Source organism: Haloferax sp. KTX1, from assembly GCF_902410085.1.
Taxonomy (GTDB): domain Archaea; phylum Halobacteriota; class Halobacteria; order Halobacteriales; family Haloferacaceae; genus Haloferax; species Haloferax massiliensis.
In genome coordinates, this window is the sequence record NZ_CABPRH010000002.1 from 275183 (window position 1) to 332130 (window position 56948).

Sequence of the window (56948 nt, forward strand, 5' to 3'; positions counted from 1 at the left end):
ATCGCCGCGGGCGACAGCGGCCCGTTCGGTCCCTCAAGCGGGAAGGGCGACGAGGGGGCGTTCGGCCTCGCGTACGTCATCCCCGGCGACAAGGCCGAGACGGTTTCCGACCTGTTCGAAGCCACCTCGTTCCCCGAGTACGAGGTGTACCGCGCGGAGAACGACGGCCGCGTCTACATGGTGACGGCGCTGTTCTCGCCGGACGCCGAGACGGCGATTCTCCTCGCCGGCGCGTGGGACCTCCGCGAGGCGCTGGAGTGCGCGACCGTCGCCGTCGAGGAGGGGCGGATGTACACCTACCTCCAGAAGCTCGACGGCACCGTCGTGGGCGTCGTCGAACACGACGACCCCGAGAAGTTCTTCCCCAACCTCGACGCGATTCGGCGGTACGCGCCGAACAGCGGCGACGACGCGGCCGGCGAGAACTGAGCCGGAGGCCGCGCCGTCCGCGGGTCGTCGCCCGCGTCGTGGACGCGCCCGTGAGCGGCGGCGGACGCCTGCCAACGAGGCGAAAGCGTTCGCAGAGTACATTAGGCGGGGGAAAGAAAGCGGGTGTATGAAAGTAGCCGACGCGATGACCCGCGGCGAGGAGGTCGTGACGGTGTCCCTGCCGGGCACCCGCGACGACGTTCTGGAATACCTCCAAGAGCGTGGGTTCTCTTCTGTTCCTGTGGTGAAAGAGACCGACGAGGGGACGAAGTACCGGGGGCTCATCTCTCGGGAGGACCTCATCGAGCACCCCGACGAGGACCAGCTGGCGGTGCTCGTCCGCGAGGTGCCGACCGCGAGCGCCGACGACGAGCTCGAAGCGGTGGCCGCGACGATGGTCTCGGAGGGCGCGCGCCGAATCCCCGTCGTCGACGGCGACGCCATCGAGGGCATCCTCACCGTCACCGACGTGGTCCGGGCCATCGCCCGCGGCGACATCGACGGCGAGACCGAGGTCGGCGACGTCGCCGCCCGCGACGTGAACACGTCGTACGTCGACGTGCCGCTCCACATCGTCGAGCGCGAGATTTTCTACGCGAACGTGCCCTACGCCATCGTCCTCGACGACGAGGCCTCGCTGGCCGGCATCGTGACCGAAGTCGACATCATCGAGGTCGCCCGCGTCGTCGAAGGCGAGGCCGGCACCGGCGACTCGGTCGCCAATCAGGACGACGAGTGGATGTGGGAGGGCATCAAGGCGGTGGGCAACCGCTACATCCCGACCCGGAACGTCGAGATCCCGGCCGAGCCGGTCTCGAAGTTCATGACCGACGACCTCGTGAGCGTCGCGACGCGCGTCACCGCCAAGGACGCCGCCCAGACGATGATTCGCGAGGACATCGAGCAGATTCCGCTCGTCTCCGGCGACGAGCTCATCGGCGTCGTCCGCGACGTCAACCTGCTGGAGGCGCTGTATGAGTGAGGGCGACGAGTCCGCCGCGCTCACCGAACTCGCCAAGCGCCGGGGCTTTTTCTTCGGCTCCTCGGAGGCCTACGGCGGCGTCGGCGGGTTCTACACCTACGGCCCGCAGGGCGCGGCCCTGAAGTCCAACGTCGAGGAGGCGTGGCGCGAGCGCTTCGCCGTCCAGGAGGGCAACCTCGAAATCGAAGCGCCGACCATCATGCCCGAGCCCGTCTTCGAGGCGTCGGGCCACCTCGACGGCTTCGACGACATGCTCGTCGAGTGCGCCGAGTGCGGCGAGTCTCACCGCGCGGACCACCTCATCGAGGACAACTCCGAGCTGGAGGACGCGGAGACGCTGTCGCCCGAAGAAGCGGCGGAGAAAATCGCCGACCTCGGCCTCGTCTGTCCGACCTGCGGCGCGGACCTCGCCGGCCAGTCGGTCGAGGACTTCAACCTCATGTTCGAGACGAACATCGGCCCCGGCTCGTCGACGCCGGGCTACCTCCGGCCCGAGACGGCGCAGGGCATCTTCGTGGAGTTCCCGCGCATCAAGGAGTACGCGCGCAACAGCCTCCCGTTCGGCGTGACGCAGGTCGGCCGCGCCTACCGCAACGAGATTTCGCCGCGGAAGAGCATCGTCCGCACCCGCGAGTTCACGCAGGCCGAACTGGAGCACTTCATCGACCCCGAGCGCGACGAGGCCGACCTCTCGGCGGTCGAGGACGTCGGGGTGCTTCTGTACCCCGCGACCGAACAGGAGGCCGACGACGGCGACTACGTCGAGACGACCATCGGCGAGGCCGTCGAAGACGGTATCATCGGCAACGCGTGGCTCGGCTACTTCCTCGGCATCGCCCAGGAGTGGTACGAGACGGTCGGCGTCGACATGGACCGCTTCCGCTTCCGCCAGCACCTCGCGGGCGAGCGCGCCCACTACTCCGCGGACTGCTGGGACGCCGAGAGCGAGGTCGACGGCGACTGGATAGAGATCGCGGGGTTCTCGTACCGCAGCGACTACGACCTCTCGAAGCACGGCGAGTACGGCGACGACGACTTCACCGTCTTCCAGCAGTACGACGAGCCGAAAACGGTCGAGCGCGCCGTCGTCGACCCCGACATGGCGACGCTCGGCCCCGAGTTCGGCGCGCAGGCCGCCGACGTGGCCGAGGCGCTGGAGACGCTCGTCGAGCGCGACCCCGACGCCTTCGACGCCGACGAGGTGACCCTCGACGTCGACGGCGAGGAGATCACCGTCGACGCCGACGTGGCCAACTTCTCGGTCGAGACGCAGACCGAGGCGGGCGAGCACATCACGCCGCACGTGGTCGAGCCCTCGTTCGGTATCGACCGCACGGTGTACACGCTCCTCGCGCACGCGTACGAGACCGACGAGGTCGACGGCGAGGCGCGGAGCTACCTCTCGCTTTCGCCGTCGGTCGCGCCGACGAACGTCGGCGTCTTCCCGCTCGTGAGCAACGTCGACGAGCTTGTCGACCTCGCGGACGACGTGGCCGAAGAACTCCGCGCGGCCGGCTTCGCGGTCGTCTACGACGACTCCGGCAGCATCGGTCGGCGCTACCGCCGACAGGACGAGGTCGGCACGCCGTTCTGCATCACCATCGACCGCGACGGGCTCGAAGGCGACGGCGGCGACACCGTCACCATCCGCGAGCGCGACAGCGGCAAGCAGGTCCGACTGCCCGTCGACGACCTCGTCGGAACGCTCGTCGGCCTGCGCGCCGGCACCGCCTCGTTCGACGACGTGCTCGACGCGAACGAGGTCGTCGAGGCGTAACCCGCCGTGGGGCGACCGAGCACCGCCGAGGTGAAGCGGCGACTGGTCCACGCGAGCGGCTCGGGGATGCCGCTTTTGTACCTCCTCGGGCTGGTCGAGTGGCGTACCCTCGGGTATCTGTTCGTCTTCCTCGCGGCGGTCGTCAGCGTCCTCGAACTGCTCCGGCTGTTCGGCGGCCTCGAATGGGTCGTCTACGACGAACTCACCCGCGAGTACGAACAGGACAACGTCGCCGGCTACGCGCTGTACGTCTACAGCCAGACCGCCGTCGCGCTGGTGTTCGGCCCGCACATCGCGGTGCCGGGGATGCTCATGCTCACCATCGGCGACCCGATAAGCGGCCTCATGGGCTCCGCGCCGGTGGGCGAACTGAAGTCGGCGCGGACGCTCGCGGCGATGTTCGCGGTCTGCTTCGCCCTCGCCGCGCCGTTCGTGATTCCCGTCTTCGGGGTCGTCGCGGGCGGCCTCGCCGCGGCCGCCGGAGCCGCCGGGGCGACGCTGGCCGACGGCGCGAAGCCGGTCGTCGCCGGCTACGTCATCGACGACAACCTCTCGATTCCGCCGGTGGCCTGTACCGCCATCGCGGTGACGCTCTGGTTGGTCGCCTGAGCGGAAGGCGGCTTTATTTCGTCCGCTCGCCAATCGTCGAGTCATGACTGTCTACGAGAGTGACCTTCCGGGCGTCGGGAAGAAACACGAGGTGGACCTCGGCGACGGCTCCCGGCTCGTCATCGTGACGCACAACACCGGCAAGCGGGAGGTGTTCCGGCGCGCGAGCGCCGACAGCGACTCCGAGAAGCTGTTCGAACTCTCCGACAAACTCGCCCGGCAGGTGGGGACGCTCCTCGAAGGCGCGTACTTCCAGCCGGTCCAGACCGAGACCATCGAGACGCTTCTGGGCGACAACACGCTCATCGAGTGGGTCGAAGTCGGCGCGGACTCCGACATCGCGGGGAAGACGCTCGGCGAGTCCGACCTCCGACAGGCGACTGGCGCGTCGGTCATCGCCATCGAGCGGGGCGACGAAGTCGTTACCTCGCCCGGCGGCGACGCGATGGTCGAAGCCGGCGACACGCTCGTCGTCATCGGTCCCAAGGCGGCCTGCCGCGACTTCGTCGCGCTCGTGAAAGGGGCCTGATGGCGGCGGCGCTGCTCGAATTCGGCTACCTGTTCGCCGCCCTCGCGGTCGTCGGAGCGGTCGCGCTCCGCCTCGGCCTGTCGGTGATTCCACTCTACGTCGTCGGCGGCGTCGTCGCCGGGCCACACGTCGCCGGGCGGTTCGGCCTCCCGTACGTCCCGAACGGCGAGGTGGTGACGATTCTGGCGGAACTCGGTATCGTCCTCCTCCTGTTTTTCCTCGGCTTGGAGTTCAGCCTCGACCGACTCCGGTCGTCGGGGGCGAAAATCGGCCGCGCGGGTGTCATCGACCTCGCGGTGAACCTCCCCATCGGCGTCGCCATCGGCCTCGCCCTCGGGTGGTCGCCGGTCGAGGCGCTGTTGCTCGGCGGCATCGTCTACATCTCGTCGTCGGCCATCGTGACGAAGACGCTCATCGACCTCGGGTGGATCGCGGACCCCGAGTCGGAGCCGATTTTGGGCACGCTCGTCTTCGAGGACCTCGCCATCGCGGTCTACCTCGCGGTCGTCACCTCACTCGCGCTCGGCGGCGGGGGCGGGGGCGGTGGTCTCGCGTCCATCGGCCGGTCGCTCGCCATCGCCTTCGGCTTCCTCGGCCTCCTGTTCGTGGCCGTCCAGTACGGGACGGCGCTTTTCGCCCGCCTCCTCGACGTGGAGAACCAAGAGGCGTTCGTCCTGCGGGCGCTCGCGGTCGTCGTGCCCGTCGCGGGCGCGGCGCTCGCGCTCGGCGTGAGCGAGGCCGTCGCGGCGTTCTTCGTCGGCATGGGCTTTTCGACGAGCGGCCACCGGGAGCGACTCGAACACCTGCTCGTCTCCGTGCGCGACGTGTTCGCCGCGGTGTTCTTCTTCTGGATCGGCCTCGGAACCGACCCGACGCTGTTGGCGGCGGCGGCCGTCCCGCTCGCCATCGCCGTCGTCGTGTCGACGCCGTCGAAAGTCGTCTCGGGCTACCTCGGCGGCCGGGCGTACGACCTCTCTGCGCACCGGTCGCTCCGGGTCGGCGTCGGGATGGTCCCCCGCGGCGAGTTCTCGCTCGTCATCGCGGCGCTGGCCGCCGCGGGCACGACGCCGGTGATGCGCGAAATCATCCCGGCGTTCGCGGTCGGCTACGTCTTCGTCATGAGCGCGCTCGGCACGGTGCTGATGCAACGGTCGGACCTCGTGGAGCGATTGGTCTTCCGCGGCGGCGCGGCGGACAGCGAAGCCTCGACTGAGAGCGCCTGAGTCGTCTCGGCGGGACGCGTTCGACCCGGCGGCGACCAGCCCGGTCACGCCGACCGCCTCGGCCGGCCACAGAACACTTACCCGAGGAGCCGTCACGTTGCGGGTGCTATGACCCTCATCGAGTGGCTCGTCATCGCAGTCGTCGTGATCGCGATCATCGCGCTCGTCCTCGCGCTCGTCGACAACGAACTGCTGGTCGAACTCGCCGGGGAGTTGCTCGACTGAGGAAACGTTTGCGTCGCCGCAAGCGTTTAATAGGGACGACGTTGTAGCGTCTCACAACGATGGCGGCTCGCAGCATCTTCGCCACTTTTGCCCCACTGCGAGCCGCGGCTGTCCGACCCCGACGACGGGCCCTTTAGGGCCACAATCATCATCTCCTTCGGGACACGTCGAAATCTCTAATCTCCTGTTTTCGTGCCTATAGGCATCTCTACCACTTAATTTCATAGAACTAATGCAAAGAATTTATCTGTATGTCCCCGCCACAGACGAGTACATGAAGAAAGTCGCACTCGCGTTCTCGGGCGGACTCGACACGACAGTCTGCGTCCCGATTCTCGAAGAGGAGTACGGATACGACGAAGTCGTCGGCGTCACCGTCGACGTCGGCCAGCCCGAAGAGGAGTTCGAGGAGGCCTACGAGACGGCCGAGGCCCTCGGACTGGAGCACCACGTCGTCGACGCGAAACAGGAGTTCGCACAGCTCTGTCTCGACTCGGTGTGCGCCAACGCGGACTATCAGGGCTATCCGCTCGGCACCGCGCTCGCGCGCCCGGTCATCGCCAAGGCCATCCTCGAACTCGCCGAGGAGCAGGGCTGTGACGGCATCGCCCACGGCTGTACGGGCAAGGGCAACGACCAGCTCCGCTTCGAGGCGGTCTGGCGCGCCTCCGACCTCGAAGTCATCGCGCCCGTCCGCGAGATGGGCATGACTCGCGAGTGGGAAATCGAGTACGCCGCCGAGAAGGACCTCCCGGTGCAGGGCGGCAACGAGGGCGTCTGGTCCATCGACACGAACCTCTGGAGCCGTTCCATCGAGGGCGGCAACCTCGAAGACCCCGGCTACGTCCCGCCGGAGGACATCTACGAGTGGACCGACCAGCCCTCGGACGAGACGGAGCTCATCGAAATCGCGTTCGAAGACGGCTACCCGGTCGCCGTCGACGACGAGGAACTCGAACCCCTCGAACTCATCTCGCTTCTCAACGAGAAGGCCGGCAAGCACGGCGTCGGCCGCACGGACATGATGGAAGACCGCATGCTCGGCCTCAAGGTGCGCGAGAACTACGAGCACCCGGCCGCGACGACGCTCCTGAACGCCCACGAGGCGCTCGAAGGGCTCGTGCTCACGAAGGAGGAACGCGACTTCAAAGCCACCGTCGACAACGAGTGGTCCCAGAAGGCCTACGAGGGCCTCATCGACGCGCCGCTCGTGGGCGCGCTGAACGCCTTCGTCGAGAAGACCCAACAGCGCGTCACGGGCACCGTGACCATCAAGTTCGAGGGCGGACAGGCCCGCCCGGTCGGCCGCGAGTCCGAGTTCGCCGCCTACTCCGAGTCCGCCGCCTCCTTCAACACGGAGACGGTCGACGGCATCGAGCAGGCCGACGCCACGGGCGTCGCCAAGTACCACGGCTTCCAGGCGCGTCTCGCCAACCAGAGCGTCGAAAAGCAGAAGCCCGAACTGGCCGCAGACGGCGGTAGCGACTGAGATGGCAGGCGAGGACGGCGACTCCGAGGGCGTCATCCGCCGGGACCGCTTCAGCGGCGGCCCCGCCCGCGGGTTCATGTCGAGCCTCGCGGCCGACGAGCGCATCTTCGAGGCCGACCTCGCCGTCGACCGGGCGCACGTCGTGATGCTCGCGTCGCAGGACGTCATCGGGCCCGACGTGGCGAGCGAGATTCTCGCCGCGCTGGACGAGGTCGAGGCCGCGGGCCACGACGCGCTTTCGGGCGGCGAAGACGTCCACGAGGCCATCGAGGCCGCCGTCATCGACATCGTCGGCCCCGACGGGGGGAAGATGCACACCGCCCGCTCGCGCAACGACGAGGTGGCGACCTGCATCCGCTACCGCCTGCGCGAGGACGTGCTTTCGGCCCTCGACGCCGCGCTCGCCCTGCGCGAGTCGTTAATCGAGACGGCCGCCGAACACACCGAGACGGTGATGCCCGGCTACACGCACCTCCAGCCCGCGCAACCGACGACGGTCGCGCACTTCCTGTGTTCGTACGAGCGGGCGGTCGCCCGCGACTGCGCCCGCCTGCTTTCGGCGTACGAGCGCATCAACCAGTCGCCGCTCGGGTCGGCGGCGTTCGCGGGCACGCCATTCGACGTGAACCGCGAGCTCGTCGCCGACCTGCTCGGCTTCGACCGCGTGATGGAGAACTCGATGGACGCCTCGGCGACCCGCGACTTCCTCGCGGAGACGCTGTCGGCGCTCACGACCCACGCGGTCACGCTCTCCGGGCTCGCCGAGGACCTCGTGATATTCTCGAACAAGGGCCTCGTCGAGCTGTCGGACGACTACTCGTCGACTTCCTCCATCATGCCGCAGAAGAAGAACCCCGACACGATGGAGCTCGTCCGCGCCGTCGCGGGCGACGCCGTCGGGGAGCTCACCGGCCTCCTGACGACGCTGAAGGGACTGCCGCGCGCGTACAACCGCGACCTCCAGCGCGCCCACAAACACGCCTTCCGCACCGTCGACGACGTGGCCGAGGCGGCCGCGGTGGCCGCGGGCGCGGTCGGGTCGGCGACGTGGCCCGAGGACGAACTCGCCGCGGCCGCGGGCGACGGCTTTTCGACCGCGACCGGCGTGGCGGACCTGCTGGCGATGGCCGGCCTGCCGTTCCGCACGGCCCACGAGGTCGTCGCGGAGGCGGCCGCCCGCTCCGAGGGAACGCCCGACGTGGCAACACTTGACGCCGTCGCTACGGACGTATTAGGTGAGTCACTCTTTACGCACGTGACAGCCGAGGCCGTCGACGCCGCGCTCGATCCGACCGAGAGCGTGGCGAGTCGCGATTCGGTCGGTGGGCCCGCGCCCGCCGCCGTGGAGGCGACCCTGTCGACGGCCCGCGACGAGCTCTCGGACGACGCCGCCGCCGTCGCGGACGCCCGCGACTCGCTCGCGGCGGCCGCCGGGGGACTCGACGAGGAGGTTTCGAGCTATGTCTGAGTCCGACCGCGCGACGCCACCGGGACTGCTTCGACGACCCCGAGCGGCCGCGCCGCGACGACCGGCGGGGCTCCGACGACCCCGACCGGAACCGCGGCGACGACGACGACCACGCCCGACGCGGGGGACGGGTCGACCGGTCCGACGACCGGTCCCGTCTCCGGCGTCGAGTGAGCGTGGCACCCAAGCTCGACGCGTCGTTCGGCCGGTCCGTACGTTCGGCCGATTCGACAGATAACACCCGCTAGAGACTTCTTTGCGTTAATTTTCCCCGCGTAATTTTCGACGCCTTTAATACCGTCCGTCGACCAGCCACGGATGTAATGAGCGACACCATCACCGCGGAAGACCCGCTGAGCGGAGAGGAAATCGAGCTGCCGTCCGACGTCGAAGTCGGCGAAATCATCGACAGCCCCGCCACGGGCGCAGAGCTGGAAGTCGTCTCCCTCGACCCCGTGACACTCGAAGAAGCGCCCGAACTCGAAGAGGACTGGGGAGAGTAAATTGCACGTTGGACTGCTCTATTCCCGGATTCGCCGCGACGAGAAGCTGCTTCTCAACGAGCTTCGCGACCGCGGCCACGAGGTGACGAAGATAGACGTTCGGAAAGAGCAGTTCGACCTCACGGAGCCGCCGGAATCGCTCGACGGACTCGACGTGGTGGTCGACCGCTGTCTGGCGACGAGCAGGAGCATCTACATCACGCGCTTCCTGCAGTCGTACGGAATCCCGGTCGTCAACTCCCACGAGACCGCCGACGTCTGCGCCGACAAGGCGAAAAACAGCCTCGCGCTCGCGGACGCGGGCGTCCCCACGCCGAACACGAAAGTCGCGTTCACGGTCGAATCGGCGATGGACATCGTCGAGGAGTTCGGCTACCCCTGCGTCCTCAAGCCGGTCGTCGGCTCGTGGGGTCGCCTGATGGCGAAAATCGACTCCGAGTCGGCCGCCGAGGCCATCCTCGAACACAAGTCGACGCTCGGCAACTACGAGCACAAGGTGTTCTACATTCAGGAGTTCGTCGAGAAGCCGGGCCGCGACATCCGCGTGCTCGCCGTCGACGGCGAACCCGTGGCCGCGATGGTCCGCTCGTCGGACCACTGGCTGACGAACGCCGCGAAGGGCGCGAGCGTCGAAGAGTTCGAACTCGACGACCGCGCGAAGGAACTCGTCAAACAGGCGTCCGACGCGGTCGGCGGCGGCTTACTCGGCGTCGACCTCATGGAGACGGGAGACGACTACACCGTCCACGAGGTCAACCACACCGTCGAGTTCAAGGCGCTCAACGACGCCGTCGAGACGGACGTTCCCGCGACGGTCGTCGACTGGCTCGAAGCCAAGGCCGACGGCGAGCAGTCGCTGGCGGAGGTCTCGGCGTGAGCGACCAGCTCACCGCGGGCGTCGTCGGCGGCTCCGGGTTCACCGGCGGCGAACTGCTCCGCCTGCTCGACGGCCACCCGAACTTCGACGTCGAACAGGCGACGAGCCGCTCGTACGAGCGCAAAACCGTCGGTCACGTCCATCCGAACCTTCGTCACCTCGACCTCCGTTTCACCTCGCCGGAGGACCTCGAATCCGTCGACGTGCTGTTCACGGCGACGCCCCACGGCGTCTCGATGGAGCACATCGACGCCTTTCAGGACGCGGCGGACACCGTCGTCGACCTCTCCGCGGACTTCCGCCTCTCCGAGGCGGCGCAGTACGACGAGTGGTACGACGGCCACGTCTGCCCCGAGTATCTGGAGCAATCGGAGTACGCGCTCCCCGAACTGAACCGCGAGAACCTCCCCGGCGCGGACCTCATCGCCGCGGGCGGCTGTAACGCGACCGCGACGATTCTCGGCCTCAAGCCGCTTTTCGACGCCGGCATCCTCTCCGGCGACGAGCAGGTCGTCGTGGACGTGAAAGTCGGCTCGTCGGAGGGCGGCGCGGGCGCGAGCAAGGCGTCGTCGCACGCCGAGCGCTCGGGCATCGTCCGCCCCTACGCGCCGACCGGCCACCGCCACGAGGCCGAAATCGAGGAGTACCTCGGCCTCTCGGTCTCGTTTACCGTCCACGCGGTCGACATGGTCCGCGGCGCGGCGGCGACCTGTCACGTCTTCCCCGACGGCCCCGTCTCGAAGGGCGACATGTGGAAAGCGTTCCGCGGCTCCTACGGCGACGAACCGTTCATGCGCACCGTCGCCGGCGGCGGCGGCGTCTACCGCTACCCGGAACCGAAGTCGGTCGCCGGGACGAACTTCGGCGAGGTCGGCTTCGAAATCGACCCCGGAAACCGACGACTCGTCGTCTTCTCGGCCATCGACAACATGATGAAAGGCTCCGCGGGGCAGGCGGTCCACGCCGCCAACATCGCGCTCGGGCTGGACGAGACCGCCGGACTCGACTTCACCGGCTTCCACCCCGTCGGCTCGCCCTGACCGCACCGCCCCCGAACGCTCGCTCCGACCCACGATTTACGCACCATTTCGACTATGACAGGATACACACGCGAGGAACTGCTCGCGGCACACGAACAGCTCGTCGACAACGAAGACAACCTCATCGCTGACGGCGGCAAGGAGCCGCCGGTCGTCGTCAAAATCGGCGGCGCGAAGGCCGTCGACCCGAAGGGGGCCGTCTCCGACGTGGCCCACCTCGTCGCCAACGGCACCGACGTCGTCGTCGTCCACGGCGGCTCGACCGCCGTCGACGAGACGCTCGAAGCACTCGGCGAGGAGCCGACGTACGTCGAGTCGCCCTCGGGCGTCTCCGGGCGCTTCACCGACGAGCGCACCATGGAGGTCTTCTCGATGGTGATGCCCGGCAAGCTCAACACGGACCTGACGGCGCTGTTCCGCGAGGCGGGCGTCGACGCGCTCGGCCTCTCGGGCGTCGACGGCGGTCTCCTGACCGGCCCGCGCAAGTCGGCCGTCCGCGTCGTCGAAGACGGCAAGAAGAAGATCAAGCGCGGCGACCACTCCGGGAAGATCACCGCGGTGAACGCGACGCTCCTCGAAACCCTCCTCGACGGCGGTTACACGCCCATCGTGACCGTGCCGATGCTCGCCGACGACGGCGTGCCGGTCAACGCCGACGCCGACCGCGCCGCGGCCGCTGTCGCGGGCGCGCTCGGCGCGAAACTCGTCGTCCTCACCGACGTGAAGGGCGTCTACGCCGACCCCGACGACGAGTCGACGCTCATCGAGACGGCCGACACGCCCGAGGAGTTCTCGGCGCTCGAATCGGCCGCGGAAGGGTTCATGACGAAGAAGGTCATGGCCGCGAAGGAGGCGCTCGACGGCGGGGCCGCCGAGGTCGTCGTCTCCGACGCGAACCTGAACGACCCCATCGTGACGGCGCTCAACGGCGGCGGCACGCACGTGACGCCCGGCGCGCTGGTCGAAGCAGAGGAGGCTGAGCAGTAATGTCCGGGTTCGTCTTCAACGAGAAACCCATCGCCATCGGGTCCGGCGAGGGGCCGTACCTCTACTCGGACGACGGCACCGAATACCTCGACTTCGGCGCGAGCTACGCCGTCGCGGCGCTCGGCCACTCCCACCCCGCGGTCACCTCGGCGATTCAGGAGCAGGCCGCGAAGCTGACCTACGTACAGGCGTCGTACCCCGTCGAGGTCCGCACGGAACTGTACGAGAAGCTGGCGACGCTCGCGCCCGGCGACATCTCGAACGTCTGGCTCTGTAACTCCGGCACCGAGGCCAACGAGGCGGCGATGAAGTTCGCCCGCTCGGCGACCGGCCGCCAGAAAATCGTCGCCACGAAGCGCGCCTTCCACGGCCGCACCCTCGGAAGTCTCGCGCTGACGTGGAAACAGAAGTACAAAAAGCCCTACGAGCCGGTCGCCGGCGGCGTCGAGTTCGTCAGCTACGGCGACGAAGAGGAGCTCTCCGAGGCCGTCGACGACGAGACGGCGGCGGTCTTCCTCGAACCGATTCAGGGCGAAGGCGGCATCAACCCCGCGACGGCGGAGTACCTCCAGACCGCCCGCGACCTGACCGAGGACGCGGGTGCCGCGCTCGTCTTCGACGAGATTCAGACCGGCATCGGTCGCACCGGGTCGCTGTGGGCCTGCGAGAACGCCGGCGTCGTCCCCGACATCCTCACGAGCGCGAAGGGCATCGCCAACGGCCTGCCGCTCGGCGCGACGCTCTGCGCCGACTGGATTGCGGACGGCGCGGCCTCCCACGGTTCGACGTTCTCCGGCGGCCCCGTGGTCTGTGCGGCGGCGAACGCCACTCTCGACACAATCGTCGAGGAGGACCTGCCGGGCCACGCGGCCGCGGTGGGCGACTACCTCACGGCGGAGCTCGAAGCCGCCGTCGATGAACACGACCTGCCGGTCCGCGAGGTCCGCGGCGACGGCCTCATGGTCGGCGTCGAAGTCAAGCGCGGCGCGAACCGCACGCTGAAACACCTCGCGCTGTCCGAGCAGTTGCTCGCGCTCCCGGCGGGCCGGACGGTCGTCCGGTTCCTGCCGCCGCTGGTCATCGAGGAGGAACACGCCGACCGCGCGGTCGACGCCATGACGAACGTGTTATCATGAACGCCGAAATCGAACGCGAAGACGACGAGGCGGCGACCGACGCCGAAGTCGACACGGACGCCGTCTCCGACACCGACGCCCTCGACGAGGGCGAGTGGGCCGACGCGCGCCACCTCCTGTACGACATGGTCTCGACGCCCTCGGTGTCGGGCGAGGAGGAGGCGGCCGCCGAGGTCCTGAAGGCGTTCTTCGAGGCGCACGACCGCGAGGTGTGGATAGACGAGGTGGGCAACGTCCGCGCGCCGGCCGACGACGCGGTGCTCCTCACCTCCCACATCGACACCGTCCCCGGCGACGTGCCGGTGAAAATCGAAGACGGCGTCCTCTGGGGTCGCGGCAGCGTCGACGCGACCGGGCCGCTCTGTTCGATGGCCGCCGCGGCCGTCGAGACGGGCGTCTCGTTCGTCGGCGTCGTCGGCGAGGAGAACACCTCGCGCGGCGCGTGGCACCTCGTGGAAGACCGCGAGGAGCCCGACGCCGTCGTCAACGGCGAACCCTCGGGCTGGGACGGCGTCACCCTCGGCTACCGCGGGTTCCTCTCGGGGACGTACATCGCGACGAGCGAACTGGGTCACTCCTCGCGCCCCGAGGAGAACGCCATCCAGTCCGCGGTCGCGTGGTGGTCCCGCGTGGCCGACTTCTTCGACGAGGAGCGCGACGGCGTCTTCGACACGGTGACGACCAAGCCGGTGACCTTCGACGGCGGCCCGAGCGACGACGGCCTCGCGGTCGAGGCGACGGTGGACGTGCAGTTCCGCGTCCCGCCGCGGTACACCATCGACGACGTGCGCGAGGTCGCCGAGAGCGAACTCACCCGCGGCGGCGTCCACTGGAACAAGCCCATCCCGCCGGTCATGATGAGCCCCCGAACCGACGTGGCGCGGGCGTTCCGCGTCGCCATCCGCAACGTCGGCGGCGTGAAGCCCCGGCTCCTCCGCAAGACCGGGACCAGCGACATGAACATCTTCGCCGGCACGTGGGACTGCCCGATGGCGACCTACGGCCCCGGCGACTCCGACCTCGACCACGCCCCGAACGAACACCTCGACCTCGCCGAGTTCGACAGCGCCATCGACGTGCTCGTCGACGTGTGCGAGCGGTTGGCGGACGACTGAGGTGAGCGGCGACGACGACCGAACAACCCGGACGACGAACCGACACGGAGACACGACACACGACACAATGCTCGAAACCACCCACTTCACCGACATCGACGACATCAGCGCATCGGAGTTAGACCGCGTTCTCACCCGCGCCGCCGACATCAAGTCCGGCGACGACGAGACGCAGCTCACCCGAGCGACGCTGGCGATGCTCTTCGAGAAGCCGAGTACCCGGACGCGTGTCTCCTTCGAGACGGGGATGACCGAGCTGGGCGGCCACGCGCTGTTCCTCGGCCCCGAGGACATCCAGCTCGGCCACGGCGAGCCGCTTTCGGACACCGCGCGCGTGCTGGGTCGCTACGGCGACGCCATCATGGTCCGCCTGTTCGACCACGCGGACCTGCTCGAAATCGCCGAGCACTCCGACGCGCCGGTCATCAACGGCCTGACGGACGACGCCCACCCCTGCCAGACGCTCGCCGACCTGCTCACCATCCGCGAGCACGTCGGCGACTTCGACGAGGTGTCCGCGGCGTGGGTCGGCGACGGCAACAACGTCGGCCAGTCGTTCGTCCTCGGCTGTGCGATGGCCGGTATCGACCTCACGGTGGCGACGCCGCCGGCGTACGGCGTCGACGACGACGTGCTCGAAAAGGCCGCAGAACTCGGTTCGGTCCCGACGATTACGACCGACCCCGAGGAGGCCGTCGCGGACGCGGACGTGGTCTACACCGACGTGTGGATTTCGATGGGCCAAGAGGACCAGCGCCACGAGAAACTGCAGGCGTTCGAGGGGTTCCAGCTCAACGAGGACCTGCTTTCTGACACCGACGCGAAGGTCATGCACTGCCTGCCGGCCCACCGCGGCGAGGAGATTACCGGCGACGTGCTCGAAGGCGAGCGCTCGCTCGTCTGGGACCAAGCGGAGAACCGCCTGCACGCCCAGAAGGGCCTCATCGTCGAACTGCTCGAATAAAATCGGGTCCGCTCGCTTACGCCGGTGCGCCCGCGCTCTCCTCGGAATCCGCCTCCGCCTCGGCCGGGAGCAACCCGAGTTGCCGCATCGTCCCGAAGTAGTCGAAGGCGTCCCACTGTTCTGCGATTTTGTCGCCCTCGAAGCGGTAGACGGTGATACCGCTCGACCGCCAGTGGTTCCCCGTCGGTTCCGCGGTGAGGTACGACGGCGCTTCGTTCGTCCCTTCGAGCGTGTGGCGGACGGTGACTCGGTCGCCGGCGGCGAACAGGTCGTCGACGGTGAATTCGAGGTCCGGCGTCCCGTCGAAGACCGCCTGAACCATCTCGCGCGCGCCGTCGACGCCGCGGTCGCCCATCGGGTCGTGCATGACGAAGTCGTCGGTCGCCAGTTCGTCGAAGGCCGCGGGGTCACGGCCGTTCCACACCGCCTCTTCGACGTGTCGAACCGTCGCTTTCATCTCGGCTGTCGGTATCGAATCCATCTCGGTTCACCAAGGGGGAGTACGCTCGGGATAAACATAGAATATTTGTCAACATGTCCGGTGTGTCTTGTCTGTCAGCCAGTGCTCGCCGAGAAAAAGACGGACTGGGGGCTCCGAGCCTTTTAATCGGATGGCGGCCGAGATTCTCCCGTGGCCCACGCCAACGGCGCACCCGACGACGGCGACGCGGACGGAGGGTGGCGGTTCTTCCCGTACGACGAGCCGTATCCCAATCAGGAGGCGGCGATGGCCGGCATCGCCGACGCCCTCGACGACGAGCGGAACGTCCTCCTCGAAGGGGCGACCGGGACCGGGAAGACCATCTCCGCGCTCGTGCCCGCGCTGTCGTACGCCCGCGAGCACGACAAGACGGTCGTCATCACGACGAACGTCCACCAGCAGATGCGCCAGTTCGTCGAGGACGCCCGCGCCATCACCAGAGAGGAGGCCATCCGCGCGGTGGTGTTCCGCGGGAAGTCCTCGATGTGCCACATCGACGTGGGCTTTCAGGAGTGTCAGACCCTCCGCGATACGACCCGGAGCATCGTCGAAAAGGAGTCCGACAAGGCCGAACTCTCCGAGCAGGCGCAGTCGCTCCTCGACGGGATGCGCGAGGGCGAGTCCGGCGCGGCCGACGCGCGAAGCGCCGTCACGGACGAACTCGACACCCTCGACGACGAACTGGAGGAGTTGAAGGAGGGCAACTACTGCGAGCACTACTACAACAACCTCACGCGGAACACCGACGAGTTCTTCCAGTGGCTGTTCGACGACGTGCGGACGCCCGACGAGATTTTCGAGTACGCGGGCAAGCAGAACCTCTGCGGCTACGAACTGCTCAAGGAGGGCATGGAGGGCATCGACCTCGTCGTCTGCAACTACCACCACCTGCTCGACCCGATGATACGCGAGCAGTTCTTCCGGTGGCTGGACCGCGACCCCGACGACGTGATTACGGTGTTCGACGAGGCGCACAACATCGAGGGCGCGGCCCGCGACCACGCGAGTCGCGCGCTCACCGAGAACACGCTCGAAAGCGCGATGAACGAGCTGGAAGACGAAGACGACTCGCGGGCCGAGAGCGCCCGCAACGTCATCGGGACGTTCCTCGACGCGCTTCGCGACAGCTACGAGGAGGCGTTCGGCTTCGGCGAGCGCGAGCAGGTCGGCGAGAACTGGTACGACCTCTCTATCGCCAATCAGGGCCGCCGCGACGACCTGACGATGGAGTTCCTGCAGTCCTACGAGGGCCGCGGCATCGACGTGGAGGTCGAACTCGCCCTCCAGTTGGGCAAGCAGTTGGACGAGCAGTACGAAGACGCGTACAAGAACGGCGAGGCGACGACGCGCAAGGAGTGCCAGACGTTGCAGGCGGCGAACTTCATCGCCGACTGGACGGAGATGGGCGGCGAACTCGGCCGCCACCCGATGCTGTCGGTCCGCCGCGACGGCGGCACCGACGAGATTTACGGCCGCGCCGAACTGTACACCTGCATCCCGCGGGAGGTCACGAAAGAGCTGTTCGAGGAGGTCCACGCGAGCGTCCTGATGTCGGCGACGCTCCGCCCGTTCGACGTGACGGAAGGAACGCTGGGCCTCGAAAACCCGGTGACGATGGCCTACGGCCTCGAATACCCCGAGGAGAACCGCCGGACGTTCTCCGTCTCGCTGCCCGCGCTGTTCTCCTCCGAGCGCGACGACCCCGGCACGCAGCAGACAATCGAGGAGATGCTCGCGGACGCGGCCGCCTTCACGCCGGGCAACACGCTCGTGTTCTTCCCGTCGTACGCCGAGGCGGAGCGCCACCACGAGCGCCTGCGGGCCAACCCGGACGTCGACGCGGAGCTGTTTTTGGACGAGCCGGGCGTCCGCGCCGAGGAGATGCGCCGGGAGTTCGTCGGCAAGGACGGCGCGGTGCTTCTCACCTCGCTGTGGGGGACGCTCGCCGAGGGCGTGAGCTTCGACGGCGACGACGCTCGGACGGTCGTGGTCGTCGGCGTGCCCTATCCGCATCTCTCCGAGCGGTTGGAGGCGGTCCAGGACGCCTACGACCGCGCCTACCGCGGCAAGAAGGACGCCGGCTGGCGCTACGCCGTCGAGATTCCGACGATTCGAAAGACCAGACAGGCGCTCGGCCGGGTCATCCGCGCGCCCGACGACTTCGGCGTCCGCGTGCTGGCCGACAAACGCTACACCCGCGAGAGCTCCTCGATGGGGAAGTACGGCGTCCGCGGGTCGTTCCCGGTCGAAGAGCGCGCCGAGATGGTCGACATCGCGCCGACCAAACTCAAGTTCGCCATGCTGAACTTCTACACCGACCGCGACGCCTACGACGGCGATCCGCCGCGGCCCTGAGCGAGTCGCGGTCGCTGTCGCTGTCGTTGCCGCGGACGGAGCGAGAGCGACGACCGCGACCGCCGTGCAGTTCTTACCTGTTCGAACCAACACAGGGTGATGAGTGCGACCCCTCCCGGCCCGAAGGGCCTCCCGTTGTTCGGCGCGAGCAGGCAGTACGCCCGCGACCCGTTTACGTTCCTGACGGCCGTCGCGGACGCCTACGGCGACGTGGTCCACTTCGACCTCGGCCCGCTCGACACCTACATGCTCACGAACCCGGCGGACGTCGAGACGGTGCTCGTGAGCGAGGCGTCGAAGTTCAGAAAGCCGCAGTTCCAAGACCGCGCCATCGGCGACCTGCTGGGCGACGGCCTGCTCATGAGCGAGGGCGCGACGTGGAAGAGACAGCGCCGGCTCGCCCAGCCGGCGTTCGACGTGCGACGCGTCTCGACGATGGCCGGCATGATGACAGACCGGACGGAGTCGATGTTGTCGTCGTGGGGAGACGGCGACGTGGTCGACGTGCAACTGGAGATGGCGCGGCTGACCGTCGAGATAATCGTCGACGCCATGTTCGGCACCGACCTCGACGAGGGGCGCGTCCGGCGGGTACAGGAGAACCTCGAACCGCTCGGCGCGCGGTTCGAACCCGACCCGCTTCGGTTCCTGACGCCCGACTGGGTACCGACGCGGGAGAACCGCCAGTACAGAGAGGCGCTGTCGGAGCTCGAATCGCTCGTCTGGGATATCGTCGAGGAGCGCCGCGGGACCGAGTACGGCGAGACCCCGGCGTCGTCGGTGGCGGCCGACGCGACGGGCGACGACCGGCCGATGGACCTGCTTTCGATTCTGCTCCGCGCCTACGACGAGGGCGAGCAGACCGAACAGAACCTCCGCGACGAGCTGATGACGATGCTCCTCGCGGGCCACGACACGACGGCGCTGACGCTGACGTACGCGTGGTATCTGCTCTCGCAACACCCCGAGGCGGAGGCGAAACTCCACCGCGAACTGGACGAGGTGCTCGGCGGGCGGACGCCGACGTTCGAGGACGTGCGAAAACTGGAATACACCGAGCGCGTGCTGAACGAGGCGATGCGGCTGTACCCACCGGTGTACGTCATGTTCCGCGAGCCGAAGGTGGACGTTCGTCTCGGCGGCTATCGCGTCCCCGCGGGGTCGGCCATCATGCTCCCGCAGTGGGTCGTCCACCGCTCGGAGCGCTGGTGGGACGACCCGCTTTCGTTCGACCCGGACCGCTGGGCGTCCGAGCGGACCGTCGACCGCCCGCGGTTCGCGTACTTCCCGTTCGGCGGGGGGCCGCGTCACTGCATCGGCAAGCACCTCTCGCTGCTCGAAGGGCGGCTCATCCTCGGCACCGTCGCCCAGCGGTACGAACTCGACTACGTCCGCGACGAGCCGTTCTCGCTGCGCGGGTCGCTGACGATGCACCCCGAAGAGCCGATGGGGATGCGACTCCGGGAGCGAGAGTGACGGACAGTGGTCTGCGCGCCGCCGCCGGCGACGACGACAGTCGAATCTCCAACGACCGTCAGGGCCTCGCGGTCAGGCCGGGAGCGAAATCGAGGCCGCGGTTTCGCGGAACGACGAGTCGTAGACATCGAGCTGTGAGACGGTCCACTCGATGGGGTCGGGCGGTTGGCTCGCGACCGCGCGGGCGTCGGCGAGACTGCCGCCGCGGGCGAGCGTGACGTGCGGGACGTAGTCGTCTCCTTCTATCCCCTCGATAGCGCCGAACTCGTCGGCGAGCGCGCGGTGGAGGTCGAGGAGGCCGGGGCTCTCGACCGCGAGGTAGACGACCGGCGCGGCTCCGCGGGGCGGCTCCTCGAAGAATCGGACATCGGTCACGCGGGCTTCGAACGCCGGTTGCCCGGCGAGCGCGCGCCGCAACTGTTCGCGCAGGCGGTCGAACTCGACGTCTTCGAACCGCTTACAGACGAGGGTGTGTCGGTCGCGGACCCGGTCGAACGGGGCGAGGTACGGAAACAGGTCGGACGCGAGGCGGGCGACCCGCCCCGGAACCGGGACGTTCAGACTGTACACGCCCGTGTCTCACGGGAGAGACACAAAGGCGTATCGTCGTCGCCGCGGGCGACGCTCAGATTCGGTCGAGCAGCCAGAGGACGATGAGCACCGCGACGACGAGGCCCAAAAGCGGCTGGAGCGGGCCGAGCAACGCGCCGAACAGCCCGAGCACCTCGCCGATGATTTCGAGGACGAGCCAGACGAGGACGAGCAGGAGGATGATTTTCAGCAGGTCCTCCACGTCGATTCGGCCGCGGTTGGTTCGCATATCGGGCCGTGGGACGTTCGGGGCCAAATAGTTGGTGGCCGGGTAGCTTTATTCCGCTTCGGTGTCACTCACCACCATGGACAGCCTGTTCTACCAACTCGGCCGGCTCTCGGCGAGTTCCTCGTCGTCGGGCGCGGAACGGGTCGACAGCGACCCCGGCCGAATCCCGCGGTGGCTCGGTCCCCTCGCGGTCGCGGTGGTCGTCTTCGGCCTCGCAGTCGTCGTCTTCCCCGTCACGCCGCTGACGCTCGCGGGCTACGTCGTCATCGCGCTCGCCGTCGCCGCGGTGTACGACGCGGTCGAAATCGTGCAGGCGTACGAAAAGCGGACGCTGACGGTGTTCGGCGACTACAAGGGAATCCTCGAACCGGGGCTGAACGTCGTCCCGCCGTTCGTCTCGAAGACCTACCGCTTCGACATGCGGACCCAGACGTTAGACGTGCCCTCCCAAGAGGCCATCACGGAGGACAACTCCCCCGTGACGGCCGACGCGGTCGTCTACATCCGCGTGATGGACCCCGAGCGCGCCTTCCTCCAGGTCGACAACTACCGCCGGGCCGTCTCGCTGCTCGCCCAGACGACGCTCCGGGCCGCCCTCGGCGACATGGAACTCGACGACACGCTGGCGCGACGCGACCACATCAACGCGCGCATCCGCCGGGAACTCGACGAACCGACCGACGAGTGGGGCGTCCGCGTCGAGTCCGTCGAGGTCCGCGAGGTGAAGCCCTCGAAGGACGTCGAGAACGCGATGGAACAGCAGACCTCCGCCGAGCGCCGCCGCCGCGCCATGATTCTCGAAGCGCAGGGCGAGCGCCGCTCCGCCGTCGAGAAAGCGGAGGGGGACAAGCAGTCGAACATCATCCGCGCGCAGGGCGAAAAGCAGTCGCAGATTCTCGAAGCCCAGGGCGACGCCATCTCGACGGTGCTTCGGGCCCGCGCGGCGGAGTCGATGGGCGAGCGCGCCATCATCGACAAAGGCATGGAGACGCTGGCGAACATCGGCACCTCGCCGTCGACGACGTACGTGCTGCCGCAGGAACTCACGTCGCTGCTCGGTCGCTACGGGAAGGGCCTGAGCGGTTCCGACGTACAGCAGGCGGCGGGACTCGAAAGCAAGGCGTTCGACGAGGAGACCCGCGAACTCCTCGGCCTCGACGACATCGGCGAGATACTCGGCGAGTTGGACGGCGTCGAGACGGCGGACATCTCCGCGGACGCCGTCGACATCGAAATCGAAGACGGCGGCGTCGAGACTGAGCGCGTCGAGTGAGAAAAATCCGATACGCGAATCGGCCGCGAACCCGGCAGACGCGACGAGGGTCCGGTGCTACGTCGTGGCCGGTCTGCGGGGGCGACCGGCGCGAGTCCCGTCGTCCGACCGTCGCGGTTCGGCGAGGCGCGAGGCGGACGTGAGACGGGAGACCGCTCGGTGCGTCGACTTCGGGTCGTGGCTGATTCCCCGCTCGTCCGGCCGAACGAGAGTCTGAGCCGTCGGAACGTTCCCCCGAACGCGGACGAGAGACGGGCATCGGCGTCCCACCACCGGTCTGCGGTTCGCGCAGACACCGTCACATACGCAACAAACACTATTAATCGTCTAGGTTATTGAGGTGTTGCGTGACCGCGGCGGCCGCCCCCAACCCGAGCGATTAATCGCCTTTATTTCCATTTTTCACGACGTAGAATAATTTAACCACGTCCGACGCTGACCGTGTGGTATGCAACAGCAGTCGTCGGTCGGGACGCGGTCGCTGTCGGCGTCCCGCGCCGAGATGAGCGAGATTCTGATGCCCAACGACACGAACAACCTCGGGCGCGCCCTCGGGGGGCGGATTCTGGAGTGGATGGACGTCTGCGGGGCCATCGCCGGTCGTCGCTTCGCCGAGCGGCAGGTGGTCACGGCGTCGATGGACCACGTGGACTTCCTCGCGCCCATCGACGTGGGCGACGTGGTGACCGTCGAGGCGTACGTCTTCGACACCGGCCGCACCAGCATGGACATCAAGGTGGACGTGACCGCCGAGCGCCCGAGCGAGGGCGACCGCCGCGAGACCATCACCTCCTTTTTCACGTTCGTCGCGCTCGACGACGACGAGAAGCCGATTCCGGTTCCGGACCTCGTCTGCGACTCCCAAGAGGAGCGCGAACTGCGCGACGCGGCGCTCCAGAAGCGCCGCGAGCACCGCGCCGCGCTGGCAGAGGAGTTCGAGTAACGCAGACCGCGAGAGGCCCCAGCCTTATTCTTCGTCCGCCGCGCGGACGGTCAACACGGGCGCGTCCGACTGCCGGACGACGCGTTCGGTGACGGAGCCGACGAGGTAGTGGTCGAGACCGGTGCGGCCGTGGGTCGCCATCACGACGAGGTCGATGTCGCCGTCGGCGGCGTAGTCGACGATGGTGGAGTGCGGGACGCCCTCCACGACGATGCGTTCGGTCTCGACGGCGTCGGGGAGCGCCTCGACCGCGGCGTCGGCCGCGGACTCCGCGCGGTCGAGTTCGGACTTCTCCCACACGTCCGGCGCGATGCCGGCCGAGGGCGATTCGAAGCGGTTGCGCGAGTCGGCCACCGACAGCACGTGGACCGTCGCGCCGTACGTCTCGGCGAGGGTCGCCGCGTGTTCGATTGTCGCGTCGGTCGCGTCGCTGCCGTCGGTCGGAAGCAGGATGTGGTCGTACATGGATGGAAGTTCAGAATCGGGAACTGTGAAAGTGGTGCCGGTGAAGACGGTTCGAGCGGGTCGTTAGATGCCCAGCGCCATCAGGAACAGCGCAATCGAGATGACGGCGAAGAGGACGCCGACGAAGTTCTTGATGACGTCGGTCTCCAGCGCGTTCGACACGTAGGGCGCGATTTGGCCGCCGAGAACCGTCGCGGGGACGGTGAACACGACCATGTTCCACGGCGTCGTCGCGAGGCTCAGCGAGTGGCCGCCGACGAGGCCGCCGCCGAAGACGTGGACGAGCGACGCCAGGATGGCGGTCAGCGCGACCACGATGTGGTTCGTGCCGATGGCGACGCGGACGGGAACTTTCGTGCCGAGCATCGAGATGATGCCGAGTTCGCCGATACCGAAGCCGGCGAGGCCCTGGAACATCCCGCCGACGCTGTAGTTGGCGAAGCGGCGCAGGTAGCCGCCGCGGGTGTAGGTGTAGTCGTCGCCGTCGCGGTCGACGCGGGTGACGGTCCCGTCGTCGGCCGTGTTGACGCCCGCGGGGCCGAGCTTACCGGGGTCGTTGGGGAGGCTCGCGGAGACGCCGCCGTCGGTGGCCGCGGCGTGGTCCGAACCCGACGAACCGTGGTCCTCGTGACCGAGGTCGGCGGTGAAAAGCAGGTACGACGCGGCGAGCAGCGCGATGCCGAGCAGCGCGTGGAACACCACGTCGGGGATGACGAACGAAAGCAGCGCGCCGCCGACGACGAACGGAATCGACCCGCCGACGAGCGTCAGCGCCAGTCGACGGTCGACGAGGCCGTACTGGATGAAGGCGACGGCCGAACTGGAGAGGCCGAACGCCTCGCTGATGAGGCCCACCTTCACCAGCGTCGACGAGTCGAGCGGGTGCGCGAAGACGGGGAAGATAAAGATGAGAAACGGGACGAAGAGCGCCGACCCGCTGATGCCGACCGTGTTCACGATGGTCGCGCCGGTGAGGAACACCGGGAACAGCCACCAGTACTGGAGCCAGTACTCCATGCCTGCACCCGACGGCGTCGGTGCCATGGTTAACACCGAGGCGAGGAACAGCAGGGGAGCGATGAACACGAGGATGTGTTGGTACTTCAGGAACGACTTCTGGACGTGACTGAGAGACTGAGAGCTCATGGTTCTCGTTGTTGTCAGTACGCAGTAGCGTTCGCGTGCACTCGCGTGGAGTGACGCGTCGAAAACAGCCCGTTCGCCGAGTCATCAGCGGCACCGACCCGCGCGCGTTCACCGTCTCCCGAGGATGCGACCGCGTCGCACGCCGGGGGGACCGGCGTGCCGTGGCCGCCCGAACTGTCGAGCACGGAGCGCTCGAATCCGCGGACCATTCAGGTAATGCCTCCGTTGGGGTAGGCGCGGTGAACGGTGTGGGTTGCAGGCTCGTCCGCCGAGGTGCGGATCACGGTGGAACGGGCATAGCGAGGACGGGCTAATAAGTCTTAATGTCGCCCCGGCATTTTGGGTACGGTCCACACACCGACGCGCGTCGAAAAACCAGTAACATGTGTTTCTATCCAAAATCTGCGCTCACTCGTTGGGTTCGAACAGCCGTCTGACCAGCGCCCGTTCGGTCTCGTAGGTGAGCCGTTCGAGGGCTCCGGCCGCGGTGACCCACCGGCGCGCGTCGACCTCGCCGTCCGGTTCGAACGGGCGCTCGTCGGCGACGCGCATGTGCCAGACGAACACGCCCTTCGGCCCGCCCGGCGTCCCCGCGTCGTCGGGGACGCGGTACTCGTAGCGCCCGGCGAACCGGCCGCAGTCGACCGCGCAGCGCGTCTCCTCGCGGACCTCTCTGACGGCGGTCTCGACCAGCGTCTCGCCGGGTTCGAGTTTCCCCTTCGGGAGCGACCAGTCGTCGTAGCGCGGTCGGTGGACGAGACAGAGTCGGCCGTCGTCGCGGCGGAGGAGGCCGCCGGCCGCGAACGTCAGGGTTGGCGGTTGGGACACGGCCGGTCAGAACTCGTCCGGCGGCGTCAGGCCGTCGTCGCCCTCGCCGTCGTGTTCGTCTGGGTACTCGGGCGCGACGCCGTCTTCGAGCGCGTCCACGTCGAACTCGCGGCGGAGCGTCTGGATGCGGTCGCGGATGTCGGCGGCGAGTTCGAATTCGAGGTTGTCGGCGGCCTCCTGCATCCGGTCTTCGAGGAACGCGATCTGCTCTACTGCCTCGTCGGCGTCGGCGGGTTCGTCGCCGGAGACGCCGCGGGTGTCGGTCTCGCTCCCCGGCAGGTTCGTCTCGCCGACCTCCTTTTCGATGGTCGTCGGGGTGTAGCCGTGTTCCTCGTTGAACGCCTGTTGGATGCGCCGGCGGCGCTGGGTCTCGGAGATGGCGGCCTCCATCGCGTCGGTCATCTCGTCGGCGTAGAGCACGACCTCGCCGTTGACGTTGCGGGCGGCGCGGCCCATCGTCTGGACGAGCGTGGTCTCCGAGCGCAGGAAGCCCTGCTGGTCGGCGTCGAGGATGGCGACCAGCGAGACTTCGGGGATGTCGAGGCCCTCGCGGAGGAGGTTGATGCCGACGAGCACGTCGATGTCGCCGAGGCGGAGCGACCGGATGAGTTCGTGGCGTTCGAGCGTGTCGGTCTCGTCGTGCATGTAAGCCACGTCGACGCCGGCCTCTTCGAAGTACTCGGTGAGGTCCTCGGCCATCCGCTTCGTGAGCGTCGTGACGAGCACGCGCTCGTCGCGGTCGATGCGCTCGTCGATGCGGGCCATCAGGTCGTCGACCTGCCCGGTCGCCTCCGTCACCTCGACTCTCGGGTCCACGAGATGGGTCGGACGAACGATCTGCTCGACGATTTGGTCGGAGTGCTCGCGCTCGTAGTCGCCGGGCGTCGCGGAGACGAAAAGCGCCTGTCCGACGGTCTCTTCGAACTCCTCGAAGGTGAGCGGGCGGTTGTCGTAGGCCGTCGGCAGGCGGAAGCCGTTTTCGACCAGCGAGTCCTTCCGGGACTTGTCGCCGGCGTACTGGCCCTTAATCTGCGGGAGCGTGACGTGCGACTCGTCGATGACGGTGAGGAAGTCGTCGGGGAAGTAGTCGAGGAGCGTGTAGGGCGCGTCGCCCGGCTCGCGGTCCGAGAGGTGGACCGAGTAGTTCTCGATGCCGGAGCAGTGGCCCGTCTCGCGGAGCATCTCGATGTCGAAGGTGGTTCGCTCTTCGATGCGCTGGGCGGCCACGAGGTCGCCCTGCCGCTGGAAGTGCTTCACCCGCTGTTCCATCAGCTCCTCGATTTCCGAGATTGCGCCTTCGAGCTGTTCTTCGGGGATGGAGTAGTGTTCCGCCGGGTGGACGAGCACCGCCGGCTCCGACGACTTGACCTCTCCCTCCAGCGGGTCGAGCTTCAGCATCCGGTCGATTTCGTCGCCCCAGAACTCGATGCGGACGGCGTAGCGACCGTACATCGGGAACACCTCGACGGTGTCGCCGCGGACGCGGAACGTGCCCTGCCGGAAGTCCACGTCGTTGCGCTCGTAGTTGAGGTCGACGAGCGCGCCGAGCAGTTCGTCGCGGTCCATCCCCTGGCCGACCTCCAGCCGGAGCGACAGGTCAGTGTAGTTCTTCGGGTCGCCGAGGCCGTAGATGGCCGACACCGAGGCGACGACGATGACGTCGTCGCGGGTGAGGAGCGACCGGGTCGCGGAGTGGCGGAGCCGGTCGATTTCCTCGTTTATCGACATGTCCTTGTCGATGTAGGTGTCGGTCTGTTCGATGTACGCCTCGGGCTGGTAGTAGTCGTAGTAGGAGACGAAGTACTCGACGGCGTTGTCGGGAAACAGCCCCTTGAACTCCTCGTACAGCTGGGCGGCGAGGGTCTTGTTGTGCGCGAGGACGAGCGTCGGCTTCTGAATCTCCTCGACGACCCACGAGACGGTGTTGGTCTTGCCGGAGCCGGTGACACCGAGCAGGGTCTGTACGTCGGCACCCTCGCGGAAGCCGCGGGCCAGCGCCTCGATGGCCTCGGGTTGGTCGCCGGCGGGGTCGAAGGGGGCGTCGACGCGGAATTCGCGGTCTGCGTCGGGTCTGTCGGCGGACAGGGGACCGGACTCGCTCATTGCCGGTCCTTGGGTCGCGGCGTACTTGAGCGAGGCGGTGCTTGTCGCCGGAGGAACGGTTTTGGGGCGGGCTGTCGAACGTTCCTGTATGACGCGAGCCGAACTCGAACGCGCGAGCAACCTGCTCAAGGAAGCCGCCGAGGCGACCGACGGCGACGTACAGGAGCGACTCTACGAACAGTCCGACCAGCTGGCGAAGCTGGCGACGCGCGAGCAGGGACCGGACCACGGGCGACTCGCCCGCCACATGACGGTCCTCCACGACCTCGCCGAGGACCTCGACGGCGACGTCGCCGAGACGGTCCGCGAGGCCCGAAGCGAGGTGCTCGAATACCGCAAGGGCGTCCCCGGCGTCTGACGACCGGCTGACAGACCCCTTCGTTTCTACTGGAACTCACCCGTCACGCACCGAGTCGGCGCTGTCGGCACTCGGTGAGCGAAGACAGGCTGTACGCCGAGCGGGTCGGTCCGCGACCCCGAGGTGTGGAAAATCGGTTAGCAGACGTTCTTCGGCTTGACGCCCATGCCTTCGAGCGTCTCGACGTACTCGTCGTAGGCGGCTTTGACAACCGCGTCCGCGGCCTCGCGGGCGACGGCGTCGTCTTCGACGTGGTCGTCGATGGCGTCTTCGATAGTGTCGAGTTGGTCGTTGAGGTCGGACTTGAGCGTGCGGAAGTCGTTTGCGGCCATCGGGTCCGCGTCGCCGACGAAGAAGCCGACCATCTGCTCGACGGTTTTCAGCGACACGAGCGCGCGGGCGAGCGCGCCGCCGAGGCGGCCGTCGGTCGTCTCGAACTCGGCGAGCACGTCGTAGACGTTCGGCTTCGACCCGTCCGGCTCCGCGTCGACGGTGTCGGCGTGCTCGCGGGCGGTGTCGGCGAGGTCCGAAAAGAGCGCGGCGGCCTCGTCGTTCGGTTCGTCGTCGGCCCACCAGTCGAACAGGTCGGCGGCGGCGGCGGCCTCGGACGCGGCGGCCGTGCGAACCGCGTCGCCGTCCATCTCGCCGCCGGTGACGGCGTACAGCGCCTTCGAGGAGCCGAGTCGGGAAAGCGGCGTCTCGTGGTCGTCGCGGAGGGTGTCGAGGAGTTCGGTCATACGGCCCCGTACGTCCGTCTCGTGTTTGTACCCATCGGCGGCGGCGAGTCCGGCGCGAGTCCGCGACGGGCGAGGAGACGACCGACGAGTCGGCCGTCATCGGCGAGACGCTCGTCACGGCCGCGAAGGCGTCCGGCGAGTCCATCCCGCGGGTCGCCGTCGCCGCCTCGTGGGGCGACGCGTGGACCAACATGATTCAGCCCTTCTGGGCCATCCCGCTTCTGTCCATCAGCGGCCTGTCGGTCCGCGACATCATGGGCTACTGCGTGATGGTGCTCCTCGGCGCGGGCGCGCTCGTCGCCGTCGGCATCAGCGTCCTCCCGATGTAAGCCGCAAAAAGAACCGTACGGTCGGGTCCGACTCGAACCGAGCCGAGGCGGCTCAGTTACCCTTTTCGACGGGCGCGCCGACGAGGTTGCCCCACTCCGTCCACGAGCCGTCGTAGTTGGTGACGTTCTCGTAGCCGAGGAGTTCGTGAAGGGCGAACCACGCGATAGAGGAACGCTCGCCGATGCGGCAGTAGGCGATGGTGGACTCGTCGCCTTCGATGCCCTGGTCCGCGTAGAGGTCGCGGAGTTCGTCGGCGGACTTGAAGGTGCCGTCGTCGTTGACGGTCGCGGCCCACGAGATGTTGCTCGCACCGGGGATGTGGCCGCCGCGCTGGGCGGTCTCCTGCAGTCCCGGGGGCGCGAGAATCTCGCCGGAGAACTCCTCGGGCGAGCGAACGTCGACGAGGGGAAGGCCCTTGTCGACCGCCTTCTCGACGTCGTCGCGGTACGCGCGGATGTCCTCGAAGGGACCCTTGGCGCTGTAGTCTTGCTCCGGGAAGGACGGGACTTCGTCGGTCGCCGGATAGTCGTTGTCGACCCAGTAGTCGCGGCCGCCGTTCATCAGGTGAACGTCCTCGTGGCCGTAGTACTTGAACTGCCAGTAGGTGTAGGCGGCGAACCAGTTGGAGTTGTCGCCGTAGAGGACGACCGTGGAGTCCTCGGAGATGCCGTGCGAGCCGAGGAGGTCCTCGAAGTCCTCCTTGGTCAGCACGTCGCGGGTCGTCTGGTCCTGCAGCTGGGACTCCCAGTTGAACCCGATGGCACCGGGGGCGTGACTCTCGTCGTACGCCTCGGTGTCCACGTCCACTTCGACGAGTCGGTACGCCGCGTCGTCGCTCTGGAACTCGTCGAGGTGGCTCTCCACCCAGTCCGCAGAGACGAGTACGTCCTTCGCGTAATCGGAGTTTGACATCGCGTTTCCCCGTACAACAGGGAGGCCCATAACTCTCACACCGACGGCATGTACGGCCTGACCTCGGGTGATGCGGCAATATTGTCCCAAATATGGCGAGAGAGACGCCGAAAGCGACTCGGAGAACAGCCGTCACGCGCTGTCTGAGTCCGGTATCCGACGGAACCAGCAACAACATCCGCTACCCCGGACACGTGGCGAGGGGTGCGAGGATGGTCGGACCTAAATCCGCGGCCCGGAAACGTGGGGGCATGGTAGACGTGGTCTCTTCGACGTGGCTCGCGGACCGACTCGGCGACGTGCGCGTGGTGGACGTGCGCGACGACTGGGAGTTCGACGGTATCGGACACCTCCCCGGCGCGGTGTCGATACCCTTCGACAGATTCCGGAGCGCCGACGGCGACGTGGGGATGCTCCCCGGCCGCGACGCGTGGACCGACCTCCTGTCGGGCGCGGGCGTCGCCGCCGACGACGACGTGGTCGCCTACGACGACACCCACGGCGTGTTCGCCGCGCGCTTCCTCGTGACCGCGCTTCTCTACGGCCACGACCCCGAGAAACTCCACCTCCTCGACGGCGACTTCAGCGCGTGGAACCGCGAGCGCGAGACGACGACCGAGGCGACCGATGTCTCGGGGACGGTCTACGAGATAACCGAGCCGGCCGAGACGCCGCTCGTGGACTTCGAGGCGGTCGAGGCCGCGCTCGACGACCCCGAGACCGTCATCGTGGACACCCGCGACCCCGCGGAGTACGACGAGGGCCACCTCCCCGGCGCGGTCAATCTCGACTGGCGCGAACTCGTCGACGACGAGACGCGCGGGCTGAAACCGCGGGACGAACTCGACTCGATTCTGGACGCCGCGGGCGTCACGCCGGACCGGCGAGTCGTCCTCTACTGCAACACCGCCCGGCGCATCAGCCACACCTACGTCGTGCTCTCCCACCTCGGCTACGACGACGTGGCGTTCTACGAGGGCAGTCTCACCGAGTGGGAGGAACGCGACGGCGCGGTCGTCGAAGGCTGACGACGGGGTTACGAGCGGTACGGCTCGGCCGAGTCGCCGCCCGCGGTCCCGCCATGCTCGCCGCCGTCGCCGTCGCCGGCCGCGCCACCGCCATCGACGCGTAGCTCCGCGCCGAGCAGGTCCACCGACTCCGCGAGGAGCGCGACGACGAGCGGACCGGCGATGATGCCGACCGGGCCGAGGCTGAGCAGGCCGCCGACGAAGCCGACGAAGTAGAGGCTCCCCGGCAGGTCGGCGGTCTCCTTGGCGAGTCGCGGGCGAATCAGGATGTCCGGGAGCCACGCGACCGCGAACCCGCCGACAGCGACGACGAGCGCGGCGGCGACGAGGTCGCCGACGGCGACGTGGTAGGCCGCCATCGCCGCGAGCAGGACGCTCGGGCCGACGATGGGGATGAACTGGAGGACGGCCGCGACCGTCGCGAGCGTGACGACGTAGTCGTAGCCGAGCGCCCAGAAGACGACGAGACCGATGGCGAACGTGCCGACGGCGGTCGCCGCCTGCAGGACGTAGATGGCGAACAGCGTCGCGCGGGCCCGCTCGTTGAGCGCCGTCGCCGCGTCCCGGTAGTCGGCGGGGACCAGCGCGAGGAGCGTCCGGCCGACGGCGTCGCCGCTGAGGAGGAGCGAAAACACGAGGAAGCCGAACAGCGTGAGTTTGATGAGCACCACGGGCGCGGCGGTGGCGGCGGCGCGGCCGACCGACTGGAGGACGTCGAGGCCGACCGCGACCGCGTCGTCCAGCGTCACCGTCTCGACCATCCCGAGGAACTCCACGGTCACCTCGTCGGGCAAGAGCGCCGCGAGGGCGAGGATGTCGCTCAGTCGCAGGAAGACGATGACGACGAGCGGCGCGAGCACGACGCCGACGCCGACCGCCGCGACGACGGTGGCGGCGAGGCTGGCGACCCACCGAGAGGCCCCGCGCGCTTCGAGGCCTCGCCTGAGCGGCACGAGCAGGTAGGCGACGGTGATAGCGAAGAACACCGTCGCCAGCACGTCCGCGAGCATGACCGCCGCGAGGAGCGCGAAGAGGGCGAGCACGCCGCCGAAGACGTACGGGCGAGAAGCAGTCACCTTTCACGATACTCCGGCAGAGGGTAAAGTCGTTCTCCCGCGACGAACCTCGAACCCGGCGGTTTCGGCCGCGTACCGCCTTCGAGAACATCACGCTCGTTAAGTACCACAGAGTACAACAACCGAGTAATGAGACGACGTAGCTTCCTGAAGGCCGCGGGGGCGGGAGGCGTCGCCGCGCTCCTCGCCGGCTGTACCGGGACCGGCGGCGGAGAGACGACGACCGAAGCGTCGGGCGACACGACCGAGACGGCCGAAGGGACGACCGAGGGGACGACCGCGGGCGGCGAGTCGCCGACGCTCACCGTCGGCACCTACGGCTCGTTCGTCGACGCGCCGAGTTCGAGCCCCGGGCCGTGGCTGAAAGAGACGTTCGAATCCGAGTTCGACGCGACGCTGGAGTGGCAGACGCCCGACTCGGGCGTGAACTACTACATCGAGCGCGCCCTCCGGGGCGTCGAGTCCGGCGCGGACCTCTACGTCGGCCTCGACGCGCAGATGCTCGTCCGCATCGACCAGAACCTCGACGAGGCGCTGTTCTCGCCCGCCGAGGGGCTGTCCCGCATCGGCGACGTGAACGAGCAACTGAACTTCGACCCGCAGGGCCGCGCGGTCCCCTACGACACGGGCTACATCTCGCTCGTCTACGACGAGACCTACGGCGACGGCGACTTCTCCGCGCCCGAGACGTTCGACGGCCTGCTGGAGTCGGAGTACGCGGGCGCGCTCCTCGCGCAGAACCCCACGTCGTCGGCGACGGGACAGGCGTTCCTGCTCCACACCATCGACGCCAAGGGCGAAGACGGCTACCTCGACTACTGGGCGAGCCTGAAGGAAAACGACGTCCGCGTCCTCGGCAACTGGGAGGACTCCTACAACGCCTACTCGAACGGCGAGGCCCCGATGGTCGTCTCGTACTCGACCGACCAGGTGTACGCCGCCGAGTCCGGCGAGGACATGGCGAGACACCGGATTCGCTTCCTGAACGACCAGGGCTACGCCAACCCCGAGGGGATGGCCCCCTTCGCCGACGCGTCGAACCCCGACCTCGCCGCCGAGTTCATGGACTTCATGCTCCGGCCCGAGGTGCAGGCCGAAATCGCCGTCCGCAACGTCCAGTTCCCGGCGACGACCACCGCGGAACTCCCCGAGGACTTCGCACAGTACGCCCAGGAGCCGCCGGAAGCCGTCACGTTCTCCTACGACCGGCTTCAGGACAACCTGAGTGACTGGACCGACGCCTGGGCCCGCGAGTTCGCCAGCAAGTGAGGTGAGCCGGTGAGCCGCGCCTCGGTTCGCCGGGTCGCCCGCGCCCTCGAACAGCGACTGCTCACCCTCGTCGCGGCGCTCACCGCCGTCGTCCTCCTCGTCCTGTTTTACTACCCCGTCGCCACCGTCTTCGCCGACGCCGTCCTCGCCGACGGTCGGCTCACCATCGAACCCATCGCGGCGGTGCTGACGAGCGAGTTCTACCTCGTCGACATCATCTGGTTCACGGCGAAACAGGCGTTCTACTCGACGCTCGCCAGCCTCGCGCTCGGCCTCCCCGCCGCGTGGCTGTTCGCACGCTTCGAGTTCCGCGGCCGCGAGACGCTCCGCTCGCTCACCATCCTCCCGTTCGTCATGCCCTCCATCATGGTCGCCATCGGCTTCGTGGCGACGTTCGGCCGCAACGGGACGCTGAACCGCGCGCTCTCTCTCGTCGGTCTCCCGCCGGTCGAACTGCTGTTCACGCTCGAAGCCATCATCGTCGCCCACGCGTTCTACAACGCCCCGCTCGTCGCCCGCGTCGTCACCGCGGCGTGGGAGAGCGTGGACGCCCGAACCGTCGAAACCGCCCGCTCGCTCGGCGCGAGCCCGCGGCGGGCCTTCCGCGACGTGGTCCTCCCGCAACTCCTGCCGTCTATCGGCGTCGGCGCGACGCTGACGTTCATCTTCACCTTCGCGTCGTTCCCCATCGTCCTCGCGCTCGGCGGCTTCCAACTGGCGACCATCGAGGTGTTCGTCTACTCGCGGGTCAGAGACCTCGCGTACGCCGAGGCCGCCAGCCTCGCGGTCGTCGAGACGGCCGTCTCCATCACGCTGACCGCCGTCTACCTCCGGTACGAGGCGAACCAACGGTCCGCCGGCGGCGCGGCGAACCCGCTTCCCCGCCGGTCCGTCGTCCCGTCCGACTGGACGCCGAAATTGGCGCTCCGGACGGCGGGTATCGCCGGCTACGCCCTCGTCGTCGGACTGGTGTTCGTCGTCCCCATCGCCAGCATGGTGCTGGCGAGCGTCACCGGCGGCGACGGCGGCTTCACCCTCGCCAACTACGCCTTCCTCGCCGAGCGGCAGGCGACCGGCGCGAGCTTTCAGGTCAAGCCCCTCCCGGCCATCCTGAACTCGCTGGCCTTCGCCGCGGGGACGCTCGTCGTGGCCGTCCCGATGGGCGTGACAATGGCCGTCCTCACGACCCGCCGGTACCGCGGGCGCGGCCTCATCGACGTGCTCTCGATGGCCCCTTTCGCCGTCTCGGGCATCGTCGTCGGCCTCGGCCTGCTCCGCGGCCTCGTCTTCGGCGTCGACGTGCTGGGGACGCGAATCCGCGTCACCGGCGCGCTCGCCATCGTCGCGGCCCACGCCGTCGGCGCGTACCCCTTCGTCACCCGGAACGTCGCGCCGCTTTTCGCCCGGCTCGACGGTCGGCTCGTGGAGTCCGCGCGGTCGCTCGGCGCGACCAGAACCCGCGCGCTCGTGGACGTCGAACTGCCGCTCGTCTGGACCGGCGTCGTCGCGGGCGCGGCGTTCGCCGTCGCCATCAGCATCGGCGAGTTCGACTCGACTATCATCCTCGCGGAGGGGGCGGGGAGCTACACGATGCCCGTCGCCGTCGAGCGGTTCCTCGGGCGACGGCTCGGCCCCGCGACGGCGATGGGCTGTCTCCTGCTTCTCGTCACGTCCGCCAGCTTCCTCGTCGTCGACCGCTTCGGCGGCCGGTGGGGCGAGCTATGAGGGCGCGCAGAGAGCGAACCGAGGGCGAGCCACGGGCAGTGAGAATTATGGCCGTCCGCCGGCGAGAGGAGCACGTGACTTCGGAGGCGAACCCGTGAGACTCGAACTCGACGCGGTGTCCAAACGCTACGGCTCGGCGACGGCCCTCGATTCCGTCTCGCTGTCGGTCGAGGACGGCGAGTTCTTCACGCTCGTCGGCCCCTCCGGCTGCGGCAAGACGACCACGCTCCGCTGTATCGCCGGCTTCGAGGACCCGACCGAGGGGACCGTCCGCTTCGACGGCGAGTCGATGGCCGGCGTCGCGCCCGAGTCGCGGGGCGTCGGCGTCGTGTTCCAGAACTACGCGCTGTTCCCGCACCTCAGCGTCGGCGAGAACGTCGCCTACGGCCTCCGCTTTACCGACCCCCCGGGCGGCGGCTCCCGCGACGACCGCGTCGCGGAACTGCTGGACCTCGTCGACCTCGCGGGGTTCGAAGACCGCGACCCCGACTCGCTCTCGGGCGGGCAACAACAGCGAGTCGCGCTGGCTCGCGCGCTCGCTCCCGGCCCGGACCTGCTGCTCCTCGACGAGCCGATGTCGGCGCTGGACGCCCGCCTCCGCGACCGGCTCCGCCGACAGGTAAAGCGCATCCAGTCGGACCTCGGCGTGACGACCGTCTACGTCACCCACGACCAGTCGGAGGCGCTGGCGGTCTCAGACCGGGTGGCCGTCCTCAACCGCGGCCGCGTCGAGCAGGTCGGCAAGCCCCGCGAACTCTACCACCGACCCCGGACGCGGTTCGTCGCGGAGTTCCTCGGCGAGAACAACGTCCTCGACGCAGTCGTCGAGTCTCGACCGGAAACGGGGGGGGTTCGCGTCGGCGTCGGCGACGCGGTGTTCACGCTGGCCGAGGAGCGGCGCGTGCTCGGACGGTCGAGAACGCAGCCCGGTGACGGAAGTTCGGAGCGGGCCGAAGGGCCCGCCCGACCCGAACCCGGCGACGAACTCACCTTCTGCGTCCGGCCCGAACGGCTCCGGGCCGACGCGGGGACGAACCGGATTCGCGGGACCGTCGTCGACACCGAGTTTCAGGGGGCGACGACGCGGGTGCGACTCGACCGGGACGGGACGGAACTCGTCGTGGCGGTCGAAGACGGCGGCGAAGAATCGGCGGCCGGATTCGAGGCCGGGTCAACGCTGGAAGTCGGATTCGACCCGGCGGCGGCACACATCGTCGAGTAGCGCGGGACGGTCGTTTTTCCGCGCCGTTCAGTTCAGGGCGCGACGCCGACGGTCAGGAGCGTGCCGAACGTCCGGTAGCGCTCGACCATCGCCTCGCGGGTCTCCCAGTCGTCGGTCGGGAACTCGGCGGCCGCCGGGATGTCGATGTCGAGGTCGGCGATGGAGTCCTGTTCGGCGACGTGGAGGCCGGCGTCGCGGAACGCCTCGCGGTACTCCGCGTGGGACCAGCGGGTCATGTCGATGGAGATGAGGTCCTGCCACTCGTGGGAGTGGACGTTCTCCTCGTAGTAGTTCACCGCGCAGTAGAACGTGCCGCCGGGCCTGAGGACGCGGGCGATTTCTTCGAGGGTGTGGTGCGGGTCGGCGGCGTAGTAGAACGCCTCCATCGACCAGACGTGGTCGACGCTGTCGTCCTCGAACGGGAGGTCGTCGAAGTCGCCGACGAGAAACGAGAGGTCGTCGGTGTCGGTGTACGCGCGGGCGTTCTGGACCATCTCGGGCGAGCCGTCGAGGCCGAATCCCCGGCCGATACCCTTCGTGTCGCGGAGCGCGCGGAGGGCGTAGCCGCTCCCGGTTCCGAGGTCGACGACGGTGTCGCCTTCCTCGACGGGCATCCGCGCGAGCGCGTGCTTCGCGGTGTGCCAGTGTCGGTCCTCCATGCCCCTGTCGCGGCCGTCGGCCGCCCAGGCGTCGAACTCGTCGCGGACGCTCATACCGGAGCCTCGCGCGCCGGGGTGAAAATGCGTTCGAACTGGCCCGCGGCGATGTCGAACTCCCCGCCCGCTCGGTGTCGCCGTCGCCGCGACGCGCCTTTTAATTACCGCCGTCACGACGACCGGTGTATGGTCGGAGTCCGCCGCCGGTTCGCGCTCGCCGACACCGCCCAGCAGGTCGTCGGCGGCTTCCTCCTCGCGGGGCCGTTCGTCGTCACCGAGGAGGTGTGGGTGCTCGCGCGGAGCATGTCGTTCGCGCAGGCGCTCCTCACGCTCTGTATCGTGCTCGCGGTGGGCTACGGCGCGCTCTACAAGGCCGACGACCGCGACCCCGACAGGGAGCGCGAGGTCGGCGGGATTCCCGTCCGGTTCATCTCCCTCATCTCCGTCTCGTATCTCTCCGTGTTCATCCTCGCGCTCGCGTTCGACGCGCCGGGGACGTTCCTCTCGGACGTGACGGGGCAGAGCCTCGTCACCGTCCTCGGATACGACCTCGACCTCGCGGTGCTCCGCATCACGCTCAAGGCGACGAGCGTCGGCGCGGTGTTCAGCGTCATCGGCGCTGCCACGGCGGACTCGCTGTTCTGAGCGGAACGGGCGAGGTGTCAACACGCACCACGATTCCGGGACGACGCCGGCCAAACGGTATGAAGGATTAAGTCGGCAGGGTAACTGCTTGGGGTATGGATTACGAGCTCGCCATCGAAGACACGCCCGAGACGATTCCGGGCGGCACAGGAATCCTGCTCCTTCATCCGAGCATCGGCGAGACCGACCGCATCGACACGGATTTCTTCAAGGTCGACACCGACCACTTCCTCGTCATCTCGACGCGGACCACCGCGCGCGAGGTCGAACAGAAGCTGGAACACTACGAGGTCGACGAATCCAGCGCCACCATCCTCGACACGCTCTCTATCGAGCGCGGCTACTCCCGGCGCAGTTCGGACAACATCCACTACGTCGCGGCCCCCGACGACCTCGACGCAATCGTCGAAAAGACCCGGCAGTTCCTCGAACGGCACGACGGGAAGCTCCGGCTCAGCGTCGATTCGGTCACGGAGATGGCCTACTACGCCGACGAGGACCGCGCCTTCGAGGCGACGAAACGGATTCTCGAACTCCTCGACGAGTTCGACGCGGTGGGGCTGTTCCACCTCTCGAAGGAGGTCCACGACCAGGAGACGCTCGACCGCTTCCGCGAACTGTTCGACGGCGTCGTCGACCTCAACGAGGACGGCACCGTCACGACCGAGTTCTGAGGCGAAACGCGACGCGGCCGGCTACGGCGGGCCGTCGGCGTCGTCGGCGGTCGGGTCGGCGTCGCCGCCCGACGCCGCGTCGTCGTCCGCCGCGAGTTGCTCGAACGTCTTTTCGGCCCACTTGACCGCGTAGCTCGGCCCGTGGTCGCGGTACGCCGCGGTGTCGAGCGCCGAAAACGGCGCGGGGAGGTCACGGCCGTGTTTGATGGCCGAACACGCGAACTCGGTCGCCTCGGCGAACGAGAGTCTGCCGAGCGCGACGAGCCGCGGGAGGTTTTCGAGTCTGTCGTCGAGGCGGCCGCCCGCGTCGACCCACGCCGCGTGGAGGCGGTCGTAGTCGCCCTCCCACGACGCGAACGCCTCCCGGGTGTGGAGGCCGACCCACCCCTCGTAGAGCGCGGCGGCGACCTGATACGTCTCGCTCGGGCCGAGCGGCGTCGCCGCGGCGAGGTCGGGGAATCGCTCGCCGAAGAAGGGGAGGAAGTGTTCGGGAATCTCGTCGTTACCGGCCTGCACGAACGCCTCGGCGATGAGGAAATCCAGGAAGTCGTCGGGCGTCCCCTTCGCGCGGTACTTCACCAGCACGACCGGCGGCGCGGTCTGTCGAGACCACGTCACCGTGCCGTCGCCGGGCATCCCGATAGTGAAGTCGGACGACGCGTAGCGCCGGAGCTGTTGGGGCGCGTCGTCTGGTAGCCACTCCGCGGGGTACGCCGCCGGGGAAAGCGACTCGACGACCAGCCCGAGGTTCTCCGCGGCCTCCGGGGGGATGGTGTCGAAGTCGCCGGCCACGTCCAAGACGAGCGCGCCGGGGGCGTATTCGTCGCGGACCGATTCGAGGTCCGACGGCAGGGTGCGCGTCTCGAACATCCGCTCAGGCGATGCTCATCCCGATGAACACGACGGCCAGCAGGGCCGACACGCCGACGGTACCGAGCACGATTTTCGTCGCTTGGCTCATAGTGGCACGATTAGGGGGCCGCCGCTTAACTTTTACACTCTGTCGTCGGCCGAATCTCCAGTCGAAACGGAGGGGTTCGGGGACGCGCCCCACGGTCGGAAGTCACACGGTCGGCGGTCGCACGGTTCGGTCGCGTCGAAGAAGCGAGAGCAATCGGTGGCGTCGTCGGCGTCGCGGTCAGGGGACGAGCTGTTCGCCGTCGTCGTCGAGGATGCGGATGGCCTCGACGGGACAGACGCGGGCGGCGAACTTCGCGTCGAACTCGGCGTCCTCGGGGACCTCGCGGACGAAGACGCCGTCGTCGGTCTCCTCGCCGTCGACGAGGTCGGCCTTGCCGTCGTCGACGTTCTTCTCGAAGCCCTCCCACTCGTCGACACACTGGAACATGCCGATACAGGTGTCGCGGTCGTACTCGACTTTCATGGGCAATCGTACCGCCGGGCCGTACAAAGCCCTGCCGACGCGAGACCGATGCGCCCGCGCCCGCACCCGCCCCGACCCGATGGCTTAAACCGGGGGACGGTCCAAGGGGGATGCAATGCGAACTGCGGACCTGACGGGCCTACCGACGGGGGTTCCCGAGGCCCTCCGCGACGAGGGCATCGAGGAGCTGTACCCGCCGCAGGCCGAGGCCGTCGAGGCCGGACTGACGGACGGCGAGAGCCTCGTGGCCGCCGTCCCGACGGCGAGCGGGAAGACGCTCGTCGCCGAACTGGCGATGCTGTCGAGCGTCGCGCGCGGCGGGAAGGCGCTGTACATCGTCCCGCTCCGGGCGCTCGCCTCCGAGAAGAAAGCCGAGTTCGAGCGCTGGGAGGAGTACGGCATCGACGTCGGCGTCTCGACCGGCAACTACGAGTCCGACGGCGAGTGGCTCTCCTCGCGCGACATCATCGTCGCCACCTCCGAGAAGGTCGACTCGCTCGTCCGGAACAACGCGGCGTGGATGGACCAACTCACCTGCGTCGTCGCCGACGAGGTCCACCTCGTCGACGACCGCCATCGGGGGCCGACGCTGGAGGTCACGCTGGCGAAGCTCCGCCGACTCAACCCGAACCTGCAGGTCGTCGCGCTGTCGGCGACCGTCGGCAACGCGGGCGTCGTCGCCGACTGGCTCGACGCGAAGCTCGTCAAGTCCGACTGGCGACCCATCGACCTCAAGATGGGCGTCCACTACGGCAACGCCGTCTCCTTCGCCGACGGGAGCCAACGCGAGGTGCCGGTCGGTCGCGGGGAGCGACAGACGCCCGCGCTCGTCGCCGACGCGTTGGAGGGCGACGACGACGGCGACCAGGGCTCCTCGCTCGTCTTCGTGAACTCGCGGCGCAACGCGGAGTCCGCGGCCCGCCGCATGGCCGACGTGACCCAACAGTACATCACCGGCGACGAGCGGAGCGACCTCGCGGAACTCGCCGCCGAGATACGCGACGTGTCCGACACCGAGACCTCCGAAGACCTCGCCGCGGCGGTCGCCAAGGGCTCAGCGTTCCACCACGCGGGGCTGGCCGCCGAGCACCGCACCCTCGTTGAAGACGCCTTCCGCGACCGACTCATCAAATGTATCTGCGCGACGCCGACGCTCGCCGCCGGCGTCAACACCCCGAGCCGCCGCGTCGTCGTCCGCGACTGGCAGCGCTACGACGGCGACTACGGCGGGATGAAGCCGCTGGACGTGCTCGAAGTCCACCAGATGATGGGCCGCGCCGGTCGCCCCGGCCTCGACCCCTACGGCGAGGCGGTGCTGTTGGCGAAGGACGCGGACGCCCGCGACGAACTGTTCGAGCGGTACATCTGGGCCGACGCCGAGGACGTGCGGTCGAAGCTCGCGGCCGAGCCCGCCCTGCGGACGCACCTGCTCGCCACGGTCGCCTCGGGCTTCGCCCACACCCGCGAGGGGCTGCTCGAATTCCTCGACCAGACGCTGTATGCGACCCAGACCGACGACCCCGAGCGACTGGGACAGGTGACAGACCGCGTGCTCGACTACCTCGAAGTAAACGGGTTCGTCGAGTTCGAAGGCGAGACGATTCGGGCGACGCCCGTCGGCCACACCGTCTCGCGGCTCTACCTCGACCCGATGAGCGCCGCCGAAATCATCGACGGCCTCGACTGGGCGGCCGACCATCGAGCCGAGAAGCTCCGGGCGCTCGCGGACGAGACGCCCGAGAAGTCGAAGCGAGACCGGAGCGAATCGGACGCCGAACCCGGCGGCTTCCGGCGGGCCAGCGAGATGGTCGCCGACGACGGCGGCAGTGGAGGCGGCGACGACGGGGACGGCGGCGACGGAGACGCCGACGCGTTCGAGACCGACCGGACGTATCCGACGCCGCTCGGTCTCTATCACCTCGTCTGCCGGACGCCGGACATGTATCAGCTCTACCTGAAGTCCGGCGACCGCGAGACCTACACCGAGCTGTGCTACGAGCGCGAACCGGAGTTCCTCGGGCGCGTGCCCTCGGAGTACGAGGACGTGGCGTTCGAAGACTGGCTGTCGGCGCTGAAGACCGCGAAACTCCTCGAAGACTGGGTCGGCGAGGTGGACGAGGACCGCATCACGGAGCGCTACGGCGTCGGCCCCGGCGACATCCGCGGGAAGGTCGAGACCGCCGAGTGGCTCCTCGGCGCGGCCGAGCGACTCGCCGCCGAACTCGACCTCGATTCGGTGTACGCGGTCCGCGAGGCGAAAAAGCGCGTCGAGTACGGCGTCCGCGAGGAACTGCTCGACCTCGCCGGCGTCCGCGGCGTCGGCCGGAAGCGCGCCCGCCGGCTGTTCGAAGCCGGCGTCGAGAGCCGCGCCGACCTCCGCGAGGCCGAGAAATCGCGCATCCTCGCCGCCCTCCGGGGTCGCAGGAAGACCGCCCAGAACATCCTCGAAGCCGCGGGTCGAAAGAATCCGTCGATGGACGAGGTGGACGAAGACGACGCGCCCGACGACGCCGTCCCCGACGACGCCGGGTTCGAGACGGCCAAAGAGCGCGCCGACCAGCAGGCCAGTCTGGGTGATTTCGAATGAGGCTCGTCGAAGCCGAGGCGACCGTCGCGGACCTCGATTCGTTCATCGCGGTCGTCGGCGAGGTGGCCGAGGAGACGGGCGCGACGATTCAGGCGTTCGACGCCCGCTACGTCGTGGACCGCGAACACCTCGAACGGGCGACCGAACTCGCCGACCGGGCCATCGCCCGCGGCAACGAAATCGCCCGCGACCGGGCGGTCGAAATCCTCCTCTACGCCAGCGGCCGCCGGCAGATCAATCGCGCGTTCGAAATCGGCGTCTCGGAGGGGACGCTCCCGGTCGTGATTCTCGTCGACGGCGGCGACGAGGCCGACGCCGAGGCCGCGCTGTTCGACCGACTCGGCCTCGAACCCGCAGAAACCCTCGGCGACTACGACGAAGCGCTCGTCCGCGACGTGTTCGACGTGGGCGAGACGGAACTGGACGTCGCCGACGGCGACCTCCCCGCGCTGGTCAGAGAACGAGTCGCGCTCCTCGCGGTCGACCGCTAAACGATTTTCGCGGCCCGTACCGTCCGTATTCGTGAGTCTGAGTGTCTGGAATCAAAAACTCCACTCGAAACGGCCCCCTTTGGTTTCCGAGACCTACCCCTCCGTTTCAACTGGAGAGCGGGGGACGGCGCGGCCTCGTCGAGAGTAGAACGCTGAGAAGTAGTCCCACCAGGATTCGAACCTGGGTCGTTGCCCCCAGAAGGCAACAGGATTGGCCACTACCCCATGGGACTTCGCATCAGTTCGTACTTCGCGGGTATTTGTAAACGTTGCGTGTCGATTCCGCCGTGGGATTTCGTCGCACGGCGACGGACAGACGTGCATAAACCGCCAACTATTTGCCCCTATTCTATCCACTGTCGTGTATGTACGTCGGACGTTTCGTCGTCGTTGGCCCCGGAATCGGTGCGTATCGCGTCTCCTCTCGGTCCTTCCCGAACCGACAGGTCGTCGACCGGGACGACGCCCTGACCGTCGGACCGACGCCCGACGCCCCCGAGACCGACAACCCCTACATCGCCTACAACTGCGTCCGCGAGGGCGGCGACTACGTCGTCGTCGGCAACGGCTCGCAAGTCGACCCCATCGCGGAGAAACTCGACCTCGGCTACCCGCCGCGGGACGCCCTCGCGGAGATTCTGCTCGCGCTCGACTACGAGAAGGACGACTACGACACCCCCCGAATCGCTGGCGTCGTCGGCGACGACGAGGCCTTCATCGGCATCGTCCGCAGGGACGCCCTCGTCGTGGAAGCCGTCACCGAACCCACGCTCGTGGCGACCTACGAGGAAGACGACCCCCGCGCGTTCGACCTCGACGCGGAGACCGCCGCCGACGCGGCCCGCGAACTCTACGACCACGAGTTCGAACACGCCGTCTGCGCCGCCGCCGCGACCGTCGGCGACGCCGTCGAGACCGCCTTCTACAACGGCGAGTAGTTCGGCTCGGCCCGAGATTTTTCAGCCGCGCACCCGTACACCGAGCCATGCGTCTGGGCGTCATCTCGGACGTGCACGGGAACCTCCCGGCACTCGACGCGGTGCTCGAATCGATGCCGCCGGTGGACCGATTGGTCTGCGCCGGCGACGTGGTCGGCTACAACCCGTGGCCCGAGGAGTGCGTGTCCGAACTCGCCGAGCGGGACGTGCCGACGGTCTCGGGGAACCACGACCGCGCGGTCACGTCGGGGACCGGCTTCCGCTTCAACAGCATGGCGGCCGCGGGCGTCGACTACGCCCGCGACGCGCTGTCGCCGTCGTCGATGGAGTGGCTCTCCGCGCTCCCGAACACGCGGCACGTCGCCGACGGGCGGGTCAAACTCGCCCACGGCCACCCCAACGACCCCGACCGCTACACCTACCCCGACGACTTCTCGCCGGCGCTCCTCGACGGCGAGGACCTGCTGGCGTTGGGCCACACCCACGTGCAGGGCCACCGAATCTACGACGACGGAATCGTGCTGAACCCCGGGAGCGTCGGCCAACCCCGCGACGGCGACCCGCGGGCGGCCTACGCGGTCGCCGACCTCGACGCGATGGAAATCGAGGCGGAGCGCGTCACCTACGACATCGACCGCGTCGCAGAACGCGTGCGCGAGGTCGGCCTGCCGGAGCGGCTGGCGAGTCGGCTGTACGAGGGGAAGTAGAGAAAAGCGAGTAGCTATCCCGAAGCCGTCAGTTCGACACCGGTTCGAGCCGCGCCGAGAAGTGCCGAAGCTCCTTCATCGGCGGCTCCGCGACGATTTCGAGGCCGCCGTACTCGTCGGCGGAGTCCATCACCCTCGCGGCCGTCTCGGCGACGTGTTCGAGGTGTTCGCGGCTGTAGGTGCGCCGCGGGAGCGCGAGGCGCACGAGGTCCGGGCGATCCGTGCCGGGGAACGCGAAGCCGCCGAGTTCGACGCCGCGGACGCCGCCTTCGAGGTAGAGCGCGCAGACGAGTTGCTGTCCGGGGAACTCGTCTTTCGGGATGTGCGGGAACACCTCGCCGGCGTCGAGATAGACCGCGTGACCACCCGTCGGCTGGTAGACGGGGACGCCGGCCTCGACCAGCAGGTCGCCCAGTTCGGCCACCTGCTCGACGCGGTCGGACACGTACGGCGGCGTGACGGCCTCGCGGAGGCCGACGGCCATCGCCTCGATGTCGCGGCCCGAGAGGCCGCCGTAGGTGGGAAAGCCCTCGTAGAGGATGGCGCGCTGTTTCGCGTGTTCGAACACCGTCTCGTCGCGCATCGCGGCGAACCCGCCGATGTTGACGAGCGCGTCCTTCTTGCCGGACATGGTGACGGCGTCGGCGTGTTCGAACTGCGCGCGGGCGATTTCGGCGACCGAGTGGTTCTCGTAGCCCGCCTCGTGGGTCTTGATGAAGTGGGCGTTCTCGGCGAACCGGCAGGCGTCGATGACGAACATGGCGTCGATGTCGCGGGCGAACTCGGCGGTGGCGCGGATGTTCGCCATCGAAACCGGCTGGCCGGCGACGGAGTTGTTCGTGATGGTGAGGACGACGACGGGAATCGCGTCGGCACCGACCTCCTCGACGAGCGCGTAGCCCGCGTCGATGTCGAAGTTACCCTTGAACGTCTCCGTGGAGTTGGGGTCCCGCGAGGCGGGCGACGGGCAGTCGACCGGTTCAGCGCCCTGGTTGACGACGTGGGCGCGGGTCGTGTCGAAATGTGAGTTGTTCGGCACCACGTCGCCGTCCTCCAAGAGGACGCCGTAGAGGACGTTCTCCGCGCCGCGGCCCTGATGGGTCGGCACGACGTGCTCGAAGCCCATCACGTCGCGGACCGACTCCGCGAGTCGGGCGAACGACTCGCTCCCGGCGTAGGCCTCGTCGCCGCGAATCATCGCCGCCCACTGCTCTGCGGACATGGTGCCCGTCCCCGAGTCGGTCAGGAGGTCGATGTACACGTCGCGGGCGTCGAGGTTGAACGCGTTGTAGCCGGCGCGTTCGAGGGCGGCCTCGCGCTCCTCGCGCGAGGGGAGTTCGATGGGCTCGACCATCTTCGCCTTGTACGATTTCATGCCCGCAATAGGCCCGCGAACGTGAAGTAATCGGCAGGCAGAAAATCGAGGGACGACGCCCGGTTTTCGGCGCTCGTGGACGGGACTGTACATCGGTGTCGTCGGCTGGTCGGCCGTCGCCACGAACCGCCACGAACCGACCTCGGCGGCCGTCGCGTACTCCCGGACGGTGGGCGTCGCTGGCGGGGACGCGAGCGCGCGAAAATAGATTCGAACCGAGTTGCGGGGCGGGGCCGGCTCAGAACTCGTTTTGGATGATGCCGAGCGTCTCCTCGCGGTCGTCCCACGCCACGAAGATGGCGACGGAGGTCGCGGAGGTGATGGCGTCGTGGATGTTGATGCCGGCGTCGGAAAGCGGCTGGACGATGTCGAGGATGACGCCGGGGCGGTTCGGAAGTTCGCCGCCGGTGACGCGGACGACGGCGATGTCGTCTTCGACGGTGACCGACGACAGCGCGTCGTCGGCGACGACGCGGTCGTGGAGGACGGCCTCGGCCCGGTCGGAGTCGTCTTCGAGGACGTAGAACGTGATGGAGTCCATCCCGGAGGCGACCGAGTCGACGTTGATGTCCTCCTCTCGGAGCGCCGTCGAGAGGTCCGCGAGGATGCCCGGTCGGTTGCGAATCGCCCGCCCGGCCACGGTGAGACACGCGAGCGGCTCTTCCTGCATGTCGATGAGGTTGTGGAACTCCCCTTCGATGAGCGTCCCGCCGGTGAGCAGGTCGCCGTGCTGGTAGTGGACGACCCGAACGTCGAGCGCCGCGTCCTTGTACGACAGCGCCGACGGCGCGACGACCTCGGCCCCGCGGAACGAGAGGTTCCGAAGCTCGTCGACGGTGATGCGGCCGACGTTGCGCGCGCCTTCGACGACGCGCGGGTCGCCGGTCATGACGCCCTCCACGTCGGTCACGATGACGACCTCGTCGGCGTCCATGTAGTTGCCGAGCATCACGGCGGAGGTGTCGGAGCCGCCGCGGCCGAGCGTCGTGATTTCGCCGTCGTGGTTCTGCGCGAGGAAACCGGTGATGACCGGGACGACGCCGTCGAGTTCGGCCGCGAGCTTCGCGGCCCGCTCTCTCGTGGCCTCGACGTCGACCTCGCCGAGGTCGTTCGTGATGACCGGCCACTCGTCGGTGCCGGGTTCGACGAACAGGGCGTTGACGCCGCGGGCGGCCAGCGCCGCCTTGAGCATGCGCACGCTGGTCCGCTCGCCCATCGAGACGATTTCGGCGCGGTCGCGGTCGTCGGCCTCGAACTTGATCTCGTCGAGGAGGTCGTCGGTCGTCGAGCCCATCGCGGAGGCGACGACGGCGATTTCGTGGCCGTGTTCGACGGCCGCGGCGATGGAGTCCGCGGCGCGGTTGATTCGGTCGCCGCTACCGAGCGAGGTGCCGCCGAACTTCGCGACTACGCGCATCGTCCCTCCGGTGCGTCGCGTCGCTTCGGGGCTTCGTTGGTAAACATGCGAGGGGCTAACGCGGGGGGACGTATAACTATGTCCTCCGATTCAACCGTTGCCGTCACCCGCGAATCCGGCGCTGAGACGGCCCGTACCGCCGCCTCGCGGGCGGAGATTTATCACCGAAGCCGCGGAACGTTCGGGCATGGATGTCAGAGACGCCGTGGACGCCGACGCCGAGGCGCTGGCCGCCGTCGCCGACGCGCCGGTACGGGCGATGCGGCGGCTGATACGTGACCGGACGGTTCGCCTCGCCACCGCCGACACCGGCTCGGACCCCCACGCCGACGCGCCGGCGGACGACGAACCGGTGCTCGGGTTCGTCGGCTTCGACGTCCGAGACGGTGTCCTCCACGTCACCCGACTCGGCGGGACCGAGACGGCGGTGCGGCGACTGCTCGAAGAGCCGCTCCGCTTCGCCAGCGCGGAAGACCTACCGGTCGAGGTGCTCGTCCTCGAATCCGAGACGCCGCTTTGCGACGCGGTCGAGCACGTCGGCTTCGACCGGGTCGGCCACGGGCCCCGGTTCGAGGGGTCGCCGACGGTCCGGTACGTCCTCGACGAGACGGGGTAGCCCGGTCCCCCGCGGGCCGCGACCACTCGACTCGCACCCGCCGTCCCGACCGACGCGGGTGGCGCGGGCGACGAGAACCGACGGAGAGAATACATACCCCCCGCTCGTTTGGTGGCCCATGACCGACCGACACGGAAACCGACCGCCGGGAGTGAGACGACCGTGACCGCGGTCGAAGAACTGTTCGTCTCGCTCGCGGGGTCGAACCCCGTGATGCAGGGCCTTCTCGGCGGTATCGTCATCGCCGGCATGAACATGCTGGGCGCGCTTCTCATTCTCGTCTGGCGCGACCCCTCGAAACGGTCGCTCGACACGCTCCTCGGCTTCGCTGCCGGCGTCATGCTCGCCGCGAGCTTCACGAGCCTCATCCTCCCCGGCATCGAGGCGGCGGACGGGAGTCCGATTCCCGTCCTCGTCGGCTTCGTCGTCGGCGTCGTCGTCCTCGACCAAGCGGACCTGTGGATTCCGCACGTCCACATCCTCGTGACCGGCAAGACCCGGACGGACGCCCCGGAGACGGAGACGAAGATGGCCTCGGTCATCCTGTTTATCGTCGCCATCACCATCCACAACATGCCCGAGGGCCTCGCCGTCGGCGTCGGCTTCGGCTCCGGCGACCTCGGAACCGCCATCCCGCTGATGCTCGCCATCGGCATTCAGAACATCCCCGAGGGGCTCGCCGTCTCCATCGCCGCGGTCAACGCCGGGCTTCGGAACACGACCTACGCGACGTTCGCGGGCATCCGCGCCGGCCTCGTGGAGATTCCGCTCGCCGTCTTCGGCGCGTGGGCCATCCAGTACGCCGCGGCGCTGCTCCCCTACGCGATGGGGTTCGCCGCCGGCGCGATGCTGTTCGTCATCTCCGACGAGATCGTCCCCGAGACGCACTCGAACGGAAACGAGCGCGTGGCGACCTTCGGGACGATGGTCGGCGTCGTCGTGATGCTCTACCTCGACGTGACGCTCGGGTAGTCGAATCGAGTCAGCGCGTCCGAATACGGCGACCGTCGAGGAGCCGCGAAACGAGAGTTCGAGTGGAAGCGAAGGGGTTCGGTGGTCGGGTCAGCGTCAGAGAGTCCGGCGTCGAGCGCGCGTCAGTCGTCCGCGAGCGGCGGCTCGGACGGCACCTCGTGGTCCGAGAGCCCGGCGGTCGGCGCGAGGAACTTCGTCGGCTCGAACGCGTCGAGGTCGTCGCCGGCGGCCACGCGCGCCGGCCAGTCCGGGTTGGCGAGCGCGCTCGTCCCCAGCGTAAAGAGGTCCGCGCCGGCGTCGACGGCGGCCCGCGCCGCGTCCGGGTCGCCGAGTCCGCCGTTGGCGATGACGACCGTGTCGTCCGCGACGTACTCGGCGGCGGCCTCCGCGAGCGAGGGGCCGTCAGCGCCGAAGGTCGGGCTCGTCGCGTCGGTCTCGGTCGCGTGGACGTAGTCGGCTCCGGCCGCCGAGAGCGCCTCGAAGAAGACCGCGGCCGCCTCTTCGCCCTCGGGCCACTCGTAGTCGCCGTCGGTCACTTTCTCCTGCGAGACGCGGACGCCGACGACGAACTCCTCGGGGACCGCGTCGGCGACCGCCGAAAGGACCTCCGCGGGGAACTTGACGCGGGACTCGGGTCCGCCGCCGTACTCGTCGTCGCGCCGGTTCGCGTCGGCCGCGAGGAACTCGTTCAGCAGGTAGCCGTTCGCGCCGTGGAGTTCCACGCCGTCGAAGCCGGCCTCGGCCGCGTTCGTCGCCGCCCGCACGAAGCCCTCGCGGGCGGTTTCGAGGTCGGCCTCGTCCGCCGCCTTCGGAACGGCGAACTCGCCGCTCCCGCCGTAGGCTTCCGCCTTCTCGCCGTCGGGTTGGACCGCGGAGGGCGCGAGCGTCCGGTCGCCGTCGAGGTGGGGGTTCCCCTGCGACTGCGCCCCGGCGTGCATCAACTGCGCGAAAATCGGCGTCCCGACTTCGTGGACGGCGTCCGTGACGTTCGTCCACGCCTCGACGTGGTCGTCGGTGACGAGCCCCGGCTGGTTCAGGTAGCCCTGACTGTACGCGTCGTCCGTGTAGACGCCCTCGGTGACGAGAAAGCCGAAGCCGCCGTCGGCGAACTTCCGGTAGTAGTGGGCCATCTCGTTGGTCGCAAGGCCCTCGTCGGTGGCGCTGATGCGCGTCATCGGTGCCAGCCCGACTCGATTGGAAAGCGACAGGTCGTTCAGGCTCGTCGCGTCGAACAGCGCGTCGTCGGTCATCACCGGTTCTGTGTGCGTCGCGGGTAAAAAGCGACGGCGGAATGGTCCCGACCGCCGCACATCCGGCGTGCTATCAGGGAGCATACTGTCGGGAGAGCGGTCGCTGAGTCGAACGGTCGTCAGTAGTGAACGGCCGGCTCAGGAGAACTTCCGAACCGTCATGTTCAGCGTGTCGAGGTCGACGATGGGCGCGTAGCCGGCGTCGGGGTCGATGTTGACGGATTTCTGGAAGTCGGTCTGGGCCTGCCAGCAGCCGGAGTTGACCGCGAGGACGTTGTGGTACTTGCCCCAGCCGAGCTTGTGGACGTGGCCGGTGTGGAAGATGTCGGGCACGTCCTCCATGACGAGGTAGTCGAGTTCCTCGGGCGCGAGGCGGGTGTGGCCCCCGAACTGCGGCGCGACGTGGCGCTTTTTCAGGAGCTGGTACATCGCCTTGTGCGGCTCGTCGTAGCTCGCCTTGTCCGCCGGCAGTTCGGCGATGACCTCGTCGAGCGAGACGCCGTGGTACATGAGCACGTTGACGCCTTCGAGGGTGACCATCGAGGGGTTGCTCGTGATGCGGGCGTCGTGGGCCGACATGATACCGCGGAGTTCGTCGTCGAAGCCGGGTTGCGGCTCCGCGAGTCGGACGGCGTCGTGGTTGCCCGGAATCATCACGATGTCGAGGTCGCCGGGCACCGATTTGAGGTGCTCGGAGAACGCCTCGTACTGCTCGTAGATGTCGATGACGTCGAGTTCCTCGTCCTGATTCGGGTAGACGCCGACGCCCTCGACCATGTCGCCGGCGATGAGGAGGTACTCGATGCGCTCGGCTTCCTCGGTGTGGAGCCAGTCGGCGAAACGGTTCCACGCGTCGGCCATGAACTCCTGGCTGCCGACGTGTACGTCCGAGATGAGCGCCGCCTGCACGTCCCTGTCGGCGGTGTTTTGGCGATGGCTCCGCGGCACGTCGGGGAAGTGCAGCGAGTCGACGAAGAGGATGCCCGCGTCGCCCGACAGCGTCCCCTGGACCGCGATACACTCGTCCATGAGGAGCTCGTCGACGTAGCCGGCGATGTCCTTGTCCTTCATCACGAGACAGGGGAACGTCCCCGTCGTGTCTTCGAGGTCGATAATCCAGTGGCCGCTCTTGGTTGACCGGACGTCGTCGACGAGGCCGATGAGTTCCGCGTCCTCGCCGCCGGACATGTTCGAGATGGCCTTCGCGGGGCGGTGGTTGACGCGCCCGCGGAGCATCTTCGAGAGCTTCTCGTAGCGGTCGCGGAACACCTTCACGAAGTCGCCGTACTCGCCGGTCCCCGTCGACTGACCGGTCATGTCGTTGGCGATTTCGAGGGACCGAAGCGATGGGTCGACGTTCCGCCCGGCCGGTCCGCCCTTCGCTTCAGCTGGAGCTGATTGAGCGGTGTGGTCCGCGTCGTCGCGCGATGTTGCAGCGGAAACAGGGGGGTCGGGGGCGGCGGCGGTATCGGATACGGCGGCGTCCGCGGCGGCCGACCCCGTCGATTCGGTTCCCGGCGGGTCCGCGGCGGGGGCGGAGGCGAGCACCTCACGGACGTGGTCGGCGGTGATGCGAAGCGCGTCGTCCGGAACGGCTTCGACGACGCGGGCGAGGGTCCGGCCGGGGTCGTCGGAGCCGGCGATGAGGGTCACGGCCTCGCGTTCGGCGTTGTAGCCGCGACCGACGAGCGCCCGGACGATGCGCGCCGGCGTCTCCAGTGGCACACCCGGAGTGCGCGACACGCGGCAAAAAGGATGCCGAAACCCAGAACGTTGAAACCCGGTCCGGGTAAACTGGGAGTGATGAGTGACGACGACGGTCGCCCGCCCGCCCCCGACTCGCGGCGCGGTCAAGCCTCCGACGAAGGCGTTCTAACTCGGCTCCGGACGGCAGAGGAGGGGCCGCTTATGTTCGTCCGCGAAGTCCTGACGAGCGCGCTCGCCGTGTTGGCCGTCGGGTTGCTCCTGTTCGCGGTGAGCGGCGTGTGGCCGCCGATGGTCGCCGTCGAAAGCGGGAGCATGGAACCGCACATGCAGAAAGGCGACCTCGTGTTCATCACGGGGCCGGAGCGATACGCCCCCGACTCGGCGGTCGAGGGGACCGCCGTCGTCACGGCCGAGGCGGGCGCGGAAGTCGACTATCGGAAGTTCGGCGGCCCCGGCAGCGTCATCGTCTACGACGACCCCGGCGCTGGCGGCCCCCCGATTATCCACCGGGCGATGCTCTGGGTCGAGGAGGGCGAAAACTGGTACGACAGGGCGAACCCCGAGTACATGGCCGCCGACAACTGCCGGGAACTCGCTAACTGCCCCGCCGAGTACGACGGCTTCATCACGAAAGGCGACAACAACCCGCGGTACGACCAGGTGAGCGGCATCGCCGACCCGGTCCGCCCCGAGTGGGTCCAGGGCGTCGCGCGAATCCGCATCCCGCTTCTCGGGTGGGTCCGGCTGACGCTCGCCAACTCGATGGCGACGACGACGCCGGTCGCGCCCGCCCCCGTCGAGTACGTCGACGCGACGACGATGGAGACGACGGCTCCCGACGTGTCGACGACGAACGCGGCGGGAGGCGACGCGCCGGCGACGACGGCACCGCTTCAGGTCGAAGCGTCGCCGAGCGCCAACGCGCTCGCGGCGTGACGCGGAGACAGTAAAAGAGTCGGACTTCGCGGATTTCGTTCTTCAGTTGTCGAACCGCGCCTGTACGAACGGCTGTGCGCTCTCGATGTCGCCGAGTCGGGAGTCCGTCAGCAAAACGGCCTCGGTCTCGTCGATGGGGACAGAAAGGCTGATTTCCTTGGTCCGGCCGTACCGGCCCTTCGAGACGACGACGGCGTTGACGATGCCGAGCATGTCGAGTTCCGAGATGAGGTCGGTGACGCGGCGCTGGGTCAGCACGTCGGCGTCGATCTCCTCGCAGAGGCGCTTGTAGATGTTGAACACCTCGCCGGTGTTGATGTTGCGGACACCGTTTTTCTCCAGGAGGATGATGGCGAAGAGGACGATTTTCGACTGTGTGGGGAGAGTACGGACGACTTCGACCACTCGGTCGAGTTCGATTTTGTCCTGCGCCTGCCGGACGTGGGCCTCCTCGACGGTGTCGGCCTGCCCGCGCTCCGCGAGTTCGCCGGCCGTGCGAAGCAGGTCGAGCGCGCGCCGGGCGTCGCCGTGTTCCTGCGCGGCGAACGCGGCGCACAGCGGAATCACGTCGTCGGTGAGCGCGCCGGGCTTGAACGCCACGTCGGCGCGGTGCTGGAGGATGTCGCGGAGCTGGTTCGCGTCATAGGGCGGAAAGACGATTTCCTCCTCGCCGAGGCTCGACTTGACCCGGGGGTCGAGAAAATCGGTGAACTTCAGGTCGTTCGAGATACCCATGATGGAGATGCGGGAGTTGTCGAGTTCGGAGTTCATCCGCGAGAGGTTGTACAGCGTGTCGTCGCCCGACTTCTCGACCAGTTTGTCGATCTCGTCGAGCATGATGACGACCACTCGTTCCTTGTAGTCGACGGCGTCGAAGAACGTCGTGTAGACGCGGTCGGTCGGCCACCCGGTCATCGGCACCGTCTCCATCTCGTCGGCGTCGTCGTCGAGTTCCGCCGCGCGCTCGTCTAGCTCGGCGATGGAGTCGTAGGGCGTGTCTTCGAGGGCGTTGGGGTCTTCCGTCGCCCGCGTGCGCATCTCGTCGAGGCGCTCCTGTTCGGCCTCGATGCGCTCGACGTTCTTCTCGATGAACTTGTTGGCGAGTTGGGCGAGCACGCGGTACTGCGTGTCTGTCACCTCGCAGTTGATGTACTCGACCTCGCAGGGCACGTCGTACTTCTGGGACGTGGATTCGAGCTCCTGACTGACGAACTTCGCGCTCGCGGTCTTGCCGGTCCCGGTCTTCCCGTAGATGAGGATGTTCGACGGCGTCTCCCCGCGCAGGGCGGAGACGAGAATCGTCGCCATCTGGTTTATCTGGTCGGTCCGGTGGGGGAGTTCGTGCGGGGTGTACGACGGGCGGAGGACCTCCTTGTTCTCGAAGATCGGCTCGCCGGCGAGGAGGTCGTCGAACAGTCCCTTCGACCCCTCGTCGTCGTTGAGCACGACCTTGTCCAGACCGACGTCGGGGTCTTTGTGCTGGTCGAGGTCCTCGTCGGGCGCGTCGGCGTCGGGGCCGATGCTCGCCTGAATGTCGATGTCTTCGGGGGACACGTCGTCCCCGCCGTCCTCGGGGGACACGCTGTCTTCGGAGGATACGTCGTCCGCGACGGAAGCGCCGTCGGCAGACCCATCGCCGTCGGACGTGTCGGTACTCGGTACACCGGAGTCGGCGTCCGCGGCTGTGTCGTCCGACGTGCTGTTCCCGGCTCCCTCTCGTGTGCCGTCTCGCGGATTCTCTTCCTCGTCCATCGTGAATACCCCTCTGTTTCAAGTGGAATTGTCGCCCCGAATCGGCGCATTGGGTGCGTGAAGCCGGAGATAGTCGGCATTTTCACATCACGCCGAAGAAGGCGATTCCAGATGATGCAAAGGAACCAAACGAACAGTCGGTACAAAAATCTTACTTCTCCGACTCGTCCGCCGTCGTTCGACCGGAACTCGGAGGGACAGGACCGTTTCAACACGAACAACCACGATACCACGAACGTCTCCGAAACCATCAGACGTGACGGTTGTAGTGGAGTGGGTAGTCCGTTGAGTGACGAGAGTGGTCCGTTGGGTGACGGGAAACGAGTAGACGAATGCGCGGGGAGCGAGTAAGTAAACACGCAGGGGCGACTAAGTGAACCCTCAGTTTCGGAGTAACCGAGCGACCAGATGAAGAAGACACGTGGGCGAAGTTGAGCAGTCACGTGGGCGAAGTTGAGCGGTCGATCGAGAGTCCTCTCGAACCACGGCGGAGCGAACGAAGACGCGTCGAGTCGAAACGGGTCGGGCGCTCCGAGCTGCGCTCGGCTTCGACCGATAGTTCCGAGTTGAGTCCGCGGTCCACGCGAACCGACAATCGGAGGCAGTTCGAGTGGAACCCAGCACGGGGAGAGTGCCCGACGAGAAAAATCGGTTGTTCGAACCCCTCCGTTTCGTGTGGAAACGCCAAAAATGCGATTTCCCAGAAATCGGTCGATAGGACGGTTCTCGACTCTGTCTAACCCCTTCGTTTCCTGTGCAATTAAGTGGCGCTTTCCAGTTCGACGGGAAACGCCTGGGTGGCGATTCCCCCACACCCCTTCGTTTCGGGTGGAGTTAAGAATCGGTGGGGAGGGGGTCTCGGCGGTCATTGAATAGAGATGGTTTTATGTTGGATGGCTCCTAACCATATCCGTAGTAGAGAGAAAGCCGATATTATTACACCGGCCTAGGGTTCAATTAACATCCGACCGCCGTCTAGCGGTTCCCCCCACCCACCCCTTCGAGCCGTTCCACCCGAAACGAAGGGGTGGGGGTGTCCCCACGCGAGTCGCTCGCGGGCACAGAACGTGTCAACCGTATCGAATGGCAATCGCTACCGAGGAGGCGGGTTGTGTCGGGTCGACGTGGCGTCTTCAGAGCTGGTCAGCACGATTCGAGAGATTCTCTGCGGATTCGAGATTCAGCGCTCGAAGTATGTTCGAACTACGCACGTGTACGCCCAAAGTAACAACCAAGAGAACGCGGTATCGATTTCTCCCGCCCTCGTTTCGGCTGTCGACACGCCGTAACCGACCGCCGGGCTCCCGATTGCACCGTTTGAGTCCGTCGAATCGGACTGACCGTCGTCGCCGACGTTCCTTTCTGTCGTTTTGTCGCCCACGTGACTGGTGTCTGACGTAGTGCTTAAGTGAGTCCGGTTGGGTGATACCTCCATACGCCCTCCACGACGCGTTCGGGAGGTGCGGGAGGCCCAGGATGGGACTGCTCACAGATTTAAGAGACAGCATCTCACGAGTCGTCGACCGGCTCTTTTCGGAGAGCGAGCCGAAGCGGATCGGTATATATGGCCCGCCCAACGCCGGGAAGACGACTCTCGCAAATCGCATCGCCCGTGACTGGACCGGTGACGCCATCGGTCCCGAGAGCCACATCCCTCACGAGACTCGCCGCGCCAGGCGGAAGGAGAACGTCGAGATCGAGCGGAACGGCAAGAAAGTCACCATCGACATCGTCGACACGCCGGGTGTCACGACGAAAGTCGATTACAAGGAGTTCCTCGAACACGACATGGAGAAGGACGACGCCGTCCGCCGGTCCCGCGAGGCGACCGAGGGAGTCGCCGAGGCCATGCACTGGCTCCGCGAGGACGTCGACGGCGTCATCTACGTGCTCGACAGCACGAAAGACCCGATATCGCAGGTCAACACGATGCTCATCGGCATCATCGAGAGCCAGGACCTGCCCGTGCTCATCTTCGCGAACAAGATCGACCTCGAAGAGTCGAACGTCGAGCGCATCGCGAACGCGTACCCACAGCACGAAACAGTCGAGTTGTCGGCGCTCGAAGGTGAGAACATGGACGAAGTGTACGCCAAAATCGCGGAGTACTTCGCGTGATTCACCATGCCTGAAGCAACCGCCTCCGACGACGGCACCGACGGGGTCCAGATAGACCTCTTCAGCGGGAATCGGATGGCAAACCTCACGAGCATGGAGAAGATTCGGCTCATCCTCGACGGCGTCCGCGACGGTAACATCGTCATCCTCGAAGAGGGTCTCTCGCCCGACGAGGAGTCGAAGCTCATCGAGGTCACGATGGCCGAGATAAGCCCCGACGAGTTCAACGGTATCGAAATCGAAACGTACCCGCGCTCGCAGACCGCAGACCAGAGCTTCCTCGACCGGCTCATGGGCCGACAGTCGACCCAGAAGCTCACCGTCATCGGACCCGCGAACCAGATTCAGACGCTCCACAAGGACGAGAACCTCATCAGCGCGCTCGTCTCGCGAAAATAGGGGGTCCAACGAACGCCCTCACGCGCCATCCGGCGCTACCATCCACCAATGCCACATCAATGCACCACGTGCGGTAAGGTGTTCCCCGATGGCTCGAAGGAGATGCTTTCGGGGTGCCCGAGCTGCGGCGGCAACAAGTTTCAGTTCAAGCCCGCGTCGAGCGGGAGCGCTCCCGCGAGCGCAAGCGATGACACGCCGTCGACGGGCGGCGCCGGAGCGCGGGACCTGACCTCCTCGGCGGCCGACGCCGTCCGAGACCGCGCGCGGCGGCAGTCCCATCCAGATTCGACCGACGAGGAGTCGATGACCGTCAGCGACTGGGCGAACGCGGACGCCGACGCCCCACAGCGAACCGAGACCGGCGACGCCGCCGGGTCGACCCGAAGCGAACCGTCGTCGACCGACGCGACCGACACGGCCGACG

The 56948-nt window shown here is 67.8% G+C and carries 55 protein-coding genes, 1 tRNA gene and 1 pseudogene (2 of these 57 running past the window's edge); 37 read left to right on the plus strand and 20 right to left on the minus strand.

Features of this window, described 5'->3' with window-relative positions; genetic code table 11:
* The 15 genes from FY251_RS05640 to argF all read left to right on the plus strand — a co-directional run.
* Positions 1–429, plus strand: partial view of a hypothetical protein gene (locus tag FY251_RS05640; RefSeq protein WP_148413828.1) — the 3' portion only. The gene continues 147 nt to the left of window position 1, outside the view; 429 of the gene's 576 nt are visible here — the last part of the coding sequence; its start codon lies off the left edge, out of view; it ends in the stop codon at positions 427–429.
* A 127-nt stretch (positions 430–556) separates the two neighbouring features.
* A complete protein-coding gene (locus tag FY251_RS05645; RefSeq protein WP_148413829.1) occupies positions 557–1411 on the plus strand; it encodes a CBS domain-containing protein in 855 nt (284 codons plus the stop codon).
* Positions 1404–3188 (plus strand): glycine--tRNA ligase, encoded by a 1785-nt coding sequence (glyS, locus tag FY251_RS05650; protein ID WP_148413830.1) that lies wholly within the window; start codon positions 1404–1406, stop codon positions 3186–3188. Before FY251_RS05645 ends, glyS begins: the two co-directional genes overlap by 8 nt.
* A 6-nt stretch (positions 3189–3194) precedes the next feature.
* Positions 3195–3797 carry a dolichol kinase gene (locus tag FY251_RS05655; protein ID WP_148413831.1) on the plus strand — a complete coding sequence of 201 codons (603 nt, stop codon included), beginning with the start codon at positions 3195–3197 and terminating at the stop codon, positions 3795–3797.
* A 43-nt stretch (positions 3798–3840) separates the two neighbouring features.
* The gene (locus FY251_RS05660) at positions 3841–4326 is read left to right on the plus strand and encodes a cation:proton antiporter regulatory subunit (protein ID WP_148413832.1); all 486 of its coding nucleotides are present in this window, start codon (positions 3841–3843) and stop codon (positions 4324–4326) included.
* Positions 4326–5549 (plus strand): cation:proton antiporter, encoded by a 1224-nt coding sequence (locus tag FY251_RS05665; RefSeq protein ID WP_148413833.1) that lies wholly within the window; start codon positions 4326–4328, stop codon positions 5547–5549. The genes FY251_RS05660 and FY251_RS05665 overlap by 1 nt, the downstream gene beginning before the upstream one ends.
* A 499-nt stretch (positions 5550–6048) precedes the next feature.
* Entirely contained in the window at positions 6049–7263 is a 1215-nt protein-coding gene (locus tag FY251_RS05670) for an argininosuccinate synthase (protein WP_148413834.1), read from the plus strand.
* Between the two features lies 1 nt (position 7264).
* Positions 7265–8731 carry an argininosuccinate lyase gene (gene argH / locus FY251_RS05675; protein WP_148413835.1) on the plus strand — a complete coding sequence of 489 codons (1467 nt, stop codon included), beginning with the start codon at positions 7265–7267 and terminating at the stop codon, positions 8729–8731.
* Between the two features lie 323 nt (positions 8732–9054).
* The gene (gene lysW / locus FY251_RS05680) at positions 9055–9234 is read left to right on the plus strand and encodes a lysine biosynthesis protein LysW (RefSeq protein ID WP_004968787.1); all 180 of its coding nucleotides are present in this window, start codon (positions 9055–9057) and stop codon (positions 9232–9234) included.
* 1 nt (position 9235) lies between these two features.
* Positions 9236–10111 carry a lysine biosynthesis protein LysX gene (gene lysX / locus FY251_RS05685; protein WP_148413836.1) on the plus strand — a complete coding sequence of 292 codons (876 nt, stop codon included), beginning with the start codon at positions 9236–9238 and terminating at the stop codon, positions 10109–10111.
* Positions 10108–11151, plus strand: a complete 1044-nt coding sequence (argC, locus tag FY251_RS05690) for an N-acetyl-gamma-glutamyl-phosphate reductase (RefSeq protein WP_148413837.1) — start codon at positions 10108–10110, stop codon at positions 11149–11151. The genes lysX and argC overlap by 4 nt, the downstream gene beginning before the upstream one ends.
* 54 nt (positions 11152–11205) lie before the next feature.
* Entirely contained in the window at positions 11206–12138 is a 933-nt protein-coding gene (locus tag FY251_RS05695) for an acetylglutamate/acetylaminoadipate kinase (protein ID WP_148413838.1), read from the plus strand.
* A complete protein-coding gene (locus tag FY251_RS05700) occupies positions 12138–13274 on the plus strand; it encodes an aspartate aminotransferase family protein (RefSeq protein WP_148413839.1) in 1137 nt (378 codons plus the stop codon). Before FY251_RS05695 ends, FY251_RS05700 begins: the two co-directional genes overlap by 1 nt.
* Positions 13271–14389 (plus strand): [LysW]-lysine hydrolase, encoded by a 1119-nt coding sequence (locus FY251_RS05705; RefSeq protein ID WP_148413840.1) that lies wholly within the window; start codon positions 13271–13273, stop codon positions 14387–14389. Before FY251_RS05700 ends, FY251_RS05705 begins: the two co-directional genes overlap by 4 nt.
* Positions 14390–14456: 67 nt before the next feature.
* Complete coding sequence (gene argF / locus FY251_RS05710; RefSeq protein ID WP_148413947.1) at positions 14457–15353, plus strand: ornithine carbamoyltransferase; 897 nt, start codon at positions 14457–14459, stop codon at positions 15351–15353.
* A 16-nt stretch (positions 15354–15369) separates the two neighbouring features.
* Here the strand turns inward: argF and FY251_RS05715 are convergent, their stop codons facing one another.
* Positions 15370–15834 (minus strand): ester cyclase, encoded by a 465-nt coding sequence (locus FY251_RS05715; RefSeq protein WP_148413841.1) that lies wholly within the window; start codon positions 15832–15834, stop codon positions 15370–15372.
* A gap of 150 nt (positions 15835–15984) precedes the next feature.
* Between FY251_RS05715 and FY251_RS05720 the strand changes: the two genes are divergently transcribed.
* Together FY251_RS05720 and FY251_RS05725 are read left to right on the plus strand one after the other, a co-directional pair.
* Complete coding sequence (locus FY251_RS05720; RefSeq protein ID WP_148413842.1) at positions 15985–18189, plus strand: ATP-dependent DNA helicase; 2205 nt, start codon at positions 15985–15987, stop codon at positions 18187–18189.
* A 99-nt stretch (positions 18190–18288) separates the two neighbouring features.
* On the plus strand, positions 18289–19665 hold the full coding sequence (locus FY251_RS05725) for a cytochrome P450 (protein ID WP_148413843.1): 1377 nt from the start codon (positions 18289–18291) through the stop codon (positions 19663–19665).
* Positions 19666–19737: 72 nt separating this feature from the next.
* Here the strand turns inward: FY251_RS05725 and FY251_RS05730 are convergent, their stop codons facing one another.
* Both FY251_RS05730 and FY251_RS05735 read right to left on the minus strand, forming a co-directional pair.
* The gene (locus FY251_RS05730) at positions 19738–20235 is read right to left on the minus strand and encodes a 2'-5' RNA ligase family protein (RefSeq protein WP_148413844.1); all 498 of its coding nucleotides are present in this window, start codon (positions 20233–20235) and stop codon (positions 19738–19740) included.
* Positions 20236–20290: 55 nt separating this feature from the next.
* Positions 20291–20485: a hypothetical protein gene (locus FY251_RS05735; RefSeq protein WP_006600854.1), complete on the minus strand. Its 195-nt coding sequence runs from the start codon at positions 20483–20485 to the stop codon at positions 20291–20293.
* Positions 20486–20561: 76 nt separating this feature from the next.
* Here FY251_RS05735 and FY251_RS05740 point away from each other — a divergent pair, with 76 nt between their 5' ends.
* Both FY251_RS05740 and FY251_RS05745 read left to right on the plus strand, forming a co-directional pair.
* Positions 20562–21758 (plus strand): SPFH domain-containing protein, encoded by a 1197-nt coding sequence (locus tag FY251_RS05740; protein WP_148413845.1) that lies wholly within the window; start codon positions 20562–20564, stop codon positions 21756–21758.
* A 448-nt stretch (positions 21759–22206) separates the two neighbouring features.
* Positions 22207–22701, plus strand: a complete 495-nt coding sequence (locus tag FY251_RS05745; RefSeq protein ID WP_042665339.1) for an acyl-CoA thioesterase — start codon at positions 22207–22209, stop codon at positions 22699–22701.
* Between the two features lie 24 nt (positions 22702–22725).
* Here FY251_RS05745 and FY251_RS05750 read toward each other — a convergent pair whose 3' ends face one another.
* The 5 genes from FY251_RS05750 to uvrB form a co-directional block, all read right to left on the minus strand.
* The gene (locus FY251_RS05750; RefSeq protein WP_148413846.1) at positions 22726–23166 is read right to left on the minus strand and encodes a universal stress protein; all 441 of its coding nucleotides are present in this window, start codon (positions 23164–23166) and stop codon (positions 22726–22728) included.
* A 63-nt stretch (positions 23167–23229) separates the two neighbouring features.
* Positions 23230–24312: a sulfite exporter TauE/SafE family protein gene (locus FY251_RS05755; protein WP_148413847.1), complete on the minus strand. Its 1083-nt coding sequence runs from the start codon at positions 24310–24312 to the stop codon at positions 23230–23232.
* Positions 24313–24326: 14 nt separating this feature from the next.
* Complete coding sequence (locus FY251_RS05760; RefSeq protein WP_148413848.1) at positions 24327–24521, minus strand: hypothetical protein; 195 nt, start codon at positions 24519–24521, stop codon at positions 24327–24329.
* A 199-nt stretch (positions 24522–24720) separates the two neighbouring features.
* On the minus strand, positions 24721–25140 hold the full coding sequence (locus tag FY251_RS05765; protein WP_148413849.1) for an NUDIX hydrolase: 420 nt from the start codon (positions 25138–25140) through the stop codon (positions 24721–24723).
* Between the two features lie 6 nt (positions 25141–25146).
* Entirely contained in the window at positions 25147–27243 is a 2097-nt protein-coding gene (uvrB, locus tag FY251_RS05770) for an excinuclease ABC subunit UvrB (protein WP_148413850.1), read from the minus strand.
* Between the two features lie 88 nt (positions 27244–27331).
* Between uvrB and FY251_RS05775 the strand changes: the two genes are divergently transcribed.
* A complete protein-coding gene (locus FY251_RS05775; RefSeq protein WP_007275806.1) occupies positions 27332–27601 on the plus strand; it encodes a hypothetical protein in 270 nt (89 codons plus the stop codon).
* Positions 27602–27738: 137 nt separating this feature from the next.
* On the opposite strand, the gene FY251_RS05780 is transcribed toward FY251_RS05775, so the two are convergent.
* On the minus strand, positions 27739–28338 hold the full coding sequence (locus FY251_RS05780) for a transcription antitermination protein (RefSeq protein WP_148413851.1): 600 nt from the start codon (positions 28336–28338) through the stop codon (positions 27739–27741).
* An 86-nt stretch (positions 28339–28424) separates the two neighbouring features.
* Here FY251_RS05780 and FY251_RS05785 point away from each other — a divergent pair.
* Positions 28425–28667 (plus strand): annotated as a pseudogene (locus FY251_RS05785) (TIGR00366 family protein); the annotation flags it as partial.
* A 52-nt stretch (positions 28668–28719) separates the two neighbouring features.
* Here the strand turns inward: FY251_RS05785 and FY251_RS05790 are convergent.
* Positions 28720–29580 (minus strand): sulfurtransferase, encoded by an 861-nt coding sequence (locus tag FY251_RS05790; RefSeq protein WP_148413852.1) that lies wholly within the window; start codon positions 29578–29580, stop codon positions 28720–28722.
* A 251-nt stretch (positions 29581–29831) separates the two neighbouring features.
* Between FY251_RS05790 and FY251_RS05795 the strand changes: the two genes are divergently transcribed.
* Positions 29832–30608 carry a sulfurtransferase gene (locus FY251_RS05795; RefSeq protein WP_148413853.1) on the plus strand — a complete coding sequence of 259 codons (777 nt, stop codon included), beginning with the start codon at positions 29832–29834 and terminating at the stop codon, positions 30606–30608.
* 8 nt (positions 30609–30616) lie between these two features.
* Here the strand turns inward: FY251_RS05795 and FY251_RS05800 are convergent, their stop codons facing one another.
* Positions 30617–31684, minus strand: a complete 1068-nt coding sequence (locus FY251_RS05800; protein ID WP_148413854.1) for an AI-2E family transporter — start codon at positions 31682–31684, stop codon at positions 30617–30619.
* Between the two features lie 129 nt (positions 31685–31813).
* Between FY251_RS05800 and FY251_RS05805 the strand changes: the two genes are divergently transcribed.
* From FY251_RS05805 to FY251_RS05815, 3 genes are all read left to right on the plus strand, one after another.
* A complete protein-coding gene (locus FY251_RS05805) occupies positions 31814–32953 on the plus strand; it encodes a thiamine ABC transporter substrate binding subunit (protein WP_148413855.1) in 1140 nt (379 codons plus the stop codon).
* 9 nt (positions 32954–32962) lie between these two features.
* The gene (locus FY251_RS05810; RefSeq protein WP_148413856.1) at positions 32963–34678 is read left to right on the plus strand and encodes an iron ABC transporter permease; all 1716 of its coding nucleotides are present in this window, start codon (positions 32963–32965) and stop codon (positions 34676–34678) included.
* A 94-nt stretch (positions 34679–34772) separates the two neighbouring features.
* Positions 34773–35900 carry an ABC transporter ATP-binding protein gene (locus FY251_RS05815; protein WP_148413857.1) on the plus strand — a complete coding sequence of 376 codons (1128 nt, stop codon included), beginning with the start codon at positions 34773–34775 and terminating at the stop codon, positions 35898–35900.
* Positions 35901–35932: 32 nt separating this feature from the next.
* Here FY251_RS05815 and FY251_RS05820 read toward each other — a convergent pair whose 3' ends face one another.
* Positions 35933–36613 (minus strand): class I SAM-dependent methyltransferase, encoded by a 681-nt coding sequence (locus FY251_RS05820; RefSeq protein ID WP_148413858.1) that lies wholly within the window; start codon positions 36611–36613, stop codon positions 35933–35935.
* 129 nt (positions 36614–36742) lie between these two features.
* Here FY251_RS05820 and FY251_RS05825 point away from each other — a divergent pair, with 129 nt between their 5' ends.
* Positions 36743–37201, plus strand: coding sequence for a DUF2391 family protein (locus FY251_RS05825; protein WP_148413859.1), 459 nt, complete (start codon positions 36743–36745; stop codon positions 37199–37201).
* A gap of 95 nt (positions 37202–37296) precedes the next feature.
* Entirely contained in the window at positions 37297–37875 is a 579-nt protein-coding gene (locus tag FY251_RS05830; RefSeq protein ID WP_148413860.1) for a hypothetical protein, read from the plus strand.
* A 21-nt stretch (positions 37876–37896) separates the two neighbouring features.
* Here FY251_RS05830 and FY251_RS05835 read toward each other — a convergent pair whose 3' ends face one another.
* The gene (locus tag FY251_RS05835; RefSeq protein ID WP_148413861.1) at positions 37897–38745 is read right to left on the minus strand and encodes a hypothetical protein; all 849 of its coding nucleotides are present in this window, start codon (positions 38743–38745) and stop codon (positions 37897–37899) included.
* Positions 38746–39013: 268 nt separating this feature from the next.
* On the minus strand, positions 39014–39259 hold the full coding sequence (locus tag FY251_RS05845; RefSeq protein ID WP_148413863.1) for a ferredoxin: 246 nt from the start codon (positions 39257–39259) through the stop codon (positions 39014–39016).
* A 115-nt stretch (positions 39260–39374) separates the two neighbouring features.
* On the opposite strand from FY251_RS05845, the gene FY251_RS05850 reads away from it, so the two are divergent.
* Both FY251_RS05850 and cgi121 read left to right on the plus strand, forming a co-directional pair.
* Positions 39375–41846 (plus strand): ATP-dependent DNA helicase, encoded by a 2472-nt coding sequence (locus FY251_RS05850; RefSeq protein WP_148413864.1) that lies wholly within the window; start codon positions 39375–39377, stop codon positions 41844–41846.
* On the plus strand, positions 41843–42337 hold the full coding sequence (gene cgi121 / locus FY251_RS05855) for a KEOPS complex subunit Cgi121 (protein ID WP_148413865.1): 495 nt from the start codon (positions 41843–41845) through the stop codon (positions 42335–42337). Before FY251_RS05850 ends, cgi121 begins: the two co-directional genes overlap by 4 nt.
* A gap of 160 nt (positions 42338–42497) precedes the next feature.
* Here the strand turns inward: cgi121 and FY251_RS05860 are convergent.
* Positions 42498–42570, minus strand: a tRNA-Gln gene (locus tag FY251_RS05860).
* 132 nt (positions 42571–42702) lie between these two features.
* Between FY251_RS05860 and FY251_RS05865 the strand changes: the two genes are divergently transcribed.
* Complete coding sequence (locus tag FY251_RS05865) at positions 42703–43275, plus strand: IMP cyclohydrolase (protein ID WP_042663601.1); 573 nt, start codon at positions 42703–42705, stop codon at positions 43273–43275.
* A gap of 47 nt (positions 43276–43322) precedes the next feature.
* Positions 43323–43982 (plus strand): metallophosphoesterase, encoded by a 660-nt coding sequence (locus tag FY251_RS05870; RefSeq protein ID WP_148413866.1) that lies wholly within the window; start codon positions 43323–43325, stop codon positions 43980–43982.
* A gap of 28 nt (positions 43983–44010) precedes the next feature.
* Here FY251_RS05870 and FY251_RS05875 read toward each other — a convergent pair whose 3' ends face one another.
* Positions 44011–45357, minus strand: coding sequence for a tryptophanase (locus FY251_RS05875; protein WP_148413867.1), 1347 nt, complete (start codon positions 45355–45357; stop codon positions 44011–44013).
* 238 nt (positions 45358–45595) lie between these two features.
* A complete protein-coding gene (locus tag FY251_RS05880) occupies positions 45596–46774 on the minus strand; it encodes an aspartate kinase (RefSeq protein ID WP_148413868.1) in 1179 nt (392 codons plus the stop codon).
* A gap of 187 nt (positions 46775–46961) precedes the next feature.
* Here FY251_RS05880 and FY251_RS05885 point away from each other — a divergent pair, with 187 nt between their 5' ends.
* Positions 46962–47390: a hypothetical protein gene (locus FY251_RS05885; protein ID WP_148413869.1), complete on the plus strand. Its 429-nt coding sequence runs from the start codon at positions 46962–46964 to the stop codon at positions 47388–47390.
* Between the two features lie 162 nt (positions 47391–47552).
* Entirely contained in the window at positions 47553–48362 is an 810-nt protein-coding gene (locus FY251_RS05890) for a ZIP family metal transporter (protein ID WP_148413870.1), read from the plus strand.
* Between the two features lie 122 nt (positions 48363–48484).
* Here the strand turns inward: FY251_RS05890 and FY251_RS05895 are convergent, their stop codons facing one another.
* Both FY251_RS05895 and FY251_RS05900 read right to left on the minus strand, forming a co-directional pair.
* Entirely contained in the window at positions 48485–49612 is a 1128-nt protein-coding gene (locus tag FY251_RS05895) for an NADH:flavin oxidoreductase (protein ID WP_148413871.1), read from the minus strand.
* A gap of 138 nt (positions 49613–49750) precedes the next feature.
* Positions 49751–51337, minus strand: a complete 1587-nt coding sequence (locus FY251_RS05900) for a DNA-directed DNA polymerase II small subunit (protein ID WP_148413872.1) — start codon at positions 51335–51337, stop codon at positions 49751–49753.
* A gap of 78 nt (positions 51338–51415) precedes the next feature.
* Here FY251_RS05900 and FY251_RS05905 point away from each other — a divergent pair, with 78 nt between their 5' ends.
* Entirely contained in the window at positions 51416–52255 is an 840-nt protein-coding gene (locus FY251_RS05905; protein WP_187367348.1) for a S26 family signal peptidase, read from the plus strand.
* A gap of 42 nt (positions 52256–52297) precedes the next feature.
* Here FY251_RS05905 and FY251_RS05910 read toward each other — a convergent pair whose 3' ends face one another.
* Positions 52298–54007: a Cdc6/Cdc18 family protein gene (locus FY251_RS05910; RefSeq protein ID WP_148413873.1), complete on the minus strand. Its 1710-nt coding sequence runs from the start codon at positions 54005–54007 to the stop codon at positions 52298–52300.
* A gap of 1476 nt (positions 54008–55483) precedes the next feature.
* Between FY251_RS05910 and FY251_RS05915 the strand changes: the two genes are divergently transcribed.
* The 3 genes in view from FY251_RS05915 to FY251_RS05925 are tightly spaced (at most 48 nt apart) and all read left to right on the plus strand, a layout consistent with a single transcriptional unit that may run on beyond the window.
* Positions 55484–56125 (plus strand): Era-like GTP-binding protein, encoded by a 642-nt coding sequence (locus FY251_RS05915; protein ID WP_042663592.1) that lies wholly within the window; start codon positions 55484–55486, stop codon positions 56123–56125.
* Positions 56126–56131: 6 nt separating this feature from the next.
* On the plus strand, positions 56132–56524 hold the full coding sequence (locus FY251_RS05920; RefSeq protein WP_042663591.1) for a DUF2073 domain-containing protein: 393 nt from the start codon (positions 56132–56134) through the stop codon (positions 56522–56524).
* Between the two features lie 48 nt (positions 56525–56572).
* On the plus strand, positions 56573–56948 hold the start of the coding sequence (locus FY251_RS05925; RefSeq protein WP_148413874.1) for a Zn-ribbon containing protein. It continues 599 nt past the right edge of the window; the window shows 376 of its 975 coding nt (coding positions 1–376); it begins with the start codon at positions 56573–56575; its stop codon lies beyond the right edge, outside the window.

Coding starts and splice junctions, on each gene's coding strand:
- FY251_RS05660 (WP_148413832.1), top strand. CDS start 3,841: ATGACTGTCTACGAGAGTGACCTTCCGGGCGTCGGGAAGAAACACGAG.
- FY251_RS05875 (WP_148413867.1), bottom strand. CDS start 45,357: ATGAAATCGTACAAGGCGAAGATGGTCGAGCCCATCGAACTCCCCTCG.
- FY251_RS05910 (WP_148413873.1), bottom strand. CDS start 54,007: ATGGACGAGGAAGAGAATCCGCGAGACGGCACACGAGAGGGAGCCGGG.
- uvrB (WP_148413850.1), bottom strand. CDS start 27,243: ATGAGCGAGTCCGGTCCCCTGTCCGCCGACAGACCCGACGCAGACCGC.
- FY251_RS05865 (WP_042663601.1), top strand. CDS start 42,703: ATGTACGTCGGACGTTTCGTCGTCGTTGGCCCCGGAATCGGTGCGTAT.
- FY251_RS05700 (WP_148413839.1), top strand. CDS start 12,138: ATGTCCGGGTTCGTCTTCAACGAGAAACCCATCGCCATCGGGTCCGGC.
- FY251_RS05835 (WP_148413861.1), bottom strand. CDS start 38,745: ATGTTCGAGACGCGCACCCTGCCGTCGGACCTCGAATCGGTCCGCGAC.
- FY251_RS05825 (WP_148413859.1), top strand. CDS start 36,743: ATGGTCGGAGTCCGCCGCCGGTTCGCGCTCGCCGACACCGCCCAGCAG.
- FY251_RS05735 (WP_006600854.1), bottom strand. CDS start 20,485: ATGCGAACCAACCGCGGCCGAATCGACGTGGAGGACCTGCTGAAAATC.
- FY251_RS05760 (WP_148413848.1), bottom strand. CDS start 24,521: ATGGTCCGCGGATTCGAGCGCTCCGTGCTCGACAGTTCGGGCGGCCAC.
- FY251_RS05885 (WP_148413869.1), top strand. CDS start 46,962: ATGGATGTCAGAGACGCCGTGGACGCCGACGCCGAGGCGCTGGCCGCC.
- FY251_RS05740 (WP_148413845.1), top strand. CDS start 20,562: ATGGACAGCCTGTTCTACCAACTCGGCCGGCTCTCGGCGAGTTCCTCG.
- FY251_RS05905 (WP_187367348.1), top strand. CDS start 51,416: ATGAGTGACGACGACGGTCGCCCGCCCGCCCCCGACTCGCGGCGCGGT.
- FY251_RS05750 (WP_148413846.1), bottom strand. CDS start 23,166: ATGTACGACCACATCCTGCTTCCGACCGACGGCAGCGACGCGACCGAC.
- argH (WP_148413835.1), top strand. CDS start 7,265: ATGGCAGGCGAGGACGGCGACTCCGAGGGCGTCATCCGCCGGGACCGC.
- FY251_RS05755 (WP_148413847.1), bottom strand. CDS start 24,312: ATGAGCTCTCAGTCTCTCAGTCACGTCCAGAAGTCGTTCCTGAAGTAC.
- FY251_RS05915 (WP_042663592.1), top strand. CDS start 55,484: ATGGGACTGCTCACAGATTTAAGAGACAGCATCTCACGAGTCGTCGAC.
- FY251_RS05920 (WP_042663591.1), top strand. CDS start 56,132: ATGCCTGAAGCAACCGCCTCCGACGACGGCACCGACGGGGTCCAGATA.
- FY251_RS05705 (WP_148413840.1), top strand. CDS start 13,271: ATGAACGCCGAAATCGAACGCGAAGACGACGAGGCGGCGACCGACGCC.
- FY251_RS05830 (WP_148413860.1), top strand. CDS start 37,297: ATGGATTACGAGCTCGCCATCGAAGACACGCCCGAGACGATTCCGGGC.
- FY251_RS05880 (WP_148413868.1), bottom strand. CDS start 46,774: ATGCGCGTAGTCGCGAAGTTCGGCGGCACCTCGCTCGGTAGCGGCGAC.
- argF (WP_148413947.1), top strand. CDS start 14,457: ATGCTCGAAACCACCCACTTCACCGACATCGACGACATCAGCGCATCG.
- FY251_RS05805 (WP_148413855.1), top strand. CDS start 31,814: ATGAGACGACGTAGCTTCCTGAAGGCCGCGGGGGCGGGAGGCGTCGCC.
- FY251_RS05845 (WP_148413863.1), bottom strand. CDS start 39,259: ATGAAAGTCGAGTACGACCGCGACACCTGTATCGGCATGTTCCAGTGT.
- FY251_RS05790 (WP_148413852.1), bottom strand. CDS start 29,580: ATGTCAAACTCCGATTACGCGAAGGACGTACTCGTCTCTGCGGACTGG.
- FY251_RS05895 (WP_148413871.1), bottom strand. CDS start 49,612: ATGACCGACGACGCGCTGTTCGACGCGACGAGCCTGAACGACCTGTCG.
- FY251_RS05645 (WP_148413829.1), top strand. CDS start 557: ATGAAAGTAGCCGACGCGATGACCCGCGGCGAGGAGGTCGTGACGGTG.
- FY251_RS05715 (WP_148413841.1), bottom strand. CDS start 15,834: ATGGATTCGATACCGACAGCCGAGATGAAAGCGACGGTTCGACACGTC.
- FY251_RS05775 (WP_007275806.1), top strand. CDS start 27,332: ATGACGCGAGCCGAACTCGAACGCGCGAGCAACCTGCTCAAGGAAGCC.
- FY251_RS05725 (WP_148413843.1), top strand. CDS start 18,289: ATGAGTGCGACCCCTCCCGGCCCGAAGGGCCTCCCGTTGTTCGGCGCG.
- FY251_RS05780 (WP_148413851.1), bottom strand. CDS start 28,338: ATGACCGAACTCCTCGACACCCTCCGCGACGACCACGAGACGCCGCTT.
- FY251_RS05745 (WP_042665339.1), top strand. CDS start 22,207: ATGCAACAGCAGTCGTCGGTCGGGACGCGGTCGCTGTCGGCGTCCCGC.
- FY251_RS05665 (WP_148413833.1), top strand. CDS start 4,326: ATGGCGGCGGCGCTGCTCGAATTCGGCTACCTGTTCGCCGCCCTCGCG.
- FY251_RS05870 (WP_148413866.1), top strand. CDS start 43,323: ATGCGTCTGGGCGTCATCTCGGACGTGCACGGGAACCTCCCGGCACTC.
- FY251_RS05695 (WP_148413838.1), top strand. CDS start 11,206: ATGACAGGATACACACGCGAGGAACTGCTCGCGGCACACGAACAGCTC.
- FY251_RS05670 (WP_148413834.1), top strand. CDS start 6,049: ATGAAGAAAGTCGCACTCGCGTTCTCGGGCGGACTCGACACGACAGTC.
- lysW (WP_004968787.1), top strand. CDS start 9,055: ATGAGCGACACCATCACCGCGGAAGACCCGCTGAGCGGAGAGGAAATC.
- FY251_RS05850 (WP_148413864.1), top strand. CDS start 39,375: ATGCGAACTGCGGACCTGACGGGCCTACCGACGGGGGTTCCCGAGGCC.
- FY251_RS05820 (WP_148413858.1), bottom strand. CDS start 36,613: ATGAGCGTCCGCGACGAGTTCGACGCCTGGGCGGCCGACGGCCGCGAC.
- cgi121 (WP_148413865.1), top strand. CDS start 41,843: ATGAGGCTCGTCGAAGCCGAGGCGACCGTCGCGGACCTCGATTCGTTC.
- FY251_RS05795 (WP_148413853.1), top strand. CDS start 29,832: ATGGTAGACGTGGTCTCTTCGACGTGGCTCGCGGACCGACTCGGCGAC.
- glyS (WP_148413830.1), top strand. CDS start 1,404: ATGAGTGAGGGCGACGAGTCCGCCGCGCTCACCGAACTCGCCAAGCGC.